This window comes from Oerskovia sp. USHLN155 (genome assembly GCF_037145535.1).
Classification (GTDB): domain Bacteria; phylum Actinomycetota; class Actinomycetes; order Actinomycetales; family Cellulomonadaceae; genus Oerskovia; species Oerskovia rustica.
Window position 1 is genome coordinate 230,687 of record NZ_JBBCXG010000008.1, and the last position, 57,671, is coordinate 288,357.

The following is a 57,671-nucleotide window of genomic DNA, read 5'->3' on the forward strand; positions in this document are numbered from 1 at the left end:
ATCGCGATCCTCGACCGGTACTCGCAGGGTTCGCAGTACTCGACGCGCGCGGCCGCGTCGGCGGCCTTCGTGGCCGACCGGGCCCCCGACACGTTCCAGGGCTTCCACGCGGGACTCCTCGCGGGCCAGCCGGAGGAGGGGACGGCAGGACTGAGCGACGAGCAGATCGCGGACGTCGCCCGCGCGGCAGGAGTGCCCGCGGACGTCGCCGCCGAGATCGCCGACGGGGGTGCGTCGCAGTTCGCGGGCTGGGTCGCCGCGGCGACCGGCACCGCGACGGGCGACCCTGCGCTCGAAGGCCCACGCGGCTTCGGCACCCCGACCATCGTGATCGACGGCGAACGGTGGGAAGGGGACTGGACCGACCCGCAGGCGCTCCCGCGGGCGGTCGAGGGCGAGTCCGTCTGAACCGGCCGTCCGACCCCTGCGGACCGGACGGCGCTCGTGCGCGGGGCAGGCGTACCCTGCCATGCATGCCACGCGAGATGGAGTTCCGCCGGATCCCCGGCCTGCCCCCTTACGTCTTCACGATCATCGACTCGCTCAAGCTCGAGGCACGCCGCGCCGGGCGCGACGTGATCGACCTGGGCTTCGGCAACCCCGACCTGCCGAGCCCGCAGGTCGCGGTCGACAAGCTCGCGGAGGCGGTCCACAACACGCGCAACCACCGCTACTCGGCGTCGCGCGGCATCCCCAAGCTGCGGCAGGCGGCGGCGGACATGTACCAGCGCCGGTTCGGCGTGACGCTCGACCCGGACACCGAGATCATCTCGACCATCGGCGCCAAGGAGGGGTTCAGCCACCTCATGTGGGTCCTGCTCCAGCCGGGCGACGCCGCGATCGTGCCGACGCCCAGCTACCCCATCCACATCTGGGGTCCGTACTTCGCGGGGGCCGACGCCCGCCAGGTCGCGATCGGTGACGGCACGGACGCGGCCGGGTACATCGACCGCGTGATGGAGTCGTGGGAGTACGGGTGGCCCAAGGCCCGCGTCGTGGTCCTGTCCTTCCCGCACAACCCGACCACGACGATCGCGACCAAGGAGGACCTGCAGCGCCTGGTCGACTGGGCGCGCGAGCGCGACGTGGTCCTGGTGCACGACCTCGCCTATGCCGACATGACGTTCGACGGCTGGCGCCCGCCGTCGATCATGGAGTGCGACGGGGCCAAGGAGGTCGCGGTCGAGCTCTACTCGATGACCAAGTCGTACTCGATGGCGGGCTGGCGCGTGGCGTTCCTCGTAGGGCGCCCGGACGTCGTGGGGGCGCTCGCGAAGCTCAAGTCGTACCTCGACTACGGCACGTTCCAGCCCATCCAGATCGCGGCGACCGTGACGCTCAACGAGGCGCTCGACTTCCCGACCGAGGTCTCGGCGGTGTACGAGTCGCGCCGCAACACGCTGTGCGACGGGCTCGACCGCATCGGGTGGGACATCCACCGGCCGAAGGGCACCATGTTCGCGTGGGCTCGCATCCCCGAGCCGTACCGCGAGATGGGGTCGATCGAGTTCGCGACCCACGTGATCGAGGAGTGCGACGTCGCGGTCTCGCCCGGGGTCGGGTTCGGGCCCGGGGGCGACGGGTTCGTGCGGTTCGCCCTTATCGAGAACGAGCAGCGCACCGCGCAGGCGATCCGCAACCTCAAGAAGGGGCTGACGCGGCTGCAGTAGCGCGGCGCGCCTGCGACGATTGGCTGCGACGACGGTGCCGGTCGGGTGCCGGTCGGGTGCCGGTCGGGTGCCGGACGGATGCTGGGAGGCGGCCATGCAGGTGTGGCGACGATCGCCGCGGATGCTGGCCGCGGCCACGCTCCTGGCCCTGGCGGCGTGCTCGGATGAGGCGTCTGACGGTCTCGGTCCCACGGTGACACCACCCGGGGAACCGTCCGGGACCGCTGCGCCGGCGCCGAGTCCGGCGCCGACCCCCACGGTGCCGTTGTCCGTCGTCCCGTCGGTCACCGCGGCGGCGAGGTCCCTGATCGACGACCTGCCCTCACCCTGGGGCCTCGCCGCGCTCCCCGACGAGCGGGTGCTGAGCACCTCGCGCGACGAGGGGACCGTGAACATCCTGGACCCGGGCGCCGGGACCGCGATCTCCGTCACGGGCCCGGGGGCCGCCGAGCTGGCGTCCGGCACCGACCACGGAGGCGAGGGCGGGCTGCTGGGGGTCGCGGTCTCGCCGACCTTCGCGACCGACGGCACGGTCGTGGTCTATCGGACCGGCGCGGACGGCAACGAGGTGCTGCGCGGAACCTTCGACCCGGGCACGGCGGTGCTCGGCGAGCTGACGACGGTCGTGGACGGCATCCCGAAGGCGAGCAACCACAACGGCGGCCAGGTCGCGTTCGGGCCGGACGGCTTCCTGTACGTCGCGACGGGTGACGCGACCGAGTCGGGGGCTGCGCAGGACCCGGACTCGCTCGCGGGCAAGATCCTGCGAGTCGCCCTCGACGGCCAGGCGGCGCCGGGCAACCCGGGCGGCTCGCGCGTGTGGAGCCTGGGGCACCGCAACGTGCAGGGGCTGGGGTGGGACGCGACGGGACGGATGTTCGCGAGCGAGTTCGGCCAGAACACCCTCGACGAGGTCAACGTGATCGTCCCGGGCGGCAACTACGGCTGGCCCGAGCGCGAGGGCACTCTCGGTGCCGCCACCGCCCCTGACGGGACGGCCTTCGTCGACCCGGTCGCGACCTGGCCCACGTCGGAGGCGAGTCCGAGCGGCCTCGCGGTCCTGCGTGACGCCGTGTACGTCGCGGGGCTGCGCGGTGAGCGCCTGTGGCGCATCCCGTTCGCGTGGGCCCCGGACCAGTCGCCCGACGGCGGAGGCTCGCCCTCGGCGTTCGGCGAGCCGCAGGCGCTGCTCACGGGGGAGTGGGGGCGGCTGCGTGCCGTGGTCCCGTTCCCCTTCCGGGCCACGGACACGGACCGGCCGTGGGCGCTGCTCGTGCTGACGAACGAGACGGACGGGCGGGGGAGCCCGTCCGCGGGCGACGACCACCTGCTGCGGGTCGGCTTCGGGACGGGCTGAGCGGGCGCGTCACCGTCGGCGGGCGGGTACGTCACCGTCGGCGTGGTCCGCGGACGGCGGCGCAGCAGCGGGGCCGAGCCAACTACGATGAGGACCATGCCTGACGCAGCCCCGGAGACCTTCTATCTCACGACCCCGATCTACTACGTGAACGACGCCCCGCACATCGGGCACGCGTACACGACGGTCGCGGCCGACGTCGTCACCCGCTGGCACCGCCAGCGCCAGGAGCCGGTCTGGTTCCTGACGGGGACGGACGAGCACGGTCAGAAGGTCATGCGCACGGCCGAGGCCAACGGCGTGACCCCCCAGGAGTGGGCGGACCGCCTGGTCGAGAGCTCGTGGAAGCCCGTCCTGCACACGCTCGACGCGCTCAACGACGACTTCATCCGCACGACCCAGCCGCGCCACACCGACCGTGTACAGGCGTTCATCCAGGACCTGTACAACAAGGGCGAGATCTACGCGGGCTCGTACGAGGGCCCGTACTGCGTGGGCTGCGAGGAGTACAAGCTCCCGGGCGACCTGGTCGACGGCACGGGCGAGTACGAGGGTCAGAAGCTCTGCCCCATCCACGGCAAGCCCGTCGAGATGCTCTCCGAGCAGAACTACTTCTTCAAGATGAGCGCGTACCAGGACCGCCTGCTCGCGCTCTACGAGGCGCACCCCGAGTTCGTCCAGCCGGCCAGCGCCCGCAACGAGGTGCTCGCGTTCGTCAAGGGCGGCCTGCAGGACCTGTCGATCTCGCGCAACACGTTCGACTGGGGCATCCCCATCCCGTGGGACACCACGCACGTGCTCTACGTGTGGTTCGACGCGCTGCTCAACTACGCGACCGCCGTCGGGCTGGACAGCGACGACCCCGAGCAGCAGGCCAAGTTCGCGGCCACGTGGCCCGCGAGCGTGCACCTCGTCGGCAAGGACATCCTGCGCTTCCACGCGGTGATCTGGCCCGCGATGCTCATGGCCGCGGGACTGCCCCTGCCCAGGACGGTGTTCGCGCACGGCTGGCTCCTGGTCGGCGGCGAGAAGATGAGCAAGTCGAAGCTCACGGGCATCGCCCCGAGCCAGATCATCGACCACTTCGGGTCCGACGCGTTCCGCTACTACTTCATGCGTGCCATCGCGTTCGGCCAGGACGGGTCGTTCTCGTGGGAGGACCTCTCGGCCCGCTACAACGCGGAGCTCGCGAACGGGTTCGGCAACCTCGCGTCGCGCGTCGCGGCCATGGTCGGCAAGTACTACGGGGGCGTGCTCCCGCAGGCGGGCCCCGCCGGGCTGGCCGAGCAGGCGCTCGAGCAGGTCGCCGCCCAGGCGGTCGCGGCCGCCGAGAGGGCGATCGACGCGCTCGCGATCCACGAGGCCATCAACGCGGTGTGGACGCTCGTCGACGCCACGAACCTGTACCTCACGGAGCAGGAGCCGTGGAAGGTCGCGAAGCTCGACGAGGAGAAGACGGCCGACGGCGGAGCGGCCCAGGAGGGCCGCCTCGCCACGATCCTCGTCACGGCCGCCGAGGCGCTGCGCTCGCTCGCCGTCCTGCTCCACCCGATCACCCCGAAGGCCGCCCAGGCGCTCTGGGAGTCGCTCGGCGCCGAGGCGCCGCTCGGCACGCTCGCGGTCCAGCCGGTCGACGGCGCCGCGCGCTTCGGTGCGCTGCCCGCCGGCACCACGGTCACCAAGGGCGCGTCGCTGTTCCCGCGCCTCGAGGACCCGGTCGTCGAGGGCGCCTGACCGTGGCGCGCAAGCGCGAGCGCGGGTGGCCGCCCGCCCCCGAGGCGCTGCCGCTGCCCGTGGTCGACGACCACACGCACCTCGAGTCGATCGCGGGCGTCCTGCCCGACGTCGACGAGGAGGGGCGAGCGGTCCCCGTCCCGACGGTCGAGCAGCACCTCGAGGACGCGGCCCGGGCGGGTGTGGACCGGATGGTGCAGGTCGGCTGCGACCTGCCCTCCGCCCGGTTGACCGACGTCCTGGTACGTGAGCACCGGGCGCTCCTCGGCGCGATCGCGATCCACCCCAACGAGGCGACCCTGCACGCGGGCGTCACGGAGGTGGGCCCCGACGGCCTGACGCCGGCGCCCGAGGCGCGTCACGCCGTCGGGCTCGACGACGCGATCGCGGAGATCGCCGCCCTTGCGCGCGGCAACGACCGCATCCGCGCGATCGGCGAGACGGGCATGGACCTGTTCCGCACCGGATCACAGGGCGCGGCGGTCCAGCGCGAGTCGTTCCGGGCGCACGTCGCGCTCGCGAAGGAGCTCGGGCTCCCGCTCCAGATCCACGACCGGGACGCGCACGCCGAGGTCGTCGAGGTGCTCCTCGCGGACGGCGCGCCCGAACGGACCGTCTTCCACTGCTTCTCGGGCGACGTCGAGATGGCCCGGTTGTGCGCGGCACAGGGCTGGTACCTGTCGTTCGCGGGCCCCGTGACGTTCGGCGCGAACGACGAGCTGCGTGCGGCCCTCGCGGCGGTCCCGCTCGCCCAGGTGCTCGTCGAGACCGACGCGCCCTATCTCACGCCGCACCCGTACAGGGGGCGTCCCAACGCCCCCTATCTGCTGCCGCACACGGTGCGCAAGGTCGCCGAGGTCACGGGCGTTCCGCTCGTCGAGGTCTGCGCCCGGCTGAGCACGACGGCCGAGCAGGTCTACGGCCCCTGGTGAGCCGGGGCCGTCGGGGCCGGTGCGCCGGCCGCGACGCGCCGGACGGACTTCCCCCGGAGGTCACGTATCCATTACGGTCTGCATGTCCGTGATGCCCGGTGCATCGCGGGCCGGGATGCGAGAAGAACGGATGGATCACGTGGTCGGTCGCGCGGGCGCCCTCAGGGACTCCCTGACGGGCAGGCGGCGGCTCGTCGCGCAGGCGGCGATCCTGGCGACCGTGGTCGGTGCGACCGGGGTCTTCGCGCTCGCCCACAAGTCCGTGACGATCGACCTCGACGGCGAGGTCCGCACCGTGAGCGCCTACGGTTCCACGGTCGGCGAGCTGCTGGCGTTCCAGAAGATCACGGTCAAGGACAGCGACCTCGTCGAGCCCGCCGCCTCGGCCGCCGCGAGCGACGGAGGCACGATCGTCGTGCGGACGAGCCGCGAGGTCTCCCTGGAGGTCGACGGCGAGCCGCAGACCTTCGTGACGACCGCGAGCACGGTGGGCGAGCTCATCAGCGCTCTGGGCCCGCGCGCGGAGGGTGCCAAGACCTCGGCGTCGCGCTCCCAGTCGATCGGACGGGAGCAGATCCGCGTCTCGACGCTCAAGACCGTCCACGTCGCGGTCGACGGCGGGGTCGTCTCGGCCACCACGGCGGAGGCCTCGGTCCAGGGTGTCCTCGACCACGCGGGGATCGTGCTGTCGGAGGGGGACGCGGTCTCGGTCCCGCTCGGCGCCGCGGCCGTCGACGGCATGCTCGTCCTGGTCACCCGTGCGGCGCAGGGGGCGGCGACGGTCACGGAGTCGCTGCCCTTCGCCACGGAAGAGGTCAAGGATCCCTATCTCCCCCAGGGGCAGCGCAACGTCAGGACCTCCGGCAAGGTCGGCGAGGCGGTCACGACCTACGAGATCCAGACGGTCGGAGGGGCCGAGGTCTCGCGGACCGTTCTCGAGCGCACGGTCACCCGTGAGCCGCGTACCGAGGTCGTCGTGGTCGGCACGCTCGACCCGTCGACGATCAAGGTCGACCCGGGATCCTCCAAGGCGATCGCCAAGTCCCTCGCCGCCCAGCGAGGGTGGGGCGACGACCAGTTCGCGTGCCTCGACCTGCTCTGGATGAAGGAGAGCAAGTGGAACGCGACCGCGGAGAACCGGTCGAGCGGTGCCTACGGCATCCCGCAGGCTCTCCCCGGTTCCAAGATGGCCAGCGCTGGCGCCGACTGGCGGACCAACCCGGCGACCCAGATCACCTGGGGCCTGGGGTACATCGAGGGCCGCTACGGCACGCCGTGCGGGGCATGGAGCCACTCGCAGGCCAAGGGCTGGTACTGACACCTCTCGGACGCCGGTGCGGGGGCTCTCGTGACCACGGTGATGTGTCGCCCGTCTCCGGGACCTGTGAAGGTTTCACCCGCGAAGCGCGTATCACGCCCCTGACATAGGTGGAGAAATGTGGACAGAAGCGCCCCCGGATGCGGGTCGCACGGTTGGCAGCGGATAACGGATCGGTTACGGTCAACTGTCGCGCGCTGCTGCCCGTCCTGTGTTCACCCGCTCATCGCCGGGTGCGTCTCCCGCTCATCGCCGGGTGCCCAGGACCGGAGGGTGCGCGTCCTGCTGTGGTCCTGAGCATCGGGCCGTCGGCGGAAAACGACAGCCGGATCGGTCTTTCGGAACCAGCGGTGGGACGCCCTCGGGCGACCCGCTCCGACGCTCCTTCGAGCGCCGGGACCGTCGGTGGCGCACCGCGCCGCCCGAACTCCGTGCCCGGGAGGCTCGACGACTGGACTCGAGTGAAGAACCCCCTGAACCGGACCGCACACGCGGCCAGCGCCACTGCCCCCGTTTCTTCGACTTCTGATGGTGTCGAGGCTGAGGCCTCCGCCACTTCCCCTGCTGTGCGGCGTCGCCGTTGGCCCTTGATCGCCGGTGCGACTGCTGTCGCGCTCGTGGCGACCGGTGCGGTCGCGTACGGTTCCGCGAAGAAGACCGTCGAGCTCGACGTCGATGGTGAGATCACCACGGTGAGCACGTTTGCCGGTTCGGTCGAGGGTCTCCTGGCCGAGGAGGGTGTGCGGGTCACCGACAAGGACCTGATCGCTCCTGCGGGTGATTCCGCGCTCAAGAACGGTGCTGACGTCGTCGTGCGTTATGGGCGTCAGGTGACCGTGCAGACCGATGGTCAGCAGAGCGACGTGTGGGTCACGGCTCTGGACGCCGACGAGGCGCTCGACACGCTCGCGGGTCGTGGCGCCGACGTGCGCCTGGTCGCCTCCCGCGCCGGTGCCGACGGGCGTGCGGCCCTGCCGCTGCGTCTCGACGCGAACGGGCCCGTGAGCGTCGTGGCCGACGGCCAGACCAAGACGGCCCCCGACGGGTCGATCGGCGTCAACTCGATCCTCGACCAGCAGGGCGTCGTGCTCGGCGAGCAGGACCGCGTCTCGGTCGCCCGCGACGAGGCTGCGGACCCCGCGATCTCCCTCGTGGTGCAGCGCGTCGCCGTGAGCGACGTCCCCACCGTCACGCCGATCCCCTTCGAGACGGTCACCGAGCAGGACGCGAACCGCTTCGCGGACCAGGACCCGGTCGTCAAGCAGGAGGGCGTCGAGGGCGCCTCGACCAAGGTCGAGACCGTCACGACGGTCGACGGCGTCGAGGAGTCCCGCGTGCTGGTCTCGGACGGCGTCACGGCCGAGCCGGTCGCCAAGATCGTCGTGCAGGGCACCAAGGAGCGCCCGAAGGCGGCTCCGGCGCCCAAGGCCGCACCCCAGGCCGCCGCGGCGGCCCCCAAGGCGAGTGGGTCGGCGGCCGCTCCCGCGGCGCCGAGCACCGTCGGCGGTGACGTCTGGGCCGCTCTCGCGAAGTGCGAGTCGGGCGGCAACCCTGCGACGAACACCGGCAACGGCTACTACGGCCTGTACCAGTTCTCCGCCAGCACCTGGAGGGCCATGGGCGGCTCCGGCCTCCCGTCGGACGCGTCCGCCGAGGAGCAGACGATGCGCGCCCAGATGCTCCAGGCGCGGTCGGGCTGGGGCCAGTGGCCCGCGTGCACCAAGAAGCTGGGCCTGCGCTGAGCAGCAGTACGGCCTGACGGTCCCGCTGGGGCCGTCGGACGGAGAGGGTGCGATCCACAGCGAGAGCTGCGGGTCGCACCCTCTCCCGCGTCTGCGGTGCGACAAGGGCTGCGGGCCACCGGTGTGCCGCCTGCGCCCGCCGGGTGCCGGCGCTCACCCCACCCCCGCCCACCCGTACCCGTGGGCAGTGTGCGAGGTCTGCCGGCGAGGGCCCGTTTCGTCCTGTGACGTGTCCCGCACGCTGCGAGATCGACTTGGTGATCCATAACGGATCGGTTACGGTCGAGTGTCTCGCGTGCAGAGTTCACCAGAGTGTGATGGCCGCGAGTGGTGCCGACCGGGAAGAAGCCCTGGAAGCGGCGCCCGGACCGCCGGATCGGCTGGTCGAGACCCCGGAGCGACCTCGTCGCCCCGCGCACGGCGCGGAAGGGGACAGTGCCACGACACGCCCTCGGCCCCCCGTGCCCGGACAGCACGACGACTGGACTCGAGTGAAGAACCCCTTCCGCACGACCGTGGACGCGCAGCGCACGGCGCGTCACTCCGCAACCACCCCTTCGACTTCTGATGGTGTCGAGGCTGAGGCCTCCGCCACTTCCCCTGCTGTGCGGCGTCGCCGTTGGCCCTTGATCGCCGGTGCGACTGCTGTCGCGCTCGTGGCGACCGGTGCGGTCGCGTACGGTTCCGCGAAGAAGACCGTCGAGCTCGACGTCGATGGTGAGATCACCACGGTGAGCACGTTTGCCGGTTCGGTCGAGGGTCTCCTGGCCGAGGAGGGTGTGCGGGTCACCGACAAGGACCTGATCGCTCCTGCGGGTGATTCCGCGCTCAAGAACGGTGCTGACGTCGTCGTGCGTTATGGGCGTCAGGTGACCGTGCAGACCGATGGTCAGCAGAGCGACGTGTGGGTCACGGCTCTGGACGCCGACGAGGCGCTCGACACGCTCGCGGGTCGTGGCGCCGACGTGCGCCTGGTCGCCTCCCGCTCCACCGCAGACGGCCGCCCCGAGCTCGGCGTGAAGCTCGACGCGAACGGACCCGTCAACGTGGTCGTCGACGGCCAGACGGTCGTCGCGCCGGACGGCTCCATCGGCATCGACGCGCTGCTCGAGCAGCAGGGCGTCGTGCTCGGCGAGCAGGACCGCGTCTCGGTCGCCCGCGACGAGACGGCCGACCCCGCGGTCTCGGTCGTCGTCCACCGGGTCACCGTGACGGACGTCCCCACCGTGACCCCCCTCCCGTTCGAGACGACGGTCCAGGAGGACGCGAACGTCTACAAGGACGAGGCGTCGACCGTCGCCCAGGAGGGTGTCGAGGGCGCGCACACCCTCGTCGAGCGCGTCACCGTGGTCGACGGCGTCGAGGAGTCCCGTGAGGTCGTCTCGGACGGCGTCACGGCCGAGCCGGTCGCCAAGATCGTCGTGCAGGGCACCAAGGAGCGCCCGAGCGGCCCGGCAGCTGCCGGGTCGGCGCGCGAGATCGGGCGCCAGCTCGTCGCGGCCCGCGGCTGGGGCGGCGACCAGTTCCAGTGCCTCGACAAGCTCTGGACCAAGGAGAGCAACTGGAACTCCTCGGCGACCAACCGGTCGTCGGGCGCGTTCGGGATCCCGCAGTCCCTGCCGGCCTCGAAGATGGCCTCGGCGGGTGCCGACTGGCGGACCAACCCGGCGACCCAGATCACCTGGGGCCTGAACTACATCGCGGGCAGCTACGGCACTCCGTGCGCGGCGTGGGGCCACTCCCAGGCGAAGAACTGGTACTGATCCCGCGCGGACGCCGTGCCCCCTCCCGGCGGAGGGGTTCGTACCGGGCCAACCGGTAGGCTTCCCTGCATGAACGACACCCCCAGCGCCCTGCTCGGTCCGGCACAGATCCGCGACCTGGCAGGGCGTCTGGGTGTGCGGCCCACCAAGACGCTCGGCCAGAACTTCGTGCACGACGGCGGGACCGTCCGCAAGATCGTGCGGACCGCCGGGATCGGGGCCGGGGACCGCGTGGTCGAGGTCGGCCCGGGGCTCGGGTCGCTGACCCTGGGGCTGCTCGAGGTCGGTGCGAGCGTGGTCGCCGTCGAGATCGACCCGCCGCTGGCGCAGCAGCTCGCGGCGACCGTCGCGGTGCACCAGCCGGACGCGGCCGACCGCCTCACGGTCGTCGCCGCCGACGCGCTCGAGGTCACCGAGCTCCCGGGCGAGGCACCCACTGCGCTGGTCGCCAACCTCCCGTACAACGTCGCGGTGCCCGTCCTCCTGACGTTCCTCGAGCGCTTCGACTCGTTGCAGCGGGTCCTCGTCATGGTGCAGGCCGAGGTCGCGGACCGGCTCGCGGCGCCGCCCGGCAGCCGGACCTACGGGGTGCCGTCGGTCAAGGCGGCCTGGTACGCCTCGGCCTCGCGGGCCGGCACGGTAGGGCGCAGCGTGTTCTGGCCCGTGCCGAACGTGGACTCGGCGCTCGTCGCGCTCGACCGGCGCGAGCCTCCCAGCACGACGGCGACCCGCGAGGAGGTCTTCGCGGTCGTCGACGCGGCCTTCGCCCAGCGCCGCAAGATGCTCCGCTCGGCCCTGGCCGGGATCGCGGGGTCGTCGGCCGCGGCGGTCGAGGCGCTCGAGCGCGCGGGTGTCGACCCGACGGCGCGTGGTGAGCGGCTGACGGTCGAGGAGTTCGCGCGCATCGCGGAGCAGCTCCCGCTCGTGCGGGCCGAGGCGGCGGCTTCCGCAGGCGAGCACCCGGACCGACCTGGCACAGTGGACGCGTGAGCTCCCACCTGTCCGCTGCGCCTCCCGTCGCCGTGCGGGTGCGGGCGCCCGGGAAGGTCAACCTGTCGCTGCGGGTCGGGGCGTGCCAGGAGGACGGCTACCACCCGCTGGTCACGATCTTCCAGGCGGTCTCGCTGGTCGAGGAGGTCGAGGCGACCCTGGTGACGCCCGGCGAGGGCATCTCGCTGACGGTCTCCGGGGCGCAGGCCGAGCGTGTCCCGGTCGACGGGTCCAACCTCGCGTGGCGTGCCGCGGAGTCGCTCGCCCGCTACACCGGGGTGGATCCCGACGTCCGGCTGCACATCCGCAAGGGCGTGCCCGTCGCGGGCGGCATGGCCGGTGGGTCCGCCGACGCGGCGGCCACGCTCGTCGCGTGCGACCTGCTGTGGGAGACCGGGCTCTCGCGGGGCGAGATGGCTGACCTCGCGGCGGGGCTCGGCTCGGACGTGCCGTTCGGCCTGGTCGGGCACACTGCGGTGGGCACCGGACGGGGTCATCTCCTGACCCCGGCGATGTCCCGTGGCGAGTTCCACTGGGCCTTCGCGGTGCGCGACGAGGGGCTGTCGACGGCCAAGGTGTTCCAGACGTTCGACGAGGTCGTGGGCGGGACCCCCGACGTCGAGCTGTCGGACGACACCGAGCTCATGCAGGCGCTGCGTGCCGGGGATCCCGTGGGGCTCGGTCGGGCGCTGCACAACGACCTGCAGGCCGCGACGCTCGCCCTGGCGCCCGAGCTGGCCCGGACCTTGGAGGTCGCGCACGAGGTCGGGGCTCTCGGGGTGATCGTCTCGGGCTCGGGCCCGACGATCGCCGCCCTCGCCCGCAGCCGGCAGCACGCGCTCGCGATCGCGGCCTCCTGGACGGCGGCGGGCGTCGCGGACTCGGTGCACTGCGCCACGGGCCCGGCGGCGGGCGCCCGCGTCCTGCCCTCCTGACGCACGCACTCCCCGGGTCCGCCACGTCCTGGCGCCCGCGTGCCGACGCGTATCCTCGCTAGGGCACCTCCCCCCTCCCGAAGGAACTCATGGCACACCTCCTCGGCGCCGACGACATCCGCCTCGTCGTCGGCACCCGCATCCTGCTCGACGGCGTGAGCCTGGGCCTCGACGACGGCGACCGCGTGGGCGTCGTCGGCCCCAACGGCGCCGGCAAGTCCACGCTGCTGCGTCTCCTCGCGGGGACCGCGGTGCCCGACGCCGGACGCGTCACCCGGGTGGGTGGGCTGCGGATCGGGATGCTCGACCAGCGCGACGAGTCGCCCGAGGGCACCACGATCCGAGACCTGGTCCACGGGGAGTCGGCCGAGCACACGTGGGCGGGCGACGCGGGCATCCGTGCGGTGCACGCGGGCCTGCTCGAGGACCTGGACCTGGACGCCCCGGCGTCGACGCTGTCGGGTGGTCAACGACGCCGCGTCGCGCTCGCGGCGCTGCTGGTCGCGGAGCACGACGTGCTGTTCCTCGACGAGCCCACCAACCACCTCGACGTCGAGGGGGTCGCGTGGCTCGCCGAGCACCTCCAGGCGCGGTACGCGCGTCCCGGTGCCCGCGGCGCGCTCGTGGTCGTGACGCACGACCGCTGGTTCCTCGATGCGGTCTGCACGCGCATGTGGGAGGTCACGGGCGACGGATCGGGCTCGGTCGAGGGGTACGAGGGCGGGTACGCGGCGTACGTCCTGGCCCGCGCCGAGCGCGCCCGCACAGCGGCCGTCACGGCCGAGAAGCGCAACAACCTGCTCCGCAAGGAGCTCGCCTGGCTCCGTCGCGGCGCCCCGGCCCGCACGTCGAAGCCCAAGTTCCGGCTCGACGCCGCGGCCGCGCTCATCGCCGACGAGCCGAACCCCCGTGACTCGCTCGAGCTCACGCGCATGGCCACGCGCCGCCTCGGCAAGGACGTGCTGGACCTCGAGGGCGTGACGGTCCGGATGTCGGCACGTGACGGTGATACCGAGGCGGCGGAGAAGGTCCTGTTCGACGACGTCACCTGGCGCCTCGGCCCGGGGGACCGCTACGGCGTGGTCGGGGTCAACGGCGCGGGCAAGACGACGCTCCTGCGGCTCCTGGCCGGGCGGCTCGCCCCCACAGCGGGCACGGTCAAGCGCGGCAAGACGATCCACGTCGCCGAGCTGACCCAGGACGTCGACGAGCTCGACGAGATCGGCGGCCTGCGGGTCGTCGAGGTCATCGAGCAGGAGAAGCGCACGGTAGCGGTCGACGGCAAGGAGCTCACGGCGGCCCAGCTCGTCGAGCGCCTCGGCTTCACGCGCGAGCGCTCCCAGACGCTGGTCCGCGACCTGTCGGGTGGTGAGCGCCGGCGCCTGCAGCTTCTGCGTCTGCTCGTCGGAGAGCCCAACGTGCTGCTGCTCGACGAGCCCACCAACGACCTCGACACCGACACGCTCGCGGCCATCGAGGACCTCCTCGACGGCTGGCCCGGGACGCTCGTCGTCGTCTCGCACGACCGCTACCTGCTCGAGCGTGTCTGCGACCGTGAGGTCGCACTGCTGGGCGACGGCACGATCCGTGACCTGCCGGGCGGCGTCGAGGAGTACCTCGCGCTGCGCAAGGCCGCGATCGCGGCGGCCTCCGCCGGGTCACGCACCGGTGCGACGAGCGCCGGGGCCGGTGCGACGTCGTCGGGCACGGGGAGCCCCGACGGCACCGGGAACGCAGGCGCTCAGGCGGCCCCGTCCGGCGCGGACGTGCGGGCCGCGAAGAAGGAGATCGGGCGCATCGAACGACGCCTGTCCAAGATCGCGGAGCTGGAGGCGCGCCTGCACGACAAGATGGCGGCCCAGGCGACCGACCATGCCGCGATCCTCGACCTCGACAAGCAGCTCCGCGAGCTCGCCGACGAGAAGGACACGCTCGAGGCCGAGTGGATGGAAGCGGCCGAGCTGCTCGACTGAACGCCGTGCTGGTCAGGCCTCGAACTGCCCCACGACGGTGCGCAGCAGGTTCGCGAGCTGCAGCCGCTCGGCGGGCGCGAGGGCCGCGAGGACCTCGCGCTCGACGGCCAGGAGGTCGCTCATGGCGGCGTCGACGCGCTCGAGGCCCTCGGGCGTGAGCTCGACGAGCACACCGCGGCGGTCGTCGGGCGAGCGGTGACGCTGCACGAGCCCGCGCGCCTCGAGGCGGTCGATCCGGTTGGTCATGGTGCCGCTCGTGACGAGCGTCTGCGTGATGAGCGCCCCGGGGGACAGGCGGTACGGCTCGCCCGCCCGGCGCAGCGCGGACAGCACGTCGAACTCCCAGGTCTCGAGGTGCCCGCGCGCGAACGCGCTGCGGCGCGCGAGGTCCAGGTGGCGGGCCAGCCTGCTGACGCGGGAGAACACGGTGAGCGGCTCGACGTCCAGGTCCGGACGCTCGCGCTGCCAGGCGTCGACGATGCGGTCGACCTCGTCCGGGTGCGGGTGCTGCATGAACGCGAGATTACTCGACATTCCTCGACATCAAGAGTCTTGACGGGTCGACCCGCCCCGGACGGGACCGGTCAGCTCGCACGCAGGGCGTCCTTGAGCTTGATCCGGCCGCCCGTGCGCAGCACCGCGTTCGAGTAGATCTTGCCCGCGAGCCACACCAGGACGGGCACGAGCGCGAGCGAGAGCCCGACCGCGAGCAGGATCTCCCACGTCTCGACAGTGCCCAGTGCGATCCGGATCGGCATGAGCAGGGGCGAGCAGAACGGGATGTAGGACAGCCACACGACGAGCGGGTTCTCGGGGTCCCACGGGCCGATCGAGATCCCGATGATGTACGGGATCATCATGAGCGTCAGGACCGGTGTGATGACCGAGCCCACGTCCTCCTGCCGCGAGACGAGCGCCGCGAGCGCGGCCAGGGCCAGCGAGTACATGACGAAGCCGATCACGAACCACACGAGCACCCAGGCCGCGGTCGCCCCGAGGTTCACGCTGCTCGCGTCGACGAGCCCCAGGGCGAACGCCGTCCCGACGCCGCCCCCCACGACCACCACGAGCTGCATGAGGCCGATCACGCCGATGCCCAGGACCTTGCCCGCCATGAGCTGCCAGGGCCGGATCGTCGCGAGCAGCAGCTCGACCACGCGGCTCGTCTTCTCCTCCACGACGCCCTGCGCCACGAGCTGCCCGCAGGTCATGAGCGCGATGAAGATGAGGATCCCGCCGACCATGCCCGTGACGATCTGCGCGGGGTCGCGCTCCTCGGCAGGTTCGAGCGTCTCGACCGTGGGCGCGGCGGTCGCGATCTCCTGCGCGACGGCGGACGGGTCGCCGCCGAGGTCGGTGACGGCCCCGGACAGGGCCGCCTGCTGGGCGAGCCCCGTGAAGACGGGCGCCAGGGTCGTACCCAGCTCCTCCCGCACGACGACCGTGAACGACTCGGGGCTGCCGGTGACCAGTGCGTCGAGGTCCCCGTCGGCGACCTGGGTCCGACCCTCGGACTCCGAGACCTCGGTGACCTCGATCTCGGTCCCGACCGCCGCGCCCGCAGCGGTGAGCTGGGGGCCGAGGGCCTCGGCCTCCGACGTGACGCCGACCTTCTGGGCAGCGGGGCCCTGGTCGCCGACCAGGCTCAGTAGGAACCCGCCCAGCACCACACCGACGAGCAGGGCGACCGTGGTCCAGACGAACGCCTTGGAGCGGATGCGGGTCGAGATCTCCCGTCCCGCCACGAGGGACACCGCGCCCCACGTGCTGACGGGGGAGTCGTGCTGCGTCCTGGTCGGCGGGGCCGGGGGCCGGCGGTCGGCGCTCATGCCGAGACCTCCTGACGGGTCGTAGGGGGCGTGTGGTCGTCGCCCGACGCGTCGGCGCCCGCCGCGGGGGCGGCCGCGTCGTCGCTGCTCACGACGTGGCGGAAGAGCTCGGTCAGGGAGGGGCGCTGCGGTGTGAACTCCCGCACCGGGCCCGTGGCCAGGGCCGCGCGCAGGATCACCTGCTCGGCCCCGTCCTGGGGCGAGTCGACCTCGAGGAAGGTCCTGGCGCCGTCGTACCGCACGACGTGGACGCCCGGGAGCTCGGCCGCCCACCCGGGCGGCGCCTGCGGGGCGTCGACGACCCACTGGGGGCGCTGCGTCGCGCGCAGCTCCTCGATCCCGCCGACCTCGACCATCTCGCCCGCCTTGACGATCCCCACGCGGTCGCACAGCCGCTCGACCAGGTCGAGCTGGTGCGACGAGAAGACGACGGGGACGCCCGCGGCGGCGCGGTCGCGCAGCACGCCGCTCATGACGTCGACCGCGACCGGGTCCAGCCCGGAGAACGGCTCGTCGAGCACCAGGATGTCCGGGTCGTGCACGAGCGCGGCCGCGAGCTGGACGCGCTGCTGGTTGCCGAGCGAGAGCTTCTGGACCTCGTCGCCACGACGCGAGTCGATCCCGAGGACCTGGGTCCAGTGCTCCGTCGCGGCGCGCGCCGCGCTCGTGCTCAGCCCGTGCAGCCGGGCCAGGTACTCGAGCTGGTCGCCGACCTTCATCCTGGGGTAGAGCCCACGCTCCTCGGGCATGTAGCCGATCCGACGGCGCATGGCCAGGTCGAGCGGTCGGCCGTCCCACCGGACCTCGCCCGAGTCGGGCGCGAGCACCCCGAGCGCGATGCGCATGGTGGTCGTCTTGCCGGCACCGTTCGAGCCGACGAAGCCGAAGATCTCGCCGGCGCCGACCGTGAAGGACATGTCGCGCAGCGCGCGCACCGTCCCGTACGTCTTGTTCAGCCTGTCGATCTCGAGAGTCGCCATGGGTCAACGAAACCATGCGACGCGGCCGCCGTCACGGGCGGAATGTCACGGGTTCGAGGCCCCGTGGGTCGGCGGCCGGCCGGCGGTCAGTCGGCGGCGCGGTCCTTGGTCGTGAGTGACGGCTTCTTCTCCATGCCGGACAGGCCGTTCCACGCCAGGTTGACCAGGTGCGCCGCGACGTCGGCCTTCTTGGGGCTGCGGACGTCGAGCCAGTACTGACCCGTCAGCGCGACCATGCCGACGAGCATCTGGGCGTAGATGGGCGAGACCCGAGGGTCCAGGCCGCGGCGTTTGAACTGTTCCGCGAGCAGGTGCTCGACCTGGGTCGCGACGTCCCCGATGAGGCTGGAGAACGTCCCCGTCGCCTGGGCGACGGGGGAGTCGCGCACGAGGATCCGGAACCCGTCCTCGGAGGTCTCGATGTACGTCAGCAGCGCGAGGGCCGTGCGCTCGAGCAGCACCTTGGGGTGGCCGCCCATCGAGAGGGCTCCGGTGAGCGCGCTGGTCAGGCCCTGGATCTCGCGGTCCACGATGACCGCGTAGATGCCTTCCTTGCCGCCGAAGTGCTCGTACACCACGGGCTTGGACACCTCGGCGCGTGCCGCGATCTCCTCGACGCTCGTCCCTTCGAACCCCTTCTCCGCGAACAGGACACGGCTCACCGTGAGGAGCTGTTCACGGCGCTGGCTCGCGGTCATGCGGGATCTGGGAGGACGTCTGGAGTCTGCGGGCACGGCACCATCATGCCGTGCCCGGCCGTCCGGGGGGCCGGGATGAGATGGTTCGCCTCGCGGGACGAGCCCCGAGTGACTGCCTCCTCACACGTTTTCTCCACGTCTGGACACCGTTCGGGCCCCGAGCACGGCGCGAGACCTGGCAGACTGTTCTCCGGACGAGCGATGGTGCGCGCGACCGCGGGTTCACCCCCGGACGGCGCGCCGTGTCCAGTCCGTTCCGCCTTGGTGTAATCGGCAGCACAAGGGTTTTTGGTGCCTTTAGTCCAGGTTCGAGTCCTGGGGGCGGAGCTCGTGCCACCAACCAGATGGGAAGCCCCAGTGACCGACGCTGTGCCCGACTCACCGCCAGCCGCAGTCATCGTCCTCGCCGCTGGTGCGGGGACACGGATGAAGTCCGCGACGCCGAAGGTCCTCCATCCCCTCGCCGGACGCAGCCTGCTCGGCCACGCGATGGTCGCGGCCCGTGACCTGTCTCCGCTGCGGATCGCCGTCGTGGTCCGGCACGAGCGCGACCTCGTGGCGGCCGCAGCCCTCGAGGTCGTCCCGTCGGCCCTCGTGGTCGACCAGGACGACGTACCGGGCACCGGTCGTGCCGTGCAGTGCGCGCTCGAGGCGCTCGACGTGCGGGCGCAGGCCGAGGCCGCCGCCCACGGGGTGCCGATCGGGCACGAGGGGCGGGGCGCCGTCGACGGTCTCGACGGGTCGGTCGTCGTCCTCGCGGGGGACATCCCGCTGCTGGACGCGGCGACGCTGGCCGATCTGCTCGACGCGCACCGCTCGGGCGGCAACGCCGTGACGGTCCTGACGACCGAGGTCGACGACGCGACCGGCTACGGCCGGATCGTCCGCGACGACGCCGGGGGAGTCCTGAGCATCGTCGAGCACAAGGACGCGACGGACGAGCAGCGTGCGATCCGGGAGATCAACTCCTCGGTCTACGTCTTCGACGCAGGTGTCCTGCGCGGCGCCCTCCAGCAGGTCACCCAGGAGAACGCGCAGGGCGAGGTCTACCTGACCGACGTGCTCCAGATCGCCCGCGAGGGCGGGGGGCGCGTCGGTGCGCTCCGGGTCGCCGACCCGCTCCTCGTCGAGGGGGCGAACGACCGTGCCCAGCTCGCGACGCTGCGCGCCGAGCTCAACCGCCGCATCCTCACCCGCTGGATGCTCGAGGGGGTCACGGTGATCGACCCGGCGACGACCTGGGTCGACGTCGACGTGGACCTCGGGCACGACGTGACGCTGCTCCCCGGCACCCAGCTCCACGGTGCGACGACGATCGGGGCGGGCTCGACCATCGGCCCGGACACGACGCTCACCGACATGGAGGTCGGCGTGGGCGCCACCGTGACCCGCACGCACGGCAGCCAGTCGGTCGTCGGCGACGGAGCGAGCGTCGGGCCGTTCGCCTACCTGCGCCCCGGCACGGACCTCGGGGCCAAGGGCAAGATCGGCACGTTCGTCGAGACCAAGAACGCGACGATCGGCACCGGCTCCAAGGTGCCGCACCTGTCCTACGTGGGCGACGCGACGATCGGCGAGCACACCAACATCGGTGCCGCGAGCGTCACGGTCAACTACGACGGCGTCTCCAAGCACCGCACCGTCATCGGCTCGCACGCCCGGACCGGTGCGGACAACATGTTCGTCGCCCCCGTCACGGTGGGCGACGGCGCGTACACGGCCGCAGGCTCCGTGATCCGCCGCGACGTGCCGGCCGGTGCGCTCGGCGTGAGCGGCGCCCCGCAGCGCAACGTCGACGGCTGGGTCGCCCGCCGCCGCCCGGGCACGGCCGCCGCCGACGCCGCCGCGCGGGCCCACGAGAACGACGACGACACGCCCCCTCCGCTGGGAGCCCAGGCCCAGGCGCAGCTCGCCGAGGCCACCGCGGCGACCCCGGCCCCCCGACCGACCCCGGTGCCTGCGAGCCCGGGTGTCCCCACCGTCCCCGACGGATCCAGCACCACGACCAGCAGCACGAACGAAGGGCCTTCCCCACGATGAGCAGCACGATCGCCGGCAACGGGGACAAGTCCCTCGTCCTCGCGTCCGGGCGCGCGCACCCCGAGCTCGCCAAGGACGTCGCGCGGGAGCTGGGCATCGACCTGCTCCCGACGACCGCGTACGACTTCGCCAACGGCGAGATCTACGTCCGTTTCGGGGAGAGCGTCCGCGGCGCGGACATCTTCCTCCTGCAGAGCCACACGGCGCCGATCAACCAGTGGATCATGGAGCAGCTGCTCATGGTCGACGCGGCCAAGCGTGCCTCGGCCAAGACCATCACGGTCGTCCAGCCGTTCTACGGCTACGGCCGTCAGGACAAGAAGCACCGCGGTCGCGAGCCGATCTCGGCCCGTCTCATCGCGGACCTGTTCCGCACGGCCGGCGCCGACCGTCTCATGAGCGTCGACCTGCACGCCGCGCAGACCCAGGGCTTCTTCGACGGCCCCGTGGACCACCTGTGGGCCATGCCGATCCTCACGGACTACGTCCGCTCGCGCGTCGACACGTCGAACGTCACGGTCGTCTCGCCCGACGCGGGCCGTATCCGCGTCGCCGAGCAGTGGGCCGCGAAGCTCGGTGGCGGACCGCTCGCGTTCGTCCACAAGACGCGCGACATCACGCGCCCCAACCAGGCCGTCGCGAACCGCGTCGTGGGTGACGTCGAAGGCCGCGACTGCGTCCTCGTCGACGACCTGATCGACACGGGCGGCACCATCGCGGAAGCCGTCAAGGTCTGCCTCGCGGCAGGCGCCAAGTCCGTCATCGTCGCGGCGACGCACGGCGTCCTGTCCGACCCGGCGGCGCAGCGCCTGTCCGAGTGCGGTGCGAGCGAGGTCGTCGTGACCGACACCCTGCCGATCTCCGCGGAGAAGCACTTCCCGCAGCTCACGGTCCTGTCGATCGCGCCGCTCCTGGCGCGCGCGATCCGCGAGGTCTTCGACGACGGATCGGTCACGTCGCTGTTCGACGGCAACAGCTGAGGCTCGTCCCGCGCGGTACGACGGCCCGCCCCACCGACCTGGTCGGAAGGGGCGGGCCGCCGTCGTCGCCGGGCCGTCGCACGAGGAGGCGCGCCGGCCGGGGCGCGTCCCACCCGGGCGGCGGCGCCGTCGGGCTGGCAGCATGTCTGCTGTGACCCAGCCGACCCAGCCGACCCAGCCGACCCAGCCCCTCCTCGACCCGCTCGCCGGGGTGACCACCACCGGGCAGGGGGCCGCGTCCGCAGTACCCGACGTCGTGGTGGTCGAGCTCGGCGCCGAGGCGTCCGGCGCCGACGTCCAGGTGGCGCTCGACGCCGCGAACGCCGGGGTGCGCGCGGCGCGCGAGGCGCTGCTCGCCGGCGGGGTCGCGGCCGAGGACCTGCGCACCGCGCAGACGTCCACCTGGACGCAGTCGTCCCAGCAGCCCGACGGCGCCGCGACGCTCTCCGTCACCGCTCGCCTGACGCTGCGGGTCACCGTGCGCGACGTCCTGTCGTCGGGGGAGCTCGTGCGGGCCGCGCTCGGTGCGGCCGGCGCTGTCGCGAGGCTCGACTCGATGCGCTTCGCGGTGAGCGACCCCGCGCCGCTCGCGGTCGCCGCACGCGAGGAGGCGTTCGCCGACGCGCGGGCGCGGGCCGAGCAGTACGCGGTGCTCGCGGGGCGCACGCTCGGACCCGTCGTCGAGGTGAGCGAGCAGGGCGGCGGGGCCGCACCGATGCCCCGCATGATGTCCGCCAAGGCGGGCGCGTACGACGCGATGGCCGTCGACCCGGGGCGCGAGCAGGTCGACGCGAGCGTGACCGTGCGCTGGGCGTGGGCGGACTGATCGCCGCAGGATCGTGACATTTCTCAGGGACTGCGACCCCTGGGCGCCGCTAGGTTGGATGCATGCTCATCATCGAGGACTACCTCCTGCTCGTGCTGGACGACGTCACGGGCCGCCCCGTCGGTGACGCCTCGTACCTCCAGCAGGTGGCGGCCGGTGCGCTGCTCGTCGAGCTCGCGCTGAAGGGACGCGTCGACCTCGCGGGCGACACGTCGGGGTGGCGCTCGGGACGCGTCGTGGTCCGCGACCAGTCGCCGACCGGGAGCACGCTGCTCGACGACGCGCTGGCGACGGTCAAGTCGAAGGAGGGCTCCAAGCCCAAGAGCCTGGTCGAGGTGCTGTCGCGGTCCAAGCCCGCGGACTCCGCGCTCGACGGCCTCGTCGAGCGCGGCCTGCTGCGTCGCGAGGAGGGGCGCATCCTGGGCATCTTCCCGACGACGCGCTGGCCCGCCGCGGACTCGCGCCACGAGGGCGAGGTGCGGCGCACCCTCACGCGCGTCCTGCGCGACGGCGTCGCCCCCGACGAGCGGACGGGCGCGCTCGTCGCGATGCTCGCGGCCACGAAGCAGGCCGGTCGGGTCATGGCCGCCGGTGCCGAGCTCTCGGCGACCGAGCGGCGCGAGATCGACCACCGCGCGAAGGAGCTCGCCGAGGGGAGCTGGGCGGCGGGGGCGACGCGACGCTACGTCGAGGAGATCACGGCGGCCACGACCGCGGCGCTCACCACGACGATGGTCATCGCGGGCGCGCAGTCCTGACCGTGCGCGTCCCGCCGACGAGCTGCGACACTCGCGGGTTTCCCTTGACGAGGCGCGCCCGGGTACAGTAGTTCGGTTGCCTCGGCGAGGGACGTCTGACGGCCGGTGAGACACCGGAAGGTCAGCAGGATCCTGAAGGGTCCCCGTAATCGACTGGGCGGTCGTCCTCGTGCGCCCGTCATGTGTCCCGCGCCGACGCAGCCGCCCCGTCCTCCGGTGCCAACCAGCCGGCCGGACAGCCGATCGCTTCCCACTGGTGGTCGGCCCGCAACCGTTCTTCAGGAGTTCACGTGTCCGAGATCAAGCTTGTCGCAGAGGCCCGCACCGAGTTCGGCAAGGGTGCCGCCCGTCGCATCCGTCGCGCTTCCCAGATCCCTGCCGTCCTGTACGGGCACGGCACGGACCCCGTCCACATCGCGCTCCCCGGGCACGTGACGACGCTGGCCCTCAAGCAGTCCAACGCGCTCTTCTCGATCGAGCTCGACGGCAAGCCCGTCCTCGCGATCGCCAAGGACGTCCAGCGCGACCCGGTCAAGGACGTCGTCGAGCACATCGACCTCCTCATCGTGAAGAAGGGCGAGAAGGTCGAGGTCGAGGTCAACGTGCACGTCGTCGGCGAGTCCGCTCCCGGCACGATCCACGTCGTCGAGTCGCAGACGCTCCTCCTCGAGGCCGAGGCCACGCACCTGCCGGAGGCCGTCGAGGTCTCGATCGAGGGCCTCGAGGCCGGGCACATCGTCCGCGCCGGCGAGATCACGCTGCCCAAGGGCTCCGTGTTCCACGGCGACGCCGAGCTCGCGGTCGTCGCGATCACCGAGCCGCGCAGCGAGGTCGCTGCCGAGGCAGAGGCCGAGGCCGCCGAGGCAGCCGACGAGGCTCCCGCCGAGGCCTGAGCCTCACCCTCCTGAGGGTCGGTCCCCGCTCCGCCGGGTCCGGTCCGCAGGACCGCAGGACACGTACGTTCGAGGCGTCCGGTGCCGTACGGCGCCGGGCGCCTCGAACGTTCCCCCTCAGAAGTCGATGAAGGACCAGGTGACATGACCGACCAGCCGTGGCTCGTCGTCGGGCTCGGGAATCCCGGACCCACCTACGCGGGCAACCGTCACAACGTCGGCCACATGGTGCTCGACGTCCTGGCCGGGCGGGCCGGCGCGACCTTCAGCGCGCACAAGGCGCGCGCCGCCGTGGCCGAGGCGCGCCTCGGTGTGCTGCCGGGCGGAGCCCCGGGGCCCCGGGTGCTCCTGGCCAAGCCGTCGACGTACATGAACACGTCGGGTGGTCCTGTCGCGGGCCTCGCCCAGTACTTCGGGATCGACCCCGACCACGTGATCGTCGTCCACGACGAGGTGGACATCCCGTTCGGCGACATCAAGCTCAAGTCCGGTGGCGGCGAGGGTGGCCACAACGGTCTGCGCGACATCACCAAGGCGCTCGGGACCCGCGACTACGTCCGCGTCCGCGCGGGCGTCGGTCGCCCCCCGGGGCGCATGGACACCGCGGACTACGTCCTGAAGAACTTCTCCGGTGCGGAGGCCAAGGAGCTGCCGTTCCTGCTCGACGACGCCGCGGACGCCGTCGAGATGGTCCTCACCGAGGGGCTGCTCGCGGCCCAGGGGAAGTTCCACACCAAGGCCTGACCTCCGGGCCGCCGCACGCTGCCGGTCGACATCGGGCCGGCGGCCGTGGTCCGCGAGCCCGGACTTCACCCGGGTGATGTGTCCGGTTCATCCGTTGTGGCCGGGACGTGCGCCCTAGGCTGGATCGATATCCAACCTGGGCGGGCGGCCGTCTCCTGCCCCACGACGGAGGCACGATGACCGAGGGTGTGGCGCTCGCGCACGACTACGCGACGCAGCGCGGGGGCGCCGAACGGGTGGCCCTGTGGTTGGCCGAGGCCTTCCCCGGCTCGCCGATGTACACGACCCTCTACGACCAGGCGGGCACGTTCCCCGAGTTCTCCCGGCTCGACCTGAGGACGTCCGCGCTCGACCGCGTCGGCGCGCTGCGCCGCCACCACCGGCTCGCGCTGCCCCTCCTCGCCCCCGCGGTCTCGGCGCAGCGGGTCGACGCCGACGTCCTGCTCGCGAGCTCGACGGGCTGGGCCCACGGATACCGTGGAGCACGCCGGACGGTCGTCTACTGCCACGCGCCGGCCCGGTGGCTCTACCAGCGGGACCGCTACCTCGGAGGCCGGGACGGAGCGAGCACCGGGGACCGGCTCCGCAGCGGCGTCGCGTCCGCGGCGCTCGCCGCGCTGAGCCCGGCCCTGCGCGGCTGGGACCGGCGGGCCGCAGGACGCGCCGACGTCTACCTCGCCAACTCGACCGTCACCCAGCGAGCGGTCCGCGAGGCCTACGGCATCGAGGCCGAGATCCTGCCCCCGCCCCCCGCGATGCTGCCCGCCGGGCCCGAGCGCGAGGTCCCCGGGATCGAGCCGGGGTTCCTGCTGTGCGTCGCGCGGCTCCTGCCGTACAAGAACGTCGACGTCCTGGTCGAGGCGGCCCGCCTCGCCGGACGCCACCTCGTGATCGTGGGGGACGGTCCGGACCGGGCACGCCTCGAAGGCCTCGCCGCGCGCGGGCGCCCCGTCTCCGGGAGGTGGGGCACGCCGTCGGGCACGGGCGGCGGGACCACGCTGCTCGGCCGGGTCGACGACCCCGAGCTGCGCTGGCTCTACCGGAGCTGCTCGATGCTCGTCGCCGCCTCGTACGAGGACTACGGGCTGTCCCCGCTCGAGGCGGGTGCGTTCGGGCGGCCTTCCGTGGTCCTGCGGGACGGCGGGTACCTCGACACGGTCGTCGAAGGGGTGACCGGGGCGTTCTTCGACGCCCCCGAGCCCGAGCTCGTCGCGCGGGCAGTCCAGGACGCCTCGGTCGTCCCGTGGGAGGATGACGTCCTGACCTCGCACGTCGAGACCTTCGCGCTCCCGCGCTTCGTCGCGCGGCTCCGCGAGGTCGTCGAAGAGCAACGAGGCCTCGTGCACGCCGGTGCCAGCACCTCAGGGGAGAGGGACTCATGACAGTCCGGGAGTTCGTCCGCACGGTGTGGGCAGGCAAGTACTACGTGCTGGCGGCCGTCCTCGTGGTCGTGGGCGGGGCGTTCGTCTACCTCAACCAGCAGGAGACCGTCTACAAGGCGACCGCGACCGTGCGGCTCGTCGGCGTGCAGTCGGCGCAGGGCGGGGAGCAGGTCGTCGAGGTCACGGTCGACACCGACCTGAGCGACGTCACGTCCGACCCCGTCGTGCAGGCCGCGGCGACCACGCTCGGCTACACGGGCGACCCCGCGACGCTCGCCGCGCAGGTCTCGGCCGACTACCCCGGCGAGAGCCAGAGCCTGATCGCCATCAGTGCGAAGACCCTCGACCCGCAGGAGTCCCAGGACGTCGCCAACGCGTTCGCCGACGCCTACGTCGCCCAGCTCACGGTCCTCCGCGACGCGCAGATCGCGGCGCTCGACGCGAGGCGGCAGGCGCTCGCCGCGCAGCTCGCGGGCGTCACGGCCCGGCTCTCGGTCGTCACGGACGACCCGCTCGCTCTCGCCGAGAAGGAGACCATCGTCACCGACTACACGTCGCTCACGGTCCAGGCGAACACGCTCCGGGCGATCACCGTCCCCGGTGAGGTCGAGACGCCCGCCACGAGCGCCGAGGCGCTGGGGCTGGGGCGGAGCACGGTGCTCGCCCTCGCGGCCCTGGCCGGGCTCGTCGCGGGCATCGGGCTGGCCTTCGCGCGTCGTGGCCTCGACGTCCGGGTGCGTGGTGCGGCCGACGCGGCCCGCCTCGCGCAGACCCCCGTGCTGGCTGAGCTCTACGGTGTCAGGTCGTCGGACCGTGACTACAGCCACTCGCACACTCTGCCCGTCTCGCGCAAGGTCGCCACCCCCTTCACCGAGTCGATCCGCGAGCTCAGGACCGCCGTCCAGGTCTCCCTCGCGGAGGCGGACCGCGTCGTCGTGGTCGTCACGGCCGCGGACCCGCACGCGCCCCGCACGTTCATCGCGGCCAACCTCGCGGCGTCGTTCGCGCTGAGCGGCCGACGGACCATCGCGGTCTCGGGCGACCTCCGCCGCCCTCAGCTCGACCGGGTCCTTCCGCCGCCCGAGGGCTGGTCGGGCGACCCGCACACGCTGCGCCCCACGACCATCCCCAACCTGGGCGTCTTCCCCGTCCCCGAGGAGGAGATGGACCCGGCGGACTTCCTCGCGACGACCCGCGCGGGAACGCTCATCGCCGACCTGAGCGACGACGCCGAGGTGGTCGTGATCGATGCCCCGCCCGTGCTCGCCGCCGCGGACGCGACGATCCTCGGACGCTACGCGACGGGCGTGGTGCTCATCGCCTCCGCGGGAAAGACCGACCGGGCCGTCCTCGCCGAGGCCTCCGAACGACTCCGCATCAACAACGTGCCCCTCGTCGGCATCGCGCTCGCGGGCGTCAAGAGCGACCGGCGCATGCTCTACGCCTCGACCTACGGCGACCCGGACCGTCAGGACGACGGACAGGGCACCCGGTCGGCGGGAGGCGACGCGGTCGCACAGGCTCCCGCGCTCGCCGCCGAGCGCCCCGACGCGGGAACCCCGGGGGACGGCGGCGTCGAGCAGGTCGACGAGCCCCGGCGCGCAGCCCGGGAGCGGGCGGCGGCCGTCGTCACGGACGTCTCGTCCGACGCGCGGACAGGGTCCCGGTCGGCGACCCCCGACGGCGCGGTCGCCGGGCAGGGCGCCGAGCCTGGGGCGACCCCAGCGTCCCGGCGGGACGCGGGCGCCCGACAGGGACCGCTGCTGTCACCGGAGTGGGGAAAGATCACGACCGTTCCCGGAGGGCAGGGCGAGGCGCGTCCCCGCACGGCCCCGGCCCGCAGGAACGACGAGTCGGAGCAGGGCGGTAGCAGCGCAGGGCGCAGGCTGCCATTCCGTTGGTGACGTCCGGGCGCCCGGGCGGATCGCAGCCCGGCCGACCGGTGCGCGTCCTGGTCCTCGACCACACGGGTGAGCTCGGCGGTGCCGAGCTGGCCCTGGTCCGGCTCCTCGAGGTGCTGGGCCCGGACGTCGACGTGCGCGTGCTGCTGTTCTCCGACGGCCCGCTGGTCTCTCGGCTGCGTGCGGCGGGGGCGGTCGTCGAGGTCCTGCCGCTCGACCCCGGGACGGCGTCCACGTCGCGGAGCGCGCTGGGGCGGGCGGGGCTCGCCCAGCTCGTCTCGCTGGCGCGGCTCGTCCCGTTCACGTGGCGGCTCTCGCGCCGGGTTCGCGCGCTGCGGCCGGACGTCGTGCACACGACGTCGCTCAAGGCCGACGTGCTCGGCGTGGTGCCCGCGAGGGTCGCGCGGGCCGCGCTCGTCTGGCACGTCCACGACCGCATCGCCGACGACTACCTCCCGGCGCCGGTCGCGAGGGCTTTCCGCTGGGCCTCGACGCGGTTTCCCCGGGAGGTGGTCGTGAACTCGCAGGCCACGGCCTCGACCCTGCCCGGCCGCTCGACCGTGGCCTACCCGGGGTTCGCGGCCGATCAGGTGCGCACGGACGGGCGCCCGTCGGCCGGTCGGTCGCCGGTCGTGGGCATGGTCGGCAGGATCAGCCCCACGAAGGGGCAGCTCGAGCTCGTGCGCGCGGCGCGCGGCGTGCTGGACGAGCACCCGGACGCGACCTTCCGGGTCGTGGGCGCGCCGAGCTTCGGTGCGCAGGAGTACGCGGAGCAGGTCCGCGCCGAGGCGCTGCGGCTCGGTGTGGCCGAGCGCGTCGTCTGGGCGGGGTTCGTCGTGGACCCGTCGGCAGAGCTCGACGGTTTCGACGTGTGCGTGCACGCCTCTCCCGTCCCCGAGCCGTTCGGCCAGGTCGTGGTCGAGGCGATGGTCCGCGAGGTCCCGGTCGTCGCGACCCGGGCGGGGGGCGTCGTGGAGATCCTCGCGGGGACGCCGGGCGACCCGGCCCCGCTGGGCGAGCTCGTCGAGCCGGGGGACGTCGAGTCGTTGGCCCGGGGGATCTCGGCAGTGCTCGCCGACCCGGAGGCCGCGGCGGACAGGGCGCGCCGCGCCGCGGACGTCGCCCAGGACCGGTTCGCGGCGACGCGCACCGCGGAGGTCGTCAGCGAGGTGTGGCGGCGAGCCGCCAGGCCCGCTCGATGACGTCGCGCATCGCGCGGCCCTGGGTGTCCCACGTGGGGATGTCGTCGTCCTGGTGGGTGTCGGTCGCGGCCGGTGCGGTGAGCGCGTCGCGCACGGCCTGCGGATAGTCCGCGGGCCCGGCGACCGTGACCCGGGGGTCGTCGGCGTCGCGGAAGCCCGCGACCGGGGTCGCGACGACCGGTCGCCCCACGGCCCGGTACTCGTAGAGCTTGAGCGGGTCGAGGCTGTCCGTGAAGTCGTCGACCAGGTGGGGGACGAGGAGCGCGGTCGCGTGCTGGAGGTAGGCGGGCACCTCGGTCCAGGGGCGCGCGCCGAGGAGCCGCACGCCCGCGGCGGTGAGGTCGTCGTACTCCTGGCTCGTCAGGTCGAGCACGGGCCCGACGACCACGACCGTCCCTGCCTCGGCCGTCGTCGTGGCGGTCCGGGCGACCAGGTCGAGGTCGAAGCGGTCGCGGTGGACGGTGCCCAGGTAGAGGGCCACGGGTCCGGCGGGCAGGTCCGCGGGGCGTTCCCTGGGCTGCCGGTAGCGGTCGACGTCGACGCCGTTGGTGAGGAGGGTGACGGCCCGTTCCGCGCCCTTGCTCGCGGCGAGGTGGGGCGAGCACACGGTCACCTCGTCGCACGCCTCGAGGAGGTGCGCCTCGTCCGCGAGGAGCCGACGGCGGATCTCGGGCGGGCGGTCGGCCGCGACCCAGTCGTCGGTCACGTCGTACAGCGACGGCCAGTCGGTGTCCCGGACCAGGGTCGACGCGGCGGGGTCGTTGACCCACAGCACGGGGCGCGTGAGCCCGACCCGGCGCGCGGCGCGGCGCACGAGCGACGCGAGGCGGGCGTCGACCCGGGGATCGACGCGGCGCGGCAGGATCTTGGTGGGCTGGTAGAGCCACAGCTGGTCGGGGCCGACGCCCTCGACGGGCTCCGCTCGCCGGAGCCCGTGCCCGGCCCGGGGGCGGAAGCCGCGGCGGGCCTCGTGCAGCGGGTCGGCGGCGGGCTCGACGAACAGGACCACGAGCGACGGGTCGGCCCGCAGCAGCTCGGTCACGAGGTACTGGTTGCGTCGCCACACGAGGTCCCACGACTCGAGCGAGACGACCACGAGCTCGTGCACCGCAGGGGGAAGGTCTCTCACGGCGTGGGGCTCCGATGCTCGTCGTGCGGGCTGGCCCCCGGCCGGACGACGCCGCGGTACACCGCTGCCGTCCCCTGGACCTGGGCCTCGGGGGTGAAACGGGTCCGCTGGACCGTGCGCGCGGCCTCGCCGAACGCGTCGCGCCGGGACGCGGACCGGGCCAGGGCCGCGAGGTTCTCGCCCGCCCGGTCGACGTCGGTCGACGGGTAGAGGGCGAGCGGGTCGAGCCCGGCGAGCGTCTCCAGGTGGCCACCGGCCCCGGCGGCCACGACCGGCAGCGCGTTGGACATGGCTTCCAGGACGCTGAGTCCGAGGCCCTCGACCGGGCAGGGTGCCAGGAGGACCGCCGCGCGCTGCATGAGGTCGTCGACGTCGGACCGGGCGCCGAGGAACCGGACGTGCCCGGCGAGACCCTCGCGGGCGACGAGGGCCTCGAGGACGGCACGCTGCGAACCGTCGCCCGCGACGAGGAGCTGCCAGCCGTCGTCGTGCAGGCGGGACGCGGCGAAGGCGAGCACGCCCAGGTCGGTGCGCTTCTCGGGTTCGAGGCGCTGGACGAGCAGGACGGCCCGGTCGCGGCCGGCCGCGACCGGGGCGCTGGGGCGGTCGTCGATCCCGGGGTGGACGACGACGCTGTCGCCGTCGACGTGGTCGGCGACGTACCGGCTGATGGAGATCTGCGCGCGCACCGGTCGGCGGGCGACCGCGGCGGTCAGCCCGGTGGCCGGGCCGCTGCCCCGGGTCCGTGCGAAGTGGCGCGTGGCGACGACGGGCGGCATGCGTCGGAGCATCGCGCCCGCGAGCGAGGCCGCGATCTCGGCCGACGTCATGTGAGCGTGCAGGACGTCGGCGCCCGTCGCGGTCGTGCGGATCGTGCGCACGACCTGCGCGAGCGATCCCGCAGGCAGGACCCGCACGGTCGGGTCGTCGACGGTGGCCCGCATGCGGGGCACGTCGCCGCCGACCACGACGACCTGGTCACCGTGCGCGGACTGTGCGCGCGCCAGCCGGGCGACGTGCCGTTCGACGCCCGCGAAGGCGTCGGAGTGCACGACGTGGAGCACTCTCACGTGGTGGGGTCCTTCCGGTGGCGGCCCACGGGCTCGGGCTGGGGGGCGGGGATCGCGGACGGGGTGAGCACCAGGTGCTTCGAGGGACCCGTGGCGTCGATCATCTCCTCGACCGACCGGAGGTCGTCGACGGGCAACGTGTCGCCGGTCTCCTCGCGCGCGGCGCGGCGGGACTCGGCGTAGGCGTCGGCGCCCACGCAGACCCCCACGATGAGGAACGGCACGGACACCTGGACCGAGACCCAGAAGAGGTCGAACTGTCCCTGGATGAAGCGCATGAGGAGCACCGAGAACGCGAGGGTCCCGAAGCGCGGGTTGAGGCGCCACAGCACGACGAGCGAGCCGAAGAACAGCACGATGAACGCGGCGAGCCCGACGATCCCGGCCGACGTGAGCACCTCGAGCTCGGCGTTGGGCGGCTGGAAGGTGTACTCGGTGCGGTTCGCGACCCACCAGCGCAGCCCGACGCCGACCCACGGGCTGCGTTCCCAGACGTCGATGGCCTGCTCGTACCAGGTGAGCCGCTGGTAGGCCGAGTTGAACTGGTCGTTGGTCGCGAGCTGCTCCTGGACGGCGGCCCACACGAAGTACACCGCGGGGATCGCGGCGAGCAGGATGAGCTTGGAGCGCTTGCGGTCGGGGTCCGCGCGCAGGGTGATGAGGACGACGCCGATCGCGAGACCGATCAGGGCCTGGCGCGACTGCGACGCGAGGATCGCGAGGCCGAAGAGCCAGAACGCGGGGTAGGTGAAGGCCTTGGGCCACCCCACCCACCAGGGACGGGCGTAGGCCAGCAGGGCCGCGCTCCCGAGGACGCACCCGACGAAGTTCTTGTGCATGGGGAACGGGATCTGCAGGTACACGGGACCGGTGTTGCCGGCGGCGAGCTGCTGCAGGGCCGTGAAGCACGTCAGGGCCGCGATGATCAGGCACGGGATCATGAACAGCGTCAGGCCGAGCCGCGCGCGCCCCGCCCGGCCCACGGCCCACCCGACGAGCAGTGCGCCGCCGACCGAGAGCCAGGCGTGGAACCACTCGACGGTGTTCGCGGTGTACGGGTTGGCGATGACGGTGAAGAGCGTGGCGACCTGGTAGAACGCCGAGAGCCACAGGAGCGAGCGCATGGGGCGCGAGAGGGGCCGCTGCGTGAAGAAGAGCGCGAACCAGAACGCCCCGAAGAGCGCGAAGTCGCTCAACGAGAGGTTGACGGCGTCACCGCCGACGCGCTGGACGATCACCATCGCGGGCATCGCGAGGATCGGCATGGCGGCCGGCTCGTAGATCGTCATCCCGACGACGAGGACCAGCGCGGCGACCGCGACCGAGATCGCGGTGTACTCGGGCACCAGGAGGCCGATCCCGACCAGGACCACGGCGACCGCGACCGATCCCGCGGCCCAGGCGAGGGACCGGCGGATCACGTCGTGGGGCCCGGGTTGGTGGGGCGGGCGAGCATCTCCGCCTCGGCGGACAGGGGGCCGCGCGCGTACAGCCGGAGCCGGAGCAGGGCCAGGTCGCGTCCGGTGCCCCGGAGCGCGACGGCTCGCGCGGCCGAGCCCGCGAGGACACCCGCGCGTGCCGCGTGCCAGCCCGTCGCGCCGAAGTGCTTGCGCAGGTACCGCTCCTGGGAGGCGTGGAAGTGCGTCTCGCGGCGGGTCGGGTCACCGCTCGTGGCGCCTCCGAGGTGCAGCGCCTGTACCTCGGGCACGGCCAGGTGGCGCCTGCCGAGGAGGGTCGCCCGGTAGGCCCAGTCGGTCTCCTCGGCGTAGAGGAAGAAGCTCTCGTCGAACGGCCCGACCTGCTCGAGCGCGTCGGCCCGGAGCATCAGCACGGACCCGATGACGAACGACCGGTCGGCCGGGGTGCGGCGCAGCGAGCCGAGCCCCACGGCCTCGATCCAGGTCCCGGCCGGGGACGGGTAGGGCCAGACGACGCGCGCGGCCTCGCCGTCGCCGTCCACCTGCGCCGGGCCTACGCTCGCGAGGTCCGGTGCCTCGTGGAGCCGGGCCTGGAGGGTCAGGACGTCCTCGGGGCTCACGACGGCGTCCGGGTTGAGCAGGAGGACGTCCGAGCCGGGGGTCTGGCGGTGGCGCAGCGCGTGGTTGACGCCCGCGGCGAACCCGCCGTTGCGCCCGGGGTCGAGGTAGCGGGCGCCCGCGAGCTCGGCGACCTCCCGGATCTCCGGCAGCGACGAGTTGTCCACGACGGTCAGGGGAAGCTTGCCGACGAGGGGTGCCAGCGCGTCGCGCACCAGGTCGGGGGAGCCGTACGCGACGAGGACCACCTCGGGCGGCAGCCGCCCGCCGCCCGACGGCGGAGCACCGGTTCCCGGGGTGTGCTCGCCGCCTGCACGGGTCGGGTTCCCGGCGGGGGTCGTGGGCGCGGGGTGCGCCGTCGCGTGCTCGTACAGGGCGAGGTAGCGGCGTGCGACCTCGGGCCAGGCGCACGAGGCGGCGCGCGTCAGGCCCTGCGCACGGAGCGCCTCGGCCAGGCCGGGCTCGTCGACGACCCGGACGAGCGCCTCGCGCAGCGCCCCGGCGTCACCGGGGGGCACGAGCAGGCCCGCGCCGCCCACGACGTCGGGCAGGGCGCCCGAGTCGCTCGCCACCACGGGCGTGCCGCACGCCATGGCCTCGACCGCGACCCGACCGAACTGCTCGATCCAGCCAGGGGTGTCGAGGGACGGGACGGCCAGGACGTCGAGCGAACGGTAGAACGCGACCAGGTCGTCGCCCGCGAGCGGTCCGACGAACCGGACCCGGTCGCCCAGCGGCCGTGCCCGGTCGCGGAGCGTGCGGGCCGACGGGCCGTCGCCCGCGAGCGTCACGTGCAGGCGGTCGTCGTCCCGGGCCGCTGCGAGCAGGACGTCCACGCCCTTGTGCGGGGCGAGGCGCCCCGCGTAGCCGACGTGCACCGGCCCCCCGGCCGGCCCGGTCCCGGGGCGACCCGGACCGGGGACGGGTGCGACGCCGTCGGGCAGGAGGGCGGACAGGCCGGGGGAGACGGCCTCGCCCGGGGAGAAGACCGACAGGTCCACGCCCAGCGGGACCACCTCGACCGCGCCCCGCGCGCCCTTCGCGCGGACGATGCGTGCTGCGGCCTCGTTGCAGACCGACACAGCGGCCGCGCCACGCAGGGCCGCGGCCTCGAAGGCACGGAACGGCCAGGGGTAGCGCTTGGGGATGTTCTGCGCCGAGTACAGGACGTAGGGGGGCGCCGGGCGGCGGCGACGTCCCGGCAGGAGGGCGCGGAGCCGTCGCAGAGCCAGGATCTCCGCCGTCGCGAGCGCGAACGGCTCCTCGTGCAGGTCCAGGACGTCCCACCCCTGGCCCAGGGCGCGCCAGAGCGGGCCCGGGGCGTAGACGAACAGCGCGGGGTGCGAACCGAACGTCCGGACGCCCTCGACGGGTTCGCCCGCCCGGGGCGTCAGCTGGACCGTCGTGCCGCCCTCGTCCCACGCCCGCGCCGACAGGAGTCCGACGTCGAGCCCGGTCGCCCGGAGCTCGCGCTCCCGCTCTCGCCACGCGTCGACCACGGCGCTGTGCGAGACGCGGAGGATCCTCATGTGGGAGATTGTCCACCAGCGAGGGGTCCCTGCCCCCGCGATCTCACCGAATTCACCCCGACCGAACCGAGGAGCGCCGTGCCCGACCGAGGTCCTGACGCCGCGGGCGCGACCGTCGCCGAACCGCTCGTGAGCGTCGTCGTCGCCACCAACCGGGGCGGGCCGTTCCTGGCCGAGGCGCTGGCCTCGGTCGCGGCGCAGACGTACCCGCACGTCGAGCTGGTCGTGGTCGACGACGGCTCGCCCGACCCGGCCGTGATCCGCGGCCTCGTCGAGGAGGCTGGCGTCGGGACGGTGCTGCGCCTCGACCCGTCGGGCGTCTCCACCGCGCGCAACACCGGTGTCCGGCACACCCGCGGCGAGCTCCTCGCGTTCCTCGACGACGACGACCGGTGGCATCCCGACCGGCTGCGCCTCGCGGTCGACGCGCTGTCCGCCCGACCCGACGCCGTGATCTCCTACTGCGCGATGCGCACGGTCGACCCGGCGGGCGAGGAGCTCGTGGCCGCCGACCAGCGCCCGGCCCGCGACGCACGGGACGTGGTCCGCGGCCTGACGGGGATCATGCTGCCCAACCTCGTGATCCGCCGCGGTGCCTTCGACGCCGTGGGCGGGTTCGACCCCGCGTACCGGCAGGGCGAGGACCTCGACCTGGTCCTCGCGGCCGCGACGCTCGGGCCGTTCGTCTTCGTCGACGAGGTCCTCGTCGACTACCGGTACCACCCCGGCAACACGACGCGGGCCTACCGCGACCTCGCCGCGGGCATCCGGGTGATCCTGCGCGAGCGGCGCTCGCAGGCCCGCGTGGCTCGCCGGGCGGAAAGCGCGGGCCGGGCCGGCCGTGCCGATCTCGACCCGGCCTACCGTGACCGGCTGCGCGCCAACGACCGCTTCGCCGCGTGGAGCGCCGCCCGGGCCGCGCGGGCCGACCTCTCCGAGCGTCAGGTCCGCGCCGCGCTCGGTCACGTCGCCTGGGCTGCGCGGTTCGCACCGCTCGCGCCCCTCGACTGGGCCCGCGAACGGGGGCGACGGCTCGTCGGCAGGGTGACTGGCAGGACGACAGGCAGGGCGACGGGTGCAGGCCCCGGCGAGACGAACGACTAGGACGCGTCCTGCCGCCAGCTCGGCGGAGGGACGATCGGCGGAGCCGCCGGGACCCGCCCGAACTTCCACCCGGCGCTCCAGCTCAGCCGCCACACCAGGTCGGAGAGATCCCCCGGGCGCCGGATCGTGGACGCCTTGCGGAACGCCTTCCGGACGAACGAACCACCACGGACGGCGAACACCCGGCCGCGCCGGGCGAGCCCCCTGAGGCGGCCCACGACGCCCGCGGGCAGCGTGTCCTCCCCCGGTGCGGAGTCCGCTCGTGCGTGGTCGCCCGTCGGCTCGTCGTCGCCCGTCGTGCGCGGAGCCTGCGCGTACAGCAGCGCGTACCGGTGGCTCAGCCAGCGCTCGCCCGCGCCGTACGCGAAGGACTGCCGGGCGATGTTCCGCAGACCGTCGCGGCGCCGGACGTGCAGCACGATGTCCGGGTCGAACACCAGGTCGTGGCCCGCGAGCTGGACCCGGATGCAGAAGTCGTCGTCCTCCGCGGTCCGGGCCCCCTCGTAGAAGCCCCCGACCTCGTCGAAGACCGCCGTGCGCACGCCCATGTTGCCCGAGCCCGCCGTGACGAACTGCTCCAGCCCGGGCTTGACCGTCAACCGGTCCGTCTGGGCTGTCCACGTGACCGACGACGTCAGGTCGGCGTTGAGCCGGGACCCCTCGAACGGGCCCGCGACGAACTCGTGCTCGGCCAGGGCGCGGTGCATCGCCTCGACCCAGCCGTCCGCGACCATGTCGTCCGCGTCGCAGAACGCCAGGGCCCGCGACCTCGCCTGCGCGACCGCGATGTTGCGGGCCGCGCTGGGTCCGCGACGGGCCGAGGCGTCGACGAGCCGGAGCTCGGGCATGCGACCGGTCCACTCCTGGACGAGCCGACGGGTCCCGTCGCTCGACCCGTTGTCGCTCACGATCACCTCCCAGGGCCACGCGGGACGCTGCGCGAGCAGCGCGCCGAGCTGGACCCCGAGGGTCGCCTCCGCGTCGTACGCCGGGATGATCACCGAGAGCTCCGGGCGGGCCTGCGCACCGGTGGGTGTGCTCATGTCTGACGCATCCTCTCGCGGGCCATGCTCATGACGGGCTGGTACGTCGTCACCAGGTCGTGGGCGGTCACGGTCCGGTAGCCGTCGGCCACGAGACGATCGAGCAGCAGGCCCAGGACCCGGGCCCGGTCGAAGGCCGGGAACACCTCGTCGGCAGCGAGCGTCTCCGGGTCGCCCCGGTCGTCGTGGAGCAGGAGCATGCTCCCGGGGAAGATCGTCGACAGGGCACGCTCGGCGATCCGCTCCTCCTCGTCGTCGACCCAGTCGAACGCGTCGCCCGACCAGATGAGCACGTCCATGCCCAGCCCCGCGATGCCGTGCGCCTGACGGACCGTGTGCGCGCCGTACGGGGGCCGGAACGAGACGAGGGGCGCCGAGACGATCGACTCGACCTCGTCCTTCGCGTCCCGCACGTACCGGACCGCCTCGCTATCGCCCATCGTCAGCAGCGACCGGTGGTCCTGCCCGTGGAGCGCGAGCTCGTGGCCCTCGGCGAGGATCCGGCGGGCGATCTCCGGGTGCGCCCGGACCTGCCGGGCGAGCGCGAAGAACGTCGCGGTCTCGCCGCGTGCGGCGAGCAGGTCGAGCAGGCGAGGCGTGTGCTCGGGGTGCGGGCCGTCGTCGTACGTGATCGACACGACCCGGTCCGACGTGTTGACGCAGAACGTGCCGAGCGCGCGCGTCAGGGCGCGGGGTAGCGGGAGGCGCGTGTACGCGACCTCCGCGAACCCGCCCCCCACGGGCGCTGGCCTGCTCTCGATGTCGCGGCGACGGACCACGATCCCGCGGGGAGCGCGACGGTCCGTGGTGCGGGATCCGCCGGGCAGGGACTCGGACATCGGCTGACCCTCTCTGGTCGTCCGGGACGGGGCCCGCGCCGGACCGGCCGGGCGGGTGGTGCAGATGCTACGGGTGAGACGGGGCGGGCGCGTGCACGTCCCGCCTAGGTGCGGACACCGTCGAGCGCCTCGAGCCTCGCGAGGGCCGCGGGGTCCTCGGCGCTCGCGGCCACGAGCCGGGGCCGGAGGGCGTCGACCGCGTCCTGCAGGCTCACTCCGAGCATGTGGTGGAAGGACCAGTCGTCCTCGGGGTCGAACGCCGGGTCGAGGCTCCGGTCGCGCGGGCGCGGGTCGTTGCCCGTGATGTCCCCCGAGTCGAGGAACGGGATGCCCGGGGTCCGCGGCCCGAAGGTCTCGAAGTCGGTCACGACGGGCCTGCCGTCGAGCATCCAGATGTTGTGCGGCTGCAGGTCGCCGTGCAGGTTGCCCGTGAGGTAGATCTCGAGCAGGACCTCCAGGGTCCACGCCCCCATGTCCACGCGGTCCTCCCGCGAGAGCTGCTGCCCGGCGACGTCGAGCCGGGACTCGTCCGGCAGGCGCGGGACCGTGAACCCGCGGCGGTGCCACCGGACCACGGGCATGCGCCACGGCCGGTCGCCGAAGAGGTCACCCGTGGCCTTCTCGGCGAGGAACGCGTCCTTGCCGACCCGGGTGCGGGCGAAGTACTTCGAGACGGTGGGTCGCCCGCCGGTCGTGGTGTAGACGGTCACCGAGCGGTCGGTGGCCTTGACGAAGGTCGCGCCGACGGGGCTGCCGAAGATGTAGACCATCCGCGCCCGGTCCACGACCCTGCGGACCAGCGAGCGGGGCGGCCCCTCCGCCTGGACGGCAGGCATGCTCATGACGACTCCTCGACTGGTGGTGTGCGGTCGCGGACCCCCACGATCGATCCGGCCACGGTAGCGGTGAGCGCTGCGGCGGGTCCATGGCAGGACGCCGCGGGAGCGGGCGAAATCGGCACGGGCGAGCGTGGCGTCGGTGTCGACGGTCCGCGCCGCGGGCGTGCGCGAGGCCGACCGCGGGCGCGTGCGACGCCTCGTCAGGCCCGGCGGTCCTTGAGCGCGTGGACGGCGGAACGCAGCCGGTGGTACGCGCCCCGCACCACGCGGGACCTGCCCAGGGCCCGTGCCACCGGGCTGCGCTTCGCGGACTGCCACAGCTCGGCCGTCGCGACCTTGAGGGGCGGGTCGGCCATCGGCGTGAGCCGGAAGAGCGCGAGGAACTCGGCGTTGCGGTGCACCGCGGGATCGACGGGCAGCGGCACCGTGAACCCGTGTCCCGCGAGGTACCCGTCGAGCTGGGAGGCCGCGACCTCGTCCTGCGTCAGGGTGCGGGCGACCTGCTCCGGCAGCCCGACGTCGAGAGCGAGCTGCGTGAGCCGCCCGACGTAGGCGGGCTTGACGGCCGGTTTCTGCACCTTGGCGTGGTAGAGCAACGAGAAGAGGTGGTCGTCGTGCCGGGGCACCGCGACCTGGCCGTCCCGCCACTCGCGGCGCGCGAGGATCTCGCGCTGCCACTCGGTGTCGAGGTAGCCGTCGCCCACGTACCGGGTGTCGAAGAAGACCTCCTCGCCCCCGACCAGGGTCCGGAACTGTGCGCCCTCGGGCCCCGGGTACACCTCGGTGGCGTTGAGGACGGCCGCGAGGTCCGTCTGGTCGTCGCACAGCACGTCGATCTCGTGGTCGTCCTCGAGGGAGCCGGGGAGGTCGTCGAAGTTGCGCAGCACGACGTACCGGGAGGTCCAGCGCAGGGTGCGGAACACCTGGTCGAGGCTGTCCCACCCGCGGCTGCCCACGATGTCCTCCGCGAGCACGGACGCGCCCTCGGCCGGCCCCTCCTGCGCGATGATCTCGCGCAGGCGCTCGGGACCCAGGACGAGCGTCGCGTCGCGGAAGAACTCGCGGATGTTGTTGCTCGAGTGGATGCGGTACCCACCCGTGAGCGCGCGGGCCGCGGCCTTGACGCGCGCGACGTTGACGTTGGTGAGCTCGACGTAGCCCGTGACGTTCTGCCGGTAGGAGTAGGCCGGGGCGTGGTCCTCCAGGATCAGCAGGAGGAACGGGCCGGCGCCCACCTCCTCGTGCTTGGGGGACGTGCCCCACAGGGTCTGCCCGTAGAGCCGCTCGAAGTCGTTGACCATCTTCTCGGCGCTCCACCGGACCTCGACCTGCGCGAGGATCGTGAAGTCGGCCGCGACGCGCTCGAGGATCTCGGTCTCGTGCGCCCGGCCCCCGGACCACACGACCAGGAGCTGGAGGTCGCGGTCGTACTGGTGGGCGAACGCGCCGACCTCGGGTGACCACCGGTAGGTCAGGTCCGCGGGGTCGTACGAGGAGACGGGCGTCCGGGCAGGGGGCTCGGTCCGCGCAGGGTCGAGGTCGCTGCCGGGACGGTTCATGGCGCGACAGTAACGCACACCTCGTGCGTGGCGCCGGGCTGCGACGCGCTGGGAGGGGGCTCTCGCCCGGGTGAACTTTGGCGGTCGACCTTCCGCAGGATTCCGCGCCGATGGTTCGATGGGACGTGGTGGCCGCTTCGGGGGTACGTCGCGAGCCGTCGCTCGCCGCGTACGGATCCACCACCAGTGACTCCGGACAGGATCGATCATGACGGCACGCCCCGACGGCCCGCCCCGTCGACCGACGACCGCCCGCCGCAGGATCGCGCGCGTCGTGGCGCCCCTCGTGGTCGCCGGGCTCGTCCTCGCCACGGCCGGTTCGGTCGTCACCGGGGACGTGGGGCCTGCGTCCGCGTCGGCGCCCACGCCCGTCCCGGTCACCGCGGTCCAGGGCGACAGCCGGTCGGAGGGCCGCGCCATCGGCGGCACGGTCGGGCAGGACGTCGCGCCCAACTTCTCGGCCGACGGCGCCGGCCCCGAGACGCCGTCGACCGTGGCGAAGTCGCTCTGGTGGCGATGGACTGCTCCGGCGTCGGGCCCCATCAGCTTCTCGACGAGCGGCAGCGAGCTCGACACGACGGTCGCGGTGCGCCGGGCCTCGGCACCCCGGACCGTGGTCGCGACCAACGACGACGACGGCGACGTCTCGACCTCCCGGGTGACGTTCGACGCGGTCGAGGGCGAGGAGTACCTCGTCGAGGTCGGCACCAAGGCCGGCGAGCCGGGCCTCGTGACGCTGGCCTGGCAGGAGCCGGCCCCGTCGCTCGACGCGGCGCCGAGCGGGCCGAGCGCCCTGGCCGAGACCGCCCTCACGACGACGGCGGTCCCGCTGAGCGGCAACACGGGGGAGAAGCCGCAGTCCAAGCTGTGGTTCGCGCACGACACGTGGTGGGCCGCACTCGCGTCGACGAGCACGACCCCCGCGGGGACGTGGGTCTGGCGCTACGACCAGACCGCTGGGACCTGGACGAACGTCGTGCGGATCTCGGACCGCACCGACGTGCGCGCGGACGTCAAGGTCGTGGGGGACGTCGCGCACGTCCTGCTCCACGGCCCGACGACGGCGCTCGTCTCGGTCGAGTACGTCGCCTCCTCGAACTCCTACCAGCCGTGGTCCCAGCGCCAGACCGCGACCGCGGTCTCGCTGCCGGGCAGCGAGACGGGCACGATCGACGTCGACACGACGGGCCGGCTGTGGCTGGTCTCCGACACGAGCACGAGCATCCAGGCGCGCTACGCCGACTCCCCGTACACGTCGTTCTCGGCCCCCGTCACGGTGGCCTCGGGTGTCCTCGACGACGACATCGGCATGGTCACGGCGCTGCCGGGCGGGAAGATCGGAGTGCTCTGGTCCAACCAGAGCACCGAGCGATTCGGCTTCCGCACGCACGTCGACGGTGCCGCTCCCGCGACGTGGACGGCCGACGAGAAGCCCGCGCAGTCCTCGGCGCTGAACCTCGGCGACGGCATGGCCGACGACCACATGAACGTCGCGGTCGCGTCCGACGGCACCCTCTACGCCGCGGTCAAGACGTCGTACGACTCCCAGGGGGCCACGGTGATCGGACTCCTCGTCCGCCGCCCGAACGGCACGTGGGACCCGATCTACGAGGTCGACCGGCTGGGCACGCGCCCGATCGTCGAGATCGACGAGGTCACGGGCCTCCTGCGCGTCGTCTACACGCACAGCGAGGTCCTCGACGACATCATCGAGAAGGTGACGCCGCTCGCGTCGATCAGCTTCTCCCAGAGCGCCAGGACGGTGCTCGACGGGACGTACAACAACGTCACGGGCGCCAAGCAGAACGTGCAGGGCGCGACGCTCGTCATGGCGGCGTCGAGCTCGACCGCGGGCACGGCCCGGCTGCCGTGGATCGACCCGCGCGGGCCCGTCGCGACGGCTGGTCTCACCGCGACGTCCGTCGGGGTCGCCGCGACCGGGACCCTCAAGGGGTCGTCTCCCGTGGGCGGTGCGCTGACGTTCGAGGTGGTGGCCGCTCCGTCGTCGGGCACGGTGACGGTGACGAACCCCGCCACGGGGGCGTTCACCTACACGCCCGCCGAGGGCTTCGTGGGGGCGACGAGCTTCACGTTCCGGGTCAAGGCTGGGGCGACGTGGTCGAACGTCGCGACCCAGAGCGTGCGAGTCACCGCGGTGGCCGGGGCCCGGGGCACGTGGGAGCTCGACGAGGGCGCGGGCGTGCTCACGGCGGACTCCTCGGGCTGGGGGTTCCAGGGCACGCTGACCGGGGGGACGAGCTGGGTCACGGGCAAGGCGGGCAAGGCCGTGCGTCTCGACGGGTCGACGGGCAAGGTGTCCGTGCCGGACGCGGACGGGTTGGACGTGTCGTCGGCGCTGACGGTGTCGGCGTGGGTGCGTCCGGAGCGGTCGGCGACGCAGTACGTGGTGAAGAAGGCGGTGTCGGGGTCTGCCGACGGTTACGAGCTGGGCATCTCGAGCGCCGGGAAGCCGTTCCTGCGGGTCAACCAGAAGACGTCCGGTGACACGTTCCGGGTCAATGCGACGTCGGTGCTCCCGACGAACGGGACCACGTGGGTGCACCTCGCGGGAACCTATGACGGGCAGCGCCTGCGCATCTACGTCGACGGCGTCGAGCAGGGGTCGATCGCCGGCCCCTCGTCGGTGGGCGTGAACACGCTGCCGCTGACGATCGGCGCGCAGCCTGACGGCCTGTACCCCTTCCAGGGTGCGGTCGACTCGGTGCGCCTGTCCGACCGGGCGCTCACCGCGGCCCAGGTCGCCGAGCTCGTCCAGGGCAGCGGCCCCGTGCCCATGACCCCGGTCGCGACCGACGGGGCCTCCACCACGACGACCGGCACCGCGGTCACGGGCACGCTCGCGGGCAGCTCGCCGAGCGGTGGCGCGCTGACGTTCGAGGTGGTCGCCGCTCCGTCGTCGGGCACGGTGGCCGTGACGAACCCCGCCACAGGGGCGTTCACCTACTCGCCCGCCGCAGGCTTCGTCGGGACGACGAGCTTCACGTTCCGGGTCAAGGCCGGGACGACGTGGTCGAACGTCGCGACGCAGACCGTGCGCGTGACCTCGGTCGCGGGGATCCGCGGCCTGTGGGGCCTCGACGAGGGGACCGGGACCACGACCGCCGACTCGTCGGGCTGGGGTCAGAACGGAACCCTGTCAGGCGGCATCACGTGGGTGACCGGGGTCGACGGCAAGGCCGTGCGCCTCGACGGGTCGACGGGCACGGTGTCCGTGCCGGACGCGGACGGGTTGGACGTGTCGTCGGCGCTGACGGTGTCGGCGTGGGTGCGCCCCGAGCGCCACGCGACGCAGTACGTGGTGAAGAAGGGGGTGTCGGGGTCTGCCGACGGTTACGAGCTGGGCATCTCGAGCGCCGGGAAGCCGTTCCTGCGGGTCAACCAGAAGACGTCCGGTGACACGTTCCGGGTCAACGCCACCTCGGTGCTCCCGACGAACGGGACGACCTGGGTGCACCTCGCGGGGACGTACGACGGGCAGCGCCTGCGGATCTACGTCGACGGCGTCGAGCAGGGGAACGTCGCCGGTCCTGCGTCGGTGGGCGTCAACACGCTCCCGCTGACGATCGGCGCGCAGCCCGACGGCCTGTACCCCTTCCAGGGCGCGGTCGACCAGGCCCGGCTGTACGACCGGGCGCTCACCGCGGCCCAGGTCGCCGAGCTCGTCCAGGCCGTCCAGCCGCCGGCCGCCCCGCCCGTCGCGCAGGACGTGGTCGCATCGACCGTGAGCGGGACGCCCGTCACGGGCACGCTCGCGGGCAGCTCACCGAGCGGGGGGACGTTGACGTTCGAGGTGGTGGCCGCTCCGTCGTCGGGCACGGTGACGGTGACGAACCCTGCCACGGGCGCGTTCACCTACACGCCCGCCGCGGGCTTCGTCGGGTCGACGAGCTTCACCTTCCGCGTGGGCGCGAACGGGCTCTGGTCGAACGTCGCGACGGCGTCCGTCCAGGTCGCACCCGCGGGCGGCCTCCGCGGCGCGTGGGACCTCGACGAGGGCACCGGCCTCGCGGCGGCCGACTCGTCGGGCTGGGGCAACGCGGGGGCACTCTCGGGCGGGACGACGTGGGTCACGGCCGGTGGCCGGTCCGCCGTGCGGTTCGACGGCGCGACGGGCAAGGTCACGATCCCTGACGCGAACGCCCTCGACGTCTCGACCGCGCTGACGGTCGCCGCCTGGGTGCGGTCCGAGCAGGTCGCGACGCAGTACGTCGTCAAGAAGGCCGCACCGAGCGCGACCGACGGGTTCGAGCTCGGCCTGTCGAGCGCGGGCAAGGCGTTCCTGCGGCTCAACCAGGCGACGTCGGGCGACACCTTCCGCGTCAACGCCACGTCGACCTACCCGTCCGACGGCACCACGTGGGTGCACCTCGTGGGCACTTACGACGGGCAGCGGATGCGCCTGTACGTCGACGGTGTCGAGCAGGGGAACGTCGCGGGCCCCGCGTCGGTCGGGGTCAACACGCTCCCGCTCCTCCTGGGCGGGCAGCCCGGCGGCACGCTCCCGCTCAAGGGGGCCGTCGACGGCGTGCGGCTCTACGACCGGGCGCTGAGCGCTGCCGAGGTCGCCACGCTCAGGACGCAGACTCCGCCGCCTGCCTGACGTCCCGGGTCGGGGGACGCTCGGCCCTGGAGCGACGCTCGTCCCGGGCCGCGCGGACCCGGCTCGCGAGCACCCGTCGGCCGTGGCCCAGGGCCACGATCTCCCGGAGCAGCAGCTGACCCGGCCAGCGGCCGAGGGCGGCCGTGAAGGACACCGTGCGCAGCCGCGAGGGGTAGAGCTCGTTCTGGTCGGGGTACAGCGACGGGTGCATGCACGAGTCGAGCAGGTCGAGGTCGCCCTGGGCGGCGAACCGCTTGACGGTCAGCAGGCGGCCGAGCACCCCGGGCGCGTGCTGCGCCCACTTCTCGGCGTACTCGTCGTACCAGGCGAACAGGGTGCCTCCGGACCGCAGGAACGCGGCCATGTAGAGGGTCTCGCCCGCAGGCCGCAGGGCAAGGAGCGTCGCGCGCCCCGCAGCGGCGTGCGCCCGGAAGACGTCCACGAACCACTCGGGTCCCTCGCGCAGCCGGGAGAAGCCGACCCCGTTGCGGTCGGGGTCGGCCTTCCAGGTCTCGAGCTCGAACCGGAGGAACTCGGCCGGGTCCTCGACGACCTCGAGCGTCAGCGTGTCGAGCTCGGCCGGGACGCCCGCGGCCTCCGTGAGGCGGCGGGCCCGACGGCGGACGGCCTTGGCGCGCGACCTCGGGAGGTAGCCGAAGCTCCCCGGGGCCTCGACCTCGGCGAAGCGCACCGCGGCGCGTTCGTCGCCGCCCCAGACGTGGAGCGTCGAGCCCTCGTCCGCGAAGGCCCGCTGGAGCGCGGCACCGCCCGGGCCGTCGCCCGAGACGAACGCCATCTCGATGCTCCCGCCGAGCTCGTGCGAGAACCGCCGGAACGCCCGCACGAGGCCGGTCGCGGCGCGCCGGGGGTCGTCCGCTCGCAGGAGCGGGACGCCGAGCGAGGTGAACTGGTTGAGGATCGGCCCGTCGTTGGACGCGTGCCGGTGCGGCCAGCGGCGGTTCGCCGGGACCATCTCGTAGGGCATGAGCGCGAGCCACGAGCCGCCCGACTCGACGACCACCAGGCGCAGGGTGCGGTCCGGGTCGAAGTGCGCGGCGGTCGGGACCAGGAAGTCGGGCCCGTAGAACACGTTGGGCTCGGCGGCGTGATCGGCGAGGTCCCTCCAGCGGGAGACGTCCTCGGGACCGAGGGTGGAGACCGCGACGAGGCGGACGGACAGGCGGGGCGAGTCGTTCGAAGGCATGGGTTCCCGTTCGAGGGGAGGCGGCACGACGTGCCGCACGGCGGAGCGAGCCCTTGCGGGCTGCACGGGGGAGCGGCGGGGGCGAGAGAAGATCCTCGATCGACCCGGAGGGGGAGGAGAGGAGGTGTCAGCGAACCGTCGGGAGGCCCGACGGAGGGCCCTCACCGGGGTGCAGGAGGCCGAGCTCAGGGCCACGGTAGGTCGTGCGGTGGAGGTACACGGGGGCGGCCGGTGCGGGGTCGGAGGACGCGTCGGTCCACGCCCTGCCCGTGTGCCCGAGCGTCGCGGCGAGGATGCCGCGGTCGTTCCATGCCATCGCTCGCCCCCCACCGGGTGTCGTCCCGATCATGACGCGTCCTCGGCAGTCTCGCCCGGCGTGCCCACGACGCGGTCGCGCAGTCGGCGCAGGGTCGGCACCGAGCGCACGAGGAGGCGCGGAAGGAGACCGCGCGTCGCGAGCACGACCCCGACAAGCGTCCGGCGGTCCCGGTAGAGGCCGCTCGGGCCGACGTTCTTGGGGTGCAGGCACGGGTCGAACCGGTCCGCGGTCGTGCTCCCCAGGACGAACTCCTGCTCCATGACACGCCCGATCACGCCGGGGCTGAACCTCGCGAAGCGTTCGTCGTACGTGTCCATGAGGGAGTACAGCGTCCCGCCGGCGCCCAGGAGCATCGACATGTACACCACGTCGTCGCCCGCGACGAGCGTGAGCAGGTGGAGGTTCTTGCGGTCGCGCAGGCCGTCGGTCACGTCGGTGAACCACTCGACGGCTCCCGGGGTCACGTCGAGCGCACCGCCGTCCTGGTCGACGTCGCCCTTCCAGCCCGAGGCCTCGAGGGCGACGAAGTCCTCGAAGGCTCGCGGGTCCGCCCCGCGGTCCTCCATGAGGAGCGGCCGTCCGGCCGACTCCTCGAGGCGGCGGGTCAGCCGCTCGACCTGCTTGCGCTTGGAGCGGCTCAGGGCGTCCCGGGGGGCGGGCGCGTCGCTCGCACGGTCCAGGAACGCCCGCTCGAAGCGCGATCGTTCGAGCATCGGGACGCCGGCGCGGTGGCACGCGTCATGGAGGGCGTCGCTCAACGCGCCGTCGCCGGGCAGCAGGGTGAGCTCGACGAGGGGTGGGAAGCCGTTGCGCCGGTCTGCGAGGTAGCCGAGCAGGTGGTCGAGCGCGGTCGCCGCGTGCTCCGTGTCGACGAGGGGTGCGCACAGCGGTGCGTCGTCCTTGAGGAAGGCGCCCGCGGTCGTCGCGTACCGCAGCGGTGTGCCGTGGAACCGCTCGTCACGGCTGAGGGGCAGGAGCGCGATCATCCGGTCGTCGCGCTCGACGACGAGCAGCACGATGCCGGTGGTCCGTGCGAGCCACCGGGATGCCGAGAGCAGGTAGGCGGGGGACAGGAACGGGTTGGGTTCGAGCGCGCGGTCCACGAGGTCGGCCCAGCGCTCTGCCTCGACGGGCGTCACCTCGCCCAGGCGCAGCGTCCTGGCGCGCACGGCGCCGGCCGGGTTCACGCCGGCCCCCCGGGGCTGTGGGCCCGGGCGCCACCGAGGACCTGGTCGAGCCGGGCGCGGGCGTGGGACCAGTCCATCTCGGCCGCGTGCGCGCGCCCGGCCTCCTGGGCGCGGACGAGCAGGGACTCGTCGTCGGCGAGCGCGGCGAGGGTCTCGGCGAGGGCGGCGACGTCGCCGGGGGGCACGAGGATCCCGGCGGTGCCGACGGCCTCGGGGATCCCACCGATGTCGGAGGCGACGACGGCAGCGCCCGCGGCCATGCCCTCGAGCGCCGTCAGGGCGAAGGGCTCGGCCCAGCGCGAGGGGACCACGACGACGTCGGCGGTGCGCAGGACCTCACGCACCTCGCCGCGGGGGAGGAAACCCGTGAAGGTCGTCGGCACGGTCGTCCCCGCGGAGCGTCGGCGCAGGTCGCGCTCGTAGGGCGTCAGGGGGTCTGCGGCGTCGAAGCCCGCCGCACCGACCACGGTGAGCCGCACGTCGGCGCGCGCGAGGCGCCGGACCGCGTCCACGACGACGTCCACCCCCTTGTCCGGGATGGCGCGACCGACGAACACCACGTGCAGGGCGCCGCCGCGCTCCGAACGGCCCGCCGAGGGCGCGTCGCCGGTCGGCGCGTCGACCCCGTTGTGGACCACGACCACGCGGTCCCGGAGACCGGGCGGGAGCAGTGCCGTCGTCTCGTCGGCCAGGAACGCGCTCACGCACACGATGCGGTGGACCGGCCCGAGCGTGCGGGCCAGCTCGCGGTGGCCGTAGGTGCGCAGGAGCTGGTTGTGCGCGTACAGCACGGGCAGGTGCCGGTCGGCGTCGACGAGCGGGACGAGCTGGGGGGCGTTGTGCGCGAACACGTACGACGGCGGCCAGGCGGCCTGGTCGCGGACGGTCGCCGCGAACGCGCGCCGGGCGCCGTGACGGGGCAGCCCCATGCGTGAGGCGGCCGCGTCGGTGTAGCGCTCCCAACCTCGCGCCGAGGCCTGCGGGTACTCGACGACGTGCGCGCCGTCGTAGCGGTCGGGGTAGGTGCCGCGCGCCACGACGACCGACGACGGCGCGGAGCTCGGGGACGCCCCCCGCACCAGGCCGTCGACGACCGTCGGCACCGCGCTCCCGGTCCGCGGGGAGTAGTGGTCGCCGGGGGTCAGGACGTGGACGTGCCCGCGCTCGGGCGGCGTCTGGTCGGACCACTTCATCGGGACCCCTCCTGACCGGGTCAGATCACGTCGGCGAAGCCACGCTCGAGCTTCTGGAAGATCAGTGCGCCACCCGTGAAGGCGAGCCCCGACACCACGACCAGGGCGACGACCTGCCACGCCTCGGGGGCCGCCTGCCCGAGCAGCGACCAGCGGAAGCCCTCGAGCAGCCACGTGAGCGGGTTGATGTTGAAGATCCACAGCAGGTTCGCCGGGACGGCCTCCAACGAGTAGGCGACGGGGGTCGCGTACATGAGGATCTGGACGACCCAGGGCAGGGCGTACCCGACGTCGCGGTACTTGACCATGACGGCCGAGCTCGCGACCCCGATCGCAGCGCCCAGCAGCACGGCCAGCAGCGTCCAGAACGGCAGGAGCAGGATGGGCCACCCGGGGTTGATCCCGTAGACGAACAGCAGGATCACGAACAGCCCGAACGCGACGGCGTAGTCGACGAGGACCGCGAGGATCGTCGAGAGCGGCACGAGCATGCGCGGGAAGAAGACCTTCGACACGAGCGACTGGTTCGCCACGAGCGACGACGACGAGCGGCTCGCAACGCCGCTGAACACGTTCCACGCGAGCTGGCCCGCGAAGGCGAAGATGAAGTAGGGGACGCCGTTGCTCGGCAGGTCCGCGACCTGACCGAACACGATCGCGAAGATCCCGGCCGCGGCGAGCGGCTGCAGGATGACCCAGGCGACACCGATCACGGTCTGCCGGTAGCGCAGCAGGACGTCGCGCCGACCGAAGCTGATCAGGACCTCGCGGGCCTCCCACAGCTCCTTGACCGACGGCAGGTCCCACCGCCCGGGCGGGGTGATCACGGTCTTGCTCATCGTCACCACCTCTCGTACTGGAAGTCGGCCAGGACCATGCCGTGGGTCAGCGCCTCGTCGGACGTGACCTCGGGGTACGGCGGGTTGGGCAGGATCTCGAAGGCTCCCGCGCCCTCCCAGGCGTCGAGGATGCCGGTCTTGCAGACGTACAGGTCGTACGTGTACTTGCCCGGCTTGAGCCACAGGTCCTTGATGGTCAGCGCGCCGCGCTGGGGGACGCTCGGGTCGAGCCACAGGCCGACGAGGCGGGAGTCGCACTGGACGACGATGTTCCCGTTCATGTCGTTGACGTGGCACGAGACGAAGTAGCTGCCGACCAGGTCCGGGTTGGCGCCCACCGCGAACTCGATGACCTTGTCCTCGGTGGGCTCCATGGTCTCCTCGGCGATGGTCGCCTCGGTGAAGCGGAGCTCGCCGGTGCCGGCGCGCCGGGACGCGTCCTGCTGGGCGACGTGGAAGCTCGTGAAGCTGTTGCGGTACTCCGCGAGCGCGTCCTCGACGTTGCCCGCGTAGGTGAGCTTGCCCTGGTCGAGGTAGATCGCCCGGGTGCACAACGCGGAGACGGTCTGCGCCTGGTGGCTCACGTACAGCACCGTGCGACCGTCGCGCGCGACGTCGCGCATCTTGGCGAGCGACTTGGCCTGGAACTCGGCGTCGCCGACCGCGAGGACCTCGTCGATCGCGAGGATCTCGGTCTCGAGGTGCGCCGCCACGGCGAACGCGAGGCGCACGTACATGCCCGACGAGTAGCGCTTGACCGGGGTCTCGAGGAACTTCTCGACGCCCGAGAAGTCCACGATCTCGTCGAAGCGACGCTGGATCTCCTTGCGCCGCATGCCCAGGAGCGTGCCGTTGAGGTAGACGTTCTCCCGACCTGTGAGCTCGGGGTGGAAGCCGGTGCCGACCTCGAGCAGGCTGCCGACCCGCCCGCCCAGCTCGATGCGGCCCGCCGACGGTGCGGTGATCCGGGTCAGGAGCTTGAGGAGCGTGCTCTTGCCCGCACCGTTGCGCCCGATGATGCCCAGCGCCTCGCCCCACGGGACCTCGAAGTCGACGTCCTTGAGCGCCTCGAAGTCCTCGAACTCGGGCTTGTGCAGCGGGTGCTTGACCCGGTTGATCACTGCCTCGGCAGCGGTCGTCGGCCGGAAGCCGCTCTTCGCGATGCGGTAGGACTTGCCCAGGCCCTTCACGGCAACAGCGGGATCCGCCACGGTGTCCCCTTCGGCATGGTGTCCGCGCGATGCGGATCGAGTGGTGGTCGGAGGCGTCTCGACCGGTGAGAACCGGGCCGTCTGCGACACGGGCACACTATCAGCGGGCGCGCGCCGTATCAGGGCCTGGAGCGGGTGGAATTCTCCGACAGCCACGCGACGATCGGTGCGGTCGTGCGTTCCCACGGCAGCTCGTCCATCGCCCAGCGGTAGGTTCGTCGTCCCTCGTCGTCGGCGAGCGCCGGGTCGGGCCCCAGCCGTTCGACGAGCCAGGCGACCCACTCGTCGGTGTCGTTCGTGACGCGCGCGGGGGAGCCCGGGTGCGCGCTCGCACCGTCGGTCGTGGCGATCACGGGGCGCCCGGTCGCGAGGGCCTCGCCGAACTTGACGGGGGCGCCGACCCCCGCGCGCACGGGGACCCCGACCACGCGCGAGACCGCCGTGAGGTCGGACAGCGCGGGGACGCGCCCGAGCGCGCGGAAGCCCTCGATCTCGGCGAACCGCGCGGGGGTGCCGTTCCCCGCGACGTGCCACTCGGCGTCGGGCACGGCCTCGCGCACGCGGGGCCACACGTCCTTGGCGAACCACGCGATCCCGGCGGTGTTCGGGGTCCAGGACCAGTTGCCGAACATGCCGACGACGGGCGGCGGCGCGGCGGCAGGGGGCCGCGGCCACTCGGACTCGTCGATCCCGTGCGGGGCGACGATCCGCTGCGCGGTCCCGCCGTCCGGCAGGCGGTCGAGCTCGGCGGGCGAGCAGACGGACACGGCCGACGCGTCGCGCAGGACGCGGTCCTCGATCTGGCGGAACGTGGCGGCCTCACGGGTCCTGCCGTACCGGGACAGCCAGGGGCTCATGACGTTGTGGACGTCGACCAGGACGGGGACGCCGAGCCTGCGCCCTGCTCCGCGCAGCAGCGCCCAGGACTCGAGGTGGGCCACGATCACCTGGTCGTACCGACCCGAGCGCGCGCGACGGCGCGCGAGGAAGTAGCGGGTCGGGTGGGGGAGGCGCTTGTGGAGGAACGGCGCGAAGCGCTCGACGGTCGCGATCTCCCGCAGGGTCGTGTCGTCCTGGTCCCCGGCGAGCGTCATGACGTGGACCGACCAGCCCGCGCGGACCAGGGCACGGATCTGGAAGTACTGGCGTCGTTGGCCGCCCTGACCGTCGCGGTCGGGGGTCTCGTTGCTGAGCCACAGGACCGAGCCCCGGGCACGGGCGGCGTCGGGCGGGTCCGTGTCCATGCGGTCAGCGTAGGGGATGGCCCCCTGCCCGGACGGTTCCGCGGTGGGGGTGAAATCCGCGGGGGATCGCCCCGCCCGACGGGGGTGCCGGACGTACGATCGACCCTTGGCCCACCCTTCCGGGCCCGACGGGAGCACCGACGTGACCGACCCGCCAGCACAGATCGACCCCACCCCCTGGTACCGACGACGCCGGGCCTGGGTGGTCGGCGTCGCGGGGACGGTCGTGGTCGTCACGGCGGCGGCGCTGGTCGTCCGCGCGGTCGGTGACGGAGCGGCCGCGGACCCCGGGGCGTCCGGGGCGCCCATGCCCACGGTCGTCAGTGCGAGCGAGCCTGGGGCGGCCCCGGTGTGCGGGTTCCCCGTGGTCGACAAGATCACGCACGACGGCGTCGACCCGGCCGACCTGGGCGGTCGCCGGGACGTCGTCGACGACGTCGCGACCCTGACGGACGGCACGGTGCTCTCGATGCGGGTCCGTGACGGGCTCGCCTACGTCCTGGAGTGGGACAGGTCGAACGCCTACCGCGTGACCCGCTACGACGTGACGACGGGCGAGGCGAAGGGCACGACGGACTTCGAGCTGCAGCTCGACGAGGGCAACGAGGCGTTCAGCCCCGAGCAGTTCGAGGTCGACGCCGACGGCGGGATCTACTTCCTCGACACGCTCATGCAGCGCCGTGACCTGGTCCGCTTCGAGCCCGACGGCACCCGGTCCTGGACGACGCACCTGCCCGAGGGCGACCAGACCGAGGGCGGGGTCCTCGACCTGTACGGCATGGCGATGTGGGACGACCTCGACGGGCGGCCCGTGATCGGGGTGCACGAGACCGAGCGCACCCTGCACCTCGTGGGGACCGACGGGAAGATCGTCGGCACGCGGGACGACTTCCCGGGCCAGGTGCTGGGACAGCTCCCGGACGGCGGGCTGGTGCTCGAGTCGTCGGGGAAGTCGGACGCGGGGGCCACCGACGACCTGACGGTCCTCGACCAGGACGGTGCCGAGGAGCTGCACCTCGGTGCGACCGCGAACGGCAGGTGGGCGTTCGCCAAGCCGTCGCAGCACTGGTTCGACTCCGTGGTCGGCGTCGCGCCGGCCCCCGACGGCGACGGGCTCGTGGTGATCGAGGACGGTCTCGGGTTCGAGCACGTGGGCGCGGACGGCGTCCGCCGCGGCGTGTGGCCCGACGCGCGCGCCGACCTCGACGCGGACTTCACGCTCCTCGACGGGTCGCCCCTCGTGCTCGACGACGGCACGTACTACGCGCTGACGACGAGCGAGGGGGCCGTCGCGCTCACCGCCGTCACGACCGACCGCATGGCCTACCAGCTCGGCGCACCCGTGAAGTACAACGCGATCAACGACGGGTTCCTCTCGGTCATGGGCGCGGGGGCCGGGCTCGTGACGGACGAGGTCTACAACTACTTCCCGCCGGGCGAGGAGCCCGCGGTCCGCCTGAGCCTCGACGACTCGTGGGGACGCTGGGCCGACCGGTACGAGCTGCGCTTCCAGGTGCGCGGAGACCCGCGGGTGTTCGACCCGGTCGTGGGTGACGAGCAGGTCGTCGACCTCCCTGCCGACGGCGGGGACGTGCCCGTGACGCTGCCCGCCACGCGGCCCGGGGTCTACGAGGTCGACGCGGCGCTGGTCGACCGCGAGAGCGGTGACCCGGTCTCGGGGACGTGCCTGCGCTACACGGTCGGGGCCCCCGGCGCCCCGCTCGACCTCGCCGGCCTGGCCGACGGCGCCGACTGGGGCGGGGCCTCCGTCCTGCGCGGGGTGCAGCTCGCCGACCAGCTCAGCGTGGGCAGCTTCCGCTGGCAGCTCGACTTCGGGGCGATCGTCGCCGACCCGACCGGCACCCCGAGCGCCGAAGGGTTGGTCTGGGACTCGCTCCCGAGCGCCGGCATGCCCGAGCCCGAGGAAGGGGCCGAGCCCGACCCGTTCGCCGAGCTCAAGGCCGCTGCGGCGCTCGCGGAGGCCACCGGCGTCACGCTGACGCTGCAGCTCGGGTCCGGCGGCGAGGCCGAGCGGGCCGCTGTCGACGCGGGCACCTGGGAGGGCTGGTCACGCGAGATCGTCGCGGCGATCGCTCAGGAGGCGCCGGGGATCGTGGCCTGGCAGCCGTGGAACGAGCCCAACAACACGGGCTTCGACGACGGCGCGCAGTACGAGGAGCAGATCGGTGCGCCCTTCGCGGCCGGGGCGCGCGCGGCGTTCCCGGGCGTCCGGATCGTCGGCGGGAACACCCTGGGCATCGTGCCCGACTGGTGGGCCGCGCTCGTCGAGGCCGGCGGGTGCGCCTCGATGGACGTCGTCGGGATCCACCCCTACACGGGCCTCAACCGCTCGTGGGAGGAGCAGGGGTTCTCGCAGCCGGGCGACGACCTGGACGCGCTGCGCGAGGCCCTCGCCCCGTGCGGGGACCTGCCCGTCTGGGACACCGAGTCCGGCTGGTGGTCCGACGGCGTCGCGAACTTCTGGGCGGGCGGCTCGGACGTCGCGCGCAAGCTGCTCTGGTACGGGTCCGAGGGGATCGACGAGTGGACGTACTTCTTCTCCGAGGGTGGCTTCGGGGAGTCGGGCAACTCGTGGTCGCTCGTCCAGTACGGCAGCTACGTCAAGCCGTCCGGGGCGGCGTTCGCCGCGACCTCGGCCCTGCTCGCCCCTTATGGGGCGCCCACTTTCGTCGAGACGGGCGCGCCCGGCACGTTCGCGGCCTCGGCCGTGGGACCGGCGGGCGAGCAGCTGCTCGCGGTCTGGGGCGACGACCTGTCGACCACGCTGCGCGTCACGGCCGACGGCGGACCGGGCACGCTGCGGATGGTCGACCAGTACGGGGCCGAGACGAGCGTCGAGGTCGGCGCGGACGGTGCCGACCTCCCGGTCACGGGAGCGCCCGTCTTCCTGGTGGGTGCGCCGGGTCAGGCGCTCGCGGTCGAGGCCACCCGGCCGTTCGGCCCCGACCTCCTGGCCGGGCGGCCCGTCACGGCCACCTCGACCCACGAGGAGGCCGACGCCCAGGTCGTGACGTCCGGGACGTTCGACGTGCGTGACCCGTGGCGCTCCGGTCGCCTCGCGGACGGCGTCGTCGACGAGAACCCGTCGGTGACCGTGACGACCGACGGGCCGCAGACGATCGACCGCATCGGTGTCGCGACGGCCGGGATCCGGTGCTGCAGCATGGGTCTGCGGGACTACACGGTCTCGGTCCAGCTGCCCGACGGCACCTGGCAGGACGTCGCCCAGCAGAAGGACCAGTTCGCGGACCGGGTCGCCGTGTTCGAGATCGACCCGGTCGAGGTCACCGCGGTGCGCGTCTCGGTGCCCATGACGACCGAGCGGGGAGTGCCCGTGCTCGCGGCGAACTACTCGGGCGTCGTGGGCGGGCTGCACCCGTCGTTCCTGCCGCTCACCACCGAGAGCGCCTACGTCGCGACCGTGAGCGCGCTCCAGGCCTGGGGCCCCGGAGCCTGACCCGCGTCAGCGCGCGGCCACGCTCCGCCACACGGCCGCGTGCTGCGCCGCGCTGCGCTCCCACGTGAAGTCGGCCGAGCGGACCCGGCCGCGCTCGACCATGGCCGCGACCTCCGGGTCGTCCGAGAGCGCGAACAGGGTCGCCTGGGCGATCTCGTCGGGCGTCGGGTCCACGAGCAGCCCGCCGTCGCCCACGACCTCGGGCAGCGAGCTCGTGCGTGCCGCGACCACGGGCACCCCCGCGGCCATGCCCTCGAGCGCGGGCAGACCGAAGCCCTCGTAGTGCGAGGGGACCACGACGACGGCGGCGCCCGCGACCAGACCCGGCATGACGTCGTCGGGCAGGCGGCCCACGAGGCGCGTGCCCGCGAGCGCACCGAACAGTGCGTCGCGCCGGGCGTTGCGCGGACCGCTCATGACGAGCGTCAGGTCCGGGCGGGCGCTGTGGACCAGCGGCCACGCCGCGGCGAGGCTCTCCAGGTTCTTGCGCCGCGAGGCGCCGCCCGCGTGCAGCACGTACGGGCCGGTGATGCCCAGCGCGTCGAGCGCCGCGGCGTCGAGGGGCGGGGTGTGGAAGTAACGCTCGTCGACCCCGTTGTAGGCGACGTGCGGGCGCTCGACGCCGAGCAGCTCGGCGATCTCGTCGGCGCTGAACTCGGAGACGGTGACGACGGCTGCAGCGCGCCGGGCCTCCTCGGCGGCTGCGCGCACCGGGCGGGACTCGTCGTCGAACCGCCAGGACACCACGTCCTGGATGGTCACCACGTCGCGCGTCGGGTGCGGGGGCAGCTCGAGCCCGACGCGGTGCACGACGGCGCCGCGGGGGTAGACGACCCGGCCCGCGGCCCGGCGCAGCGCGGGTGAGGCGGTGCCGAGGCGGGAGAGCGGGAGGCGGAGCGTGCCGGGCAGGGGCGAGCGCAGGGAGCGGGCGACGGTGCGCCGCACGGTCCAGTCCTCGGCCCCTGCGGGAGCCTGTGTCGCGGTGGGTGAAACCGTGCCCGAGGAGGGTGCGGAGAGGGCTCGGGCCGCCCGGGTGGCGACCTCCTCCTGATAAACTTGCGCGCCCATGGGCACCTCAACCGCGACGGTCGCGATCACCAGCTGCGGCATGCGGGGAGTCCGTTCTCTCGCGGCACGGGAAGAGCCCCACTCTAGCGGCGCGCGGCGCCCCGACCACGGTCTCCAGGGGGCGAAATGAGTCCCCGCACCGCGCTGGTCACCAGCTCCTACGCGCCCCGCACGGGCGGCGTCGAGACCCACGTCCAGCACGTCGCGCGCGTGCTCGCCGCCCGCGGCGAGACGGTCGAGGTGTGGGCCGTCGACCAGGGCGAGCACCTCGGGACCCGCGTGCTCGACGGCGTCACGGTCCGCTACCTGCCGACCCCCCAGCCCTCGCGCGGCGCTCGCGGCGTCCTGTCCTTCGCGGTCCGCTGGCCCGCGGCCGCCTGGCGATGGTCCCGCGCGTACCGCTCGCTGCGCCCGGACGTCCTGCACGTGCAGTGCTTCGGCCCCAACGGCGTCTACGCCACGGCCCTGGGGCGCGTCACCCGCACGCCGCTCGTCGTCAGCTCGCACGGTGAGACGTTCGCCGACGACCACGACGCGCTCGGCACGTCCTGGTGGATGCGCACCTGGTTCGGCGCGGCCCTCGCCCGCGCGGACGCCGTGACGGGCTGCTCGACGATCGTCACCGAGGACCTGGCCGAACGCTTCGGGTACGAGGGCGCCGTCGTCGTGCCGAACGGGGTGGAGCTCGGGGCGCCGGCCACGGACCCGGCGCGCCCCCCGGCTCCCCGCACGGGACCCGCGGACCCGCCCGACGCCGTCGGGCCTCCCGTGCTGCTCGCGGTCGGCCGCGTCGAGCACGTCAAGGGCTTCGACCTGCTGCTCGAAGCCTTCGCGGCGTCGGACCTCAAGGACCGGGCCCGGCTCACGATCGTGGGCGACGGCTCGGAGCTCGCGGAGCTGCGGCGTCGGGCGCGGGCTCTCGGGGTCGAGGACCGCGTGTCCTTCCCCGGGATGCTGGGGCCGGACGCCGTCGCCGAGGCGCTCGCGGCGGCCACGGTCGTGGTCGTGCCGAGCCGCAAGGAGGCCGCGTCGATCGTGGTCCTCGAGGCCTGGCGGGCCGGGCGCCCCGTGGTGGGCACCGTGCTCGGGGGGCCTCGCACGCTCCTCACCGACGGTGTGGAGGGCCTGCTCGTCGACCCCCGGGACGCCGCGGCGCTCGCAGGGGCGATCGGGTCGCTGCTCGACGCACCCGACGTCGCGGCCGCGCTCGGGGCCGCGGGCCGCCGCGAGGTCGAGGGCTACACCTGGGAGGCCGTCGTGGACCGGTACGACGACGTCTACGAGCGTGTCCTGAGATCCCGTGCGGCCCGGCGAGCGCGCGCGCCGAGGTAGAACCTCCTGCACGAGGTAGACCCCTGCGGGTACTACCTCGACGCAGGACGTTCTACCTCGCGAGCCACGCGCCGGCGCTGCGTGAGCGCGAGCACCAGACACGTGAGCGCCCCCACGAGCGCGAGGGACGCGACGACGTCGCTCGGGCGGTGCGCGTGCTCGAGCAGCGAGGCGACGCAC

45 protein-coding genes and 1 tRNA gene (2 of these 46 running past the window's edge) are annotated in these 57,671 nt (G+C 73.4%); 25 read left to right on the forward strand and 21 right to left on the reverse strand.

The window, feature by feature from the left end:
* From WFH32_RS13450 to WFH32_RS13500, 11 genes are all read left to right on the forward strand, one after another.
* Positions 1–408, forward strand: the final stretch of a protein-coding gene (locus tag WFH32_RS13450; RefSeq protein ID WP_336707843.1) for a DsbA family protein. It extends 795 nt beyond the left edge of the window; only the last 408 of its 1,203 coding nucleotides appear in the window; its start codon lies beyond the left edge, outside the window; the stop codon is at positions 406–408.
* Positions 409–473: 65 nt separating this feature from the next.
* Positions 474–1,670: an aminotransferase class I/II-fold pyridoxal phosphate-dependent enzyme gene (locus tag WFH32_RS13455; protein WP_225227711.1), complete on the forward strand. Its 1,197-nt coding sequence runs from the start codon at positions 474–476 to the stop codon at positions 1,668–1,670.
* A gap of 259 nt (positions 1,671–1,929) precedes the next feature.
* Positions 1,930–3,027: a PQQ-dependent sugar dehydrogenase gene (locus tag WFH32_RS13460; RefSeq protein WP_336707844.1), complete on the forward strand. Its 1,098-nt coding sequence runs from the start codon at positions 1,930–1,932 to the stop codon at positions 3,025–3,027.
* Positions 3,028–3,123: 96 nt separating this feature from the next.
* Complete coding sequence (gene metG, locus WFH32_RS13465; RefSeq protein ID WP_336707846.1) at positions 3,124–4,761, forward strand: methionine--tRNA ligase; 1,638 nt, start codon at positions 3,124–3,126, stop codon at positions 4,759–4,761.
* Between the two features lie 2 nt (positions 4,762–4,763).
* Complete coding sequence (locus tag WFH32_RS13470; protein WP_191795052.1) at positions 4,764–5,693, forward strand: TatD family hydrolase; 930 nt, start codon at positions 4,764–4,766, stop codon at positions 5,691–5,693.
* A gap of 130 nt (positions 5,694–5,823) precedes the next feature.
* A complete protein-coding gene (locus WFH32_RS13475) occupies positions 5,824–7,011 on the forward strand; it encodes a ubiquitin-like domain-containing protein (RefSeq protein ID WP_191795053.1) in 1,188 nt (395 codons plus the stop codon).
* Between the two features lie 587 nt (positions 7,012–7,598).
* On the forward strand, positions 7,599–8,753 hold the full coding sequence (locus WFH32_RS13480; protein WP_318243975.1) for a transglycosylase family protein: 1,155 nt from the start codon (positions 7,599–7,601) through the stop codon (positions 8,751–8,753).
* Between the two features lie 626 nt (positions 8,754–9,379).
* Positions 9,380–10,516 (forward strand): ubiquitin-like domain-containing protein, encoded by a 1,137-nt coding sequence (locus WFH32_RS13485; RefSeq protein ID WP_225227713.1) that lies wholly within the window; start codon positions 9,380–9,382, stop codon positions 10,514–10,516.
* Positions 10,517–10,585: 69 nt separating this feature from the next.
* On the forward strand, positions 10,586–11,506 hold the full coding sequence (rsmA, locus tag WFH32_RS13490; protein ID WP_336707848.1) for a 16S rRNA (adenine(1518)-N(6)/adenine(1519)-N(6))-dimethyltransferase RsmA: 921 nt from the start codon (positions 10,586–10,588) through the stop codon (positions 11,504–11,506).
* A complete protein-coding gene (locus WFH32_RS13495; protein WP_191795057.1) occupies positions 11,503–12,441 on the forward strand; it encodes a 4-(cytidine 5'-diphospho)-2-C-methyl-D-erythritol kinase in 939 nt (312 codons plus the stop codon). Before rsmA ends, WFH32_RS13495 begins: the two co-directional genes overlap by 4 nt.
* Positions 12,442–12,530: 89 nt before the next feature.
* Entirely contained in the window at positions 12,531–14,414 is a 1,884-nt protein-coding gene (locus tag WFH32_RS13500; RefSeq protein ID WP_336707849.1) for an ABC-F family ATP-binding cassette domain-containing protein, read from the forward strand.
* Positions 14,415–14,426: 12 nt separating this feature from the next.
* Here the strand turns inward: WFH32_RS13500 and WFH32_RS13505 are convergent, their stop codons facing one another.
* The 4 genes from WFH32_RS13505 to WFH32_RS13520 all read right to left on the reverse strand — a co-directional run bounded on the left by WFH32_RS13505 (position 14,427) and on the right by WFH32_RS13520 (position 17,921).
* On the reverse strand, positions 14,427–14,927 hold the full coding sequence (locus WFH32_RS13505; protein WP_030153375.1) for a MarR family winged helix-turn-helix transcriptional regulator: 501 nt from the start codon (positions 14,925–14,927) through the stop codon (positions 14,427–14,429).
* A 71-nt stretch (positions 14,928–14,998) separates the two neighbouring features.
* On the reverse strand, positions 14,999–16,243 hold the full coding sequence (locus tag WFH32_RS13510) for an ABC transporter permease (protein ID WP_336707850.1): 1,245 nt from the start codon (positions 16,241–16,243) through the stop codon (positions 14,999–15,001).
* Positions 16,240–17,223 (reverse strand): ABC transporter ATP-binding protein, encoded by a 984-nt coding sequence (locus WFH32_RS13515; protein WP_336707851.1) that lies wholly within the window; start codon positions 17,221–17,223, stop codon positions 16,240–16,242. The genes WFH32_RS13510 and WFH32_RS13515 overlap by 4 nt, the downstream gene beginning before the upstream one ends.
* A gap of 86 nt (positions 17,224–17,309) precedes the next feature.
* The gene (locus WFH32_RS13520; RefSeq protein ID WP_191795061.1) at positions 17,310–17,921 is read right to left on the reverse strand and encodes a TetR/AcrR family transcriptional regulator; all 612 of its coding nucleotides are present in this window, start codon (positions 17,919–17,921) and stop codon (positions 17,310–17,312) included.
* Between the two features lie 255 nt (positions 17,922–18,176).
* Here WFH32_RS13520 and WFH32_RS13525 point away from each other — a divergent pair.
* The 10 genes from WFH32_RS13525 (at position 18,177) to WFH32_RS13570 (ending at position 28,647) form a co-directional block, all read left to right on the forward strand.
* A tRNA-Gln gene (locus WFH32_RS13525) sits at positions 18,177–18,248 on the forward strand.
* A gap of 42 nt (positions 18,249–18,290) precedes the next feature.
* On the forward strand, positions 18,291–19,961 hold the full coding sequence (glmU, locus tag WFH32_RS13530) for a bifunctional UDP-N-acetylglucosamine diphosphorylase/glucosamine-1-phosphate N-acetyltransferase GlmU (RefSeq protein WP_336707891.1): 1,671 nt from the start codon (positions 18,291–18,293) through the stop codon (positions 19,959–19,961).
* The gene (locus WFH32_RS13535; protein ID WP_138823089.1) at positions 19,958–20,941 is read left to right on the forward strand and encodes a ribose-phosphate diphosphokinase; all 984 of its coding nucleotides are present in this window, start codon (positions 19,958–19,960) and stop codon (positions 20,939–20,941) included. Before glmU ends, WFH32_RS13535 begins: the two co-directional genes overlap by 4 nt.
* Before the next feature lie 151 nt (positions 20,942–21,092).
* Positions 21,093–21,767 carry an SIMPL domain-containing protein gene (locus tag WFH32_RS13540; RefSeq protein ID WP_336707853.1) on the forward strand — a complete coding sequence of 225 codons (675 nt, stop codon included), beginning with the start codon at positions 21,093–21,095 and terminating at the stop codon, positions 21,765–21,767.
* A 62-nt stretch (positions 21,768–21,829) separates the two neighbouring features.
* Entirely contained in the window at positions 21,830–22,525 is a 696-nt protein-coding gene (locus WFH32_RS13545) for a GOLPH3/VPS74 family protein (protein WP_191795063.1), read from the forward strand.
* Between the two features lie 290 nt (positions 22,526–22,815).
* Positions 22,816–23,418: a 50S ribosomal protein L25/general stress protein Ctc gene (locus tag WFH32_RS13550; RefSeq protein ID WP_191795064.1), complete on the forward strand. Its 603-nt coding sequence runs from the start codon at positions 22,816–22,818 to the stop codon at positions 23,416–23,418.
* 144 nt (positions 23,419–23,562) lie between these two features.
* Entirely contained in the window at positions 23,563–24,162 is a 600-nt protein-coding gene (gene pth / locus WFH32_RS13555) for an aminoacyl-tRNA hydrolase (protein WP_138823097.1), read from the forward strand.
* Between the two features lie 176 nt (positions 24,163–24,338).
* The gene (locus WFH32_RS13560; protein WP_191795065.1) at positions 24,339–25,544 is read left to right on the forward strand and encodes a glycosyltransferase; all 1,206 of its coding nucleotides are present in this window, start codon (positions 24,339–24,341) and stop codon (positions 25,542–25,544) included.
* Positions 25,541–27,448 (forward strand): polysaccharide biosynthesis tyrosine autokinase, encoded by a 1,908-nt coding sequence (locus tag WFH32_RS13565; protein ID WP_336707855.1) that lies wholly within the window; start codon positions 25,541–25,543, stop codon positions 27,446–27,448. The genes WFH32_RS13560 and WFH32_RS13565 overlap by 4 nt, the downstream gene beginning before the upstream one ends.
* Positions 27,445–28,647 (forward strand): glycosyltransferase, encoded by a 1,203-nt coding sequence (locus WFH32_RS13570; RefSeq protein WP_336707857.1) that lies wholly within the window; start codon positions 27,445–27,447, stop codon positions 28,645–28,647. The genes WFH32_RS13565 and WFH32_RS13570 overlap by 4 nt, the downstream gene beginning before the upstream one ends.
* On the opposite strand, the gene WFH32_RS13575 is transcribed toward WFH32_RS13570, so the two are convergent.
* From WFH32_RS13575 to WFH32_RS13590, 4 genes are read right to left on the reverse strand one after another with little or no spacing between them, the layout of a single operon-like run.
* Complete coding sequence (locus WFH32_RS13575; RefSeq protein ID WP_318243977.1) at positions 28,607–29,776, reverse strand: glycosyltransferase; 1,170 nt, start codon at positions 29,774–29,776, stop codon at positions 28,607–28,609. The genes WFH32_RS13570 and WFH32_RS13575 overlap by 41 nt on opposite strands.
* On the reverse strand, positions 29,773–30,846 hold the full coding sequence (locus WFH32_RS13580; RefSeq protein ID WP_336707859.1) for a glycosyltransferase family 4 protein: 1,074 nt from the start codon (positions 30,844–30,846) through the stop codon (positions 29,773–29,775). The genes WFH32_RS13575 and WFH32_RS13580 overlap by 4 nt, the downstream gene beginning before the upstream one ends.
* Positions 30,843–32,267 (reverse strand): O-antigen ligase family protein, encoded by a 1,425-nt coding sequence (locus WFH32_RS13585; RefSeq protein ID WP_191795069.1) that lies wholly within the window; start codon positions 32,265–32,267, stop codon positions 30,843–30,845. Before WFH32_RS13585 ends, WFH32_RS13580 begins: the two co-directional genes overlap by 4 nt.
* On the reverse strand, positions 32,264–34,411 hold the full coding sequence (locus tag WFH32_RS13590) for a glycosyltransferase (RefSeq protein ID WP_191795070.1): 2,148 nt from the start codon (positions 34,409–34,411) through the stop codon (positions 32,264–32,266). Before WFH32_RS13590 ends, WFH32_RS13585 begins: the two co-directional genes overlap by 4 nt.
* A gap of 78 nt (positions 34,412–34,489) precedes the next feature.
* Here WFH32_RS13590 and WFH32_RS13595 point away from each other — a divergent pair, with 78 nt between their 5' ends.
* Positions 34,490–35,515, forward strand: coding sequence for a glycosyltransferase family 2 protein (locus WFH32_RS13595; RefSeq protein WP_191795071.1), 1,026 nt, complete (start codon positions 34,490–34,492; stop codon positions 35,513–35,515).
* Here WFH32_RS13595 and WFH32_RS13600 read toward each other — a convergent pair.
* The 4 genes from WFH32_RS13600 to WFH32_RS13615 all read right to left on the reverse strand — a co-directional run bounded on the left by WFH32_RS13600 (position 35,512) and on the right by WFH32_RS13615 (position 39,795).
* Complete coding sequence (locus tag WFH32_RS13600; RefSeq protein ID WP_191795072.1) at positions 35,512–36,558, reverse strand: glycosyltransferase; 1,047 nt, start codon at positions 36,556–36,558, stop codon at positions 35,512–35,514. The genes WFH32_RS13595 and WFH32_RS13600 overlap by 4 nt on opposite strands.
* Positions 36,555–37,397 (reverse strand): polysaccharide deacetylase family protein, encoded by an 843-nt coding sequence (locus tag WFH32_RS13605; protein WP_191795073.1) that lies wholly within the window; start codon positions 37,395–37,397, stop codon positions 36,555–36,557. The genes WFH32_RS13600 and WFH32_RS13605 overlap by 4 nt, the downstream gene beginning before the upstream one ends.
* 104 nt (positions 37,398–37,501) lie before the next feature.
* On the reverse strand, positions 37,502–38,239 hold the full coding sequence (locus WFH32_RS13610) for a hypothetical protein (RefSeq protein WP_191795074.1): 738 nt from the start codon (positions 38,237–38,239) through the stop codon (positions 37,502–37,504).
* Between the two features lie 197 nt (positions 38,240–38,436).
* Positions 38,437–39,795: a hypothetical protein gene (locus WFH32_RS13615; protein ID WP_191795075.1), complete on the reverse strand. Its 1,359-nt coding sequence runs from the start codon at positions 39,793–39,795 to the stop codon at positions 38,437–38,439.
* Between the two features lie 208 nt (positions 39,796–40,003).
* On the opposite strand from WFH32_RS13615, the gene WFH32_RS13620 reads away from it, so the two are divergent.
* Complete coding sequence (locus WFH32_RS13620; RefSeq protein WP_336707862.1) at positions 40,004–44,416, forward strand: LamG-like jellyroll fold domain-containing protein; 4,413 nt, start codon at positions 40,004–40,006, stop codon at positions 44,414–44,416.
* On the opposite strand, the gene WFH32_RS13625 is transcribed toward WFH32_RS13620, so the two are convergent.
* The 7 genes from WFH32_RS13625 to WFH32_RS13655 all read right to left on the reverse strand — a co-directional run bounded on the left by WFH32_RS13625 (position 44,388) and on the right by WFH32_RS13655 (position 51,613).
* Positions 44,388–45,620 (reverse strand): GNAT family N-acetyltransferase, encoded by a 1,233-nt coding sequence (locus WFH32_RS13625; protein WP_336707863.1) that lies wholly within the window; start codon positions 45,618–45,620, stop codon positions 44,388–44,390. The two genes, WFH32_RS13620 and WFH32_RS13625, sit on opposite strands and share 29 nt — an antisense overlap.
* A 127-nt stretch (positions 45,621–45,747) precedes the next feature.
* Positions 45,748–45,936: a hypothetical protein gene (locus tag WFH32_RS13630; RefSeq protein ID WP_191795080.1), complete on the reverse strand. Its 189-nt coding sequence runs from the start codon at positions 45,934–45,936 to the stop codon at positions 45,748–45,750.
* 29 nt (positions 45,937–45,965) lie between these two features.
* The gene (locus WFH32_RS13635) at positions 45,966–47,126 is read right to left on the reverse strand and encodes a GNAT family N-acetyltransferase (RefSeq protein ID WP_336707864.1); all 1,161 of its coding nucleotides are present in this window, start codon (positions 47,124–47,126) and stop codon (positions 45,966–45,968) included.
* The gene (locus WFH32_RS13640) at positions 47,123–48,319 is read right to left on the reverse strand and encodes a glycosyltransferase family 4 protein (protein ID WP_336707865.1); all 1,197 of its coding nucleotides are present in this window, start codon (positions 48,317–48,319) and stop codon (positions 47,123–47,125) included. The genes WFH32_RS13635 and WFH32_RS13640 overlap by 4 nt, the downstream gene beginning before the upstream one ends.
* 20 nt (positions 48,320–48,339) lie before the next feature.
* Positions 48,340–49,158, reverse strand: coding sequence for an ABC transporter permease (locus WFH32_RS13645; RefSeq protein ID WP_056764177.1), 819 nt, complete (start codon positions 49,156–49,158; stop codon positions 48,340–48,342).
* 2 nt (positions 49,159–49,160) lie between these two features.
* Positions 49,161–50,369 carry an ABC transporter ATP-binding protein gene (locus WFH32_RS13650; protein WP_191795086.1) on the reverse strand — a complete coding sequence of 403 codons (1,209 nt, stop codon included), beginning with the start codon at positions 50,367–50,369 and terminating at the stop codon, positions 49,161–49,163.
* Between the two features lie 119 nt (positions 50,370–50,488).
* A complete protein-coding gene (locus WFH32_RS13655; RefSeq protein ID WP_191795088.1) occupies positions 50,489–51,613 on the reverse strand; it encodes a glycosyltransferase family 4 protein in 1,125 nt (374 codons plus the stop codon).
* Between the two features lie 106 nt (positions 51,614–51,719).
* Here WFH32_RS13655 and WFH32_RS13660 point away from each other — a divergent pair, with 106 nt between their 5' ends.
* Positions 51,720–55,091 (forward strand): hypothetical protein, encoded by a 3,372-nt coding sequence (locus WFH32_RS13660; RefSeq protein ID WP_336707867.1) that lies wholly within the window; start codon positions 51,720–51,722, stop codon positions 55,089–55,091.
* 6 nt (positions 55,092–55,097) lie between these two features.
* On the opposite strand, the gene WFH32_RS13665 is transcribed toward WFH32_RS13660, so the two are convergent.
* Positions 55,098–56,201 (reverse strand): glycosyltransferase family 4 protein, encoded by a 1,104-nt coding sequence (locus WFH32_RS13665; RefSeq protein ID WP_191795091.1) that lies wholly within the window; start codon positions 56,199–56,201, stop codon positions 55,098–55,100.
* A gap of 84 nt (positions 56,202–56,285) precedes the next feature.
* On the opposite strand from WFH32_RS13665, the gene WFH32_RS13670 reads away from it, so the two are divergent.
* On the forward strand, positions 56,286–57,491 hold the full coding sequence (locus WFH32_RS13670) for a glycosyltransferase family 4 protein (RefSeq protein WP_191795092.1): 1,206 nt from the start codon (positions 56,286–56,288) through the stop codon (positions 57,489–57,491).
* A 32-nt stretch (positions 57,492–57,523) separates the two neighbouring features.
* Here the strand turns inward: WFH32_RS13670 and WFH32_RS13675 are convergent, their stop codons facing one another.
* On the reverse strand, positions 57,524–57,671 hold the 3' end of the coding sequence (locus WFH32_RS13675) for a phosphatase PAP2 family protein (RefSeq protein ID WP_336707868.1). It continues 518 nt past the right edge of the window; 148 of the gene's 666 nt are visible here — the last part of the coding sequence; its start codon lies beyond the right edge, outside the window — the gene reads right to left on this strand; it ends in the stop codon at positions 57,524–57,526.

Coding starts and splice junctions, on each gene's coding strand:
- WFH32_RS13655 (WP_191795088.1), bottom strand. CDS start 51,613: ATGGACACGGACCCGCCCGACGCCGCCCGTGCCCGGGGCTCGGTCCTG.
- WFH32_RS13670 (WP_191795092.1), top strand. CDS start 56,286: ATGAGTCCCCGCACCGCGCTGGTCACCAGCTCCTACGCGCCCCGCACG.
- metG (WP_336707846.1), top strand. CDS start 3,124: ATGCCTGACGCAGCCCCGGAGACCTTCTATCTCACGACCCCGATCTAC.
- WFH32_RS13515 (WP_336707851.1), bottom strand. CDS start 17,223: ATGGCGACTCTCGAGATCGACAGGCTGAACAAGACGTACGGGACGGTG.
- WFH32_RS13600 (WP_191795072.1), bottom strand. CDS start 36,558: ATGAGCACACCCACCGGTGCGCAGGCCCGCCCGGAGCTCTCGGTGATC.
- WFH32_RS13645 (WP_056764177.1), bottom strand. CDS start 49,158: ATGAGCAAGACCGTGATCACCCCGCCCGGGCGGTGGGACCTGCCGTCG.
- WFH32_RS13605 (WP_191795073.1), bottom strand. CDS start 37,397: ATGTCCGAGTCCCTGCCCGGCGGATCCCGCACCACGGACCGTCGCGCT.
- WFH32_RS13520 (WP_191795061.1), bottom strand. CDS start 17,921: ATGACCGCGAGCCAGCGCCGTGAACAGCTCCTCACGGTGAGCCGTGTC.
- rsmA (WP_336707848.1), top strand. CDS start 10,586: ATGAACGACACCCCCAGCGCCCTGCTCGGTCCGGCACAGATCCGCGAC.
- WFH32_RS13625 (WP_336707863.1), bottom strand. CDS start 45,620: ATGCCTTCGAACGACTCGCCCCGCCTGTCCGTCCGCCTCGTCGCGGTC.
- WFH32_RS13630 (WP_191795080.1), bottom strand. CDS start 45,936: ATGGCATGGAACGACCGCGGCATCCTCGCCGCGACGCTCGGGCACACG.
- WFH32_RS13665 (WP_191795091.1), bottom strand. CDS start 56,201: ATGCCGCAGCTGGTGATCGCGACCGTCGCGGTTGAGGTGCCCATGGGC.
- WFH32_RS13610 (WP_191795074.1), bottom strand. CDS start 38,239: ATGAGCATGCCTGCCGTCCAGGCGGAGGGGCCGCCCCGCTCGCTGGTC.
- WFH32_RS13640 (WP_336707865.1), bottom strand. CDS start 48,319: ATGAAGTGGTCCGACCAGACGCCGCCCGAGCGCGGGCACGTCCACGTC.
- WFH32_RS13590 (WP_191795070.1), bottom strand. CDS start 34,411: ATGAGGATCCTCCGCGTCTCGCACAGCGCCGTGGTCGACGCGTGGCGA.
- WFH32_RS13475 (WP_191795053.1), top strand. CDS start 5,824: ATGGATCACGTGGTCGGTCGCGCGGGCGCCCTCAGGGACTCCCTGACG.
- WFH32_RS13455 (WP_225227711.1), top strand. CDS start 474: ATGCCACGCGAGATGGAGTTCCGCCGGATCCCCGGCCTGCCCCCTTAC.
- WFH32_RS13560 (WP_191795065.1), top strand. CDS start 24,339: ATGACCGAGGGTGTGGCGCTCGCGCACGACTACGCGACGCAGCGCGGG.
- WFH32_RS13615 (WP_191795075.1), bottom strand. CDS start 39,795: ATGAACCGTCCCGGCAGCGACCTCGACCCTGCGCGGACCGAGCCCCCT.
- WFH32_RS13565 (WP_336707855.1), top strand. CDS start 25,541: ATGACAGTCCGGGAGTTCGTCCGCACGGTGTGGGCAGGCAAGTACTAC.
- WFH32_RS13505 (WP_030153375.1), bottom strand. CDS start 14,927: ATGCAGCACCCGCACCCGGACGAGGTCGACCGCATCGTCGACGCCTGG.
- WFH32_RS13535 (WP_138823089.1), top strand. CDS start 19,958: ATGAGCAGCACGATCGCCGGCAACGGGGACAAGTCCCTCGTCCTCGCG.
- WFH32_RS13500 (WP_336707849.1), top strand. CDS start 12,531: ATGGCACACCTCCTCGGCGCCGACGACATCCGCCTCGTCGTCGGCACC.
- pth (WP_138823097.1), top strand. CDS start 23,563: ATGACCGACCAGCCGTGGCTCGTCGTCGGGCTCGGGAATCCCGGACCC.
- WFH32_RS13620 (WP_336707862.1), top strand. CDS start 40,004: ATGACGGCACGCCCCGACGGCCCGCCCCGTCGACCGACGACCGCCCGC.
- WFH32_RS13545 (WP_191795063.1), top strand. CDS start 21,830: ATGCTCATCATCGAGGACTACCTCCTGCTCGTGCTGGACGACGTCACG.
- WFH32_RS13510 (WP_336707850.1), bottom strand. CDS start 16,243: ATGAGCGCCGACCGCCGGCCCCCGGCCCCGCCGACCAGGACGCAGCAC.